The following is a 56,225-nucleotide window of genomic DNA, read 5'->3' on the forward strand; positions in this document are numbered from 1 at the left end:
ACGGCGAGGGCCGCATCGGTGAGTTCGACGAGAAGCGCGCCGAGAACGCCGTACGCGAACTGCTGATCGCGGTCGGCGAGGATCCTGACCGCGAGGGGCTGAAGGAGACGCCGTCCCGGGTGGCGAGGGCCTACAAGGAGATCTTCGCGGGGTTGTGGCAGAAGCCCGAGGACGTGCTGACGACGACGTTCGACATCGGGCACGACGAGATGGTCCTCGTGAAGGACATCGAGGTGTACAGCACCTGTGAGCACCATCTGGTCCCGTTCCGGGGCGTCGCTCACGTCGGGTACATCCCGGCCACGTCGGGCAAGATCACCGGGTTGTCCAAGCTGGCTCGTCTGGTGGACGTGTACGCTCGCCGGCCGCAGGTGCAGGAACGTCTCACCACTCAGATCGCGGACTCCCTGATGGAGATTCTCGAGCCACGCGGCGTGATCGTCGTCATCGAGTGCGAGCACATGTGCATGTCGATGCGCGGTATCCGCAAGCCGGGCGCGCAGACCATAACGTCGGCGGTGCGCGGTCAGCTCCGGGACGCGGCGACGCGCAACGAGGCGATGAGCCTCATCATGGCCCGCTGAGACACCGCGCACCGAGCCCGAGCCGTCGCTCGCCTCGGCTCGTGGACGCAGCCCGCGCTACACCGTGGGCGCCGTCCCCGCCCCGTTGTGTTCGTCGTCCTCCGGGAGTTTGCAGACGCGCTCCAGGAAGATGGCCGCCGCTATGACGGCGATGCCCGCCAGGACCGAGAAACCGGCGTAGATGGCCTGGTCGCGGCGGGCGGGGACCTCCAGGGACTCCAGCAGGAAGACACCCGTGCCGCCGTACATGCCCGAGACCAGGGCGGCCACCAGGGCGCTGGCGTGGCCGAAGACCACCGCCCGGGCGGCCATCAGGGGGTCGACGCCCTTGGCCTCGGGGCGGCGCTCGCGCTGGGCCTTGAGGCGGGCGCGGATCGAGATCGCCGTGGCGAGCAGGACCACGGCGATCAGGGCGAGCACGATGGGGGCGGCCAGGGGGACGCTGGGCAGGGTCCCGACGGAGTTCCACAGGCGGGCGCCCGCCCAGGACAGGACTCCGGCGACGACGAACACGCCTACCAGCATCCTGATGCGCAGCTCTCTCACGGTGTCCCTTCAGCTCCCCAGGTCCTGACGGACGGTGTCGTCTTGACCTTAACGACTATTCGGGCAGCCGGAGTTCCAGGTCCCCGCGCGGCACGACACCCTCGCGGGTCACGGTGCCGAGCAGGTCGGCGACCGCGCCGCGGCCCGGCAGCCGGGCCTCGGGGTCCAGGTCGTGCCAGGGGGCGAGGACGAAGGCGCGCTCGTGGGCGCGCGGGTGGGGGAGGGTGAGCTGCGGGTCGTCGGAGACGAGGTCGGCGTAGGAAACGATGTCGACGTCGAGGGTGCGCGCGCCCCAGCGCTCGTCCCGTACGCGGTGGAAGGCCTCCTCGACCGCGTGTGCCCGCTCCAGCAGGGAGGACGGGGGGAGTGTGGTCTTCAGCACCACGACCGCGTTGAAGTAGGAGGGCTGGCTGCCCGGCTCGACTCCCCACGGCTGCGTCTCGTAGACGGGGGAGACCCCCTTGATGCGCAGGCCCGGGGTGTCCGCCAGGGCGTCGACGGCGCCCTGGAGGGTCTCCAGGCGGTTGCCCAGGTTCGAGCCGAGGGAGAGCACGGCCCGTTTGGGGTTGTGGAGGGTGGTGTCGGCGGCGTCGACCTTCTCGACGACGGAGGCGGGTACCGGCTGTACGGTCGGGTCGCTGGGGCCCTTGATGAACGGTGCGGTCATACTCGGCTCCGGGTGATGGTGACGGTCACGTCGTCGAAGGGGACCGTGATCGGCGCGTTCGGTTTGTGGACGGTGACCTCGACCTCCTGGACCTCTTCGTGCTTCAGACAGGCCTGGGCGATGCGCGCGGCGAGCGTTTCGATGAGGTCGACCGGCTCGCCTTGCACGACGGCCACGACTTCCTCCGCCACGATGCCGTAGTGCACGGTCTTCGCCAGGTCGTCGTCGGCGGCGGCCGGTCGGGTGTCCAGGCCCAGGACGAGGTCGACGACGAAGGTCTGGCCCTCCTCGCGTTCCTTGGGGAACACCCCGTGGTGCCCGCGGGCCTTGAGGCCGCGCAGCGCGACACGATCCACGCGAATCACTCCTGCAATCGTCGGTGACGGCCGGTCCGTGCCACGTGCGGGCGGCACACCGGCCTCGAACGAATCTACCTGCGGGCACTGACGGGGCCGGGCGACGGGGTGGTGCCCGCACTGTGCCGGGACAGGGTTTGCCGGACGTTTCCCCGCGATGGGCTCGGCATACACCCGCCGTCGACCGAGGTACCCCGCGCCGGCGTCCCGGGCGCGGGGGAGCCGAGCGCGCCGCGGTTCGACCTGTGCGCCGCTCGTACCCGCTCGGGCGGCTGCCCGCCGTTGCGCCGCCCCGCAGGTCCTGGCGGGTGCGGTCGCGCCGGTCGGGGCGGCGGAGGAGGCAGCGCGCCCGCTCAGGCGGGTGTGTCGCCCTCTTCCTCGTCGTTCTCGGCCAGGACCGGGGAGGCGTGGTGGGACCACATCTTCCAGCCGTCGGGTGTGCGCCGGAACACATTCGTGGCGACCACCAGCTGGCCCACGAGGGGGCCCAGCTCGTCGTCGCCCTCGGGGGCGGGACCGCCGCTGAGGATGTTCTCGGTGCAGGTCACCACCGCGGTGTCGCCGGTCACGGAGACATGCACGTCGGTGAGGAAGAACTGGATGTAGTCGGTGTTCGCCATGATCAGGGCGTACGACCTGAGCACCTCGCCGCGTCCGGTGAGCACCGGCCAGCCGGGGTGCACGCAGGAGATCACGCCGGCGTCGGCCGGGTCGTGGTAGGTCTCGTCGATGCCCAGGTCGGACGGGGTGAGCCAGAACGAGGAGAGCTCTTCGAAGTCGCCGCGTTCCATCGCCTCGTAGAAGGCCGTGTTGGCGGCTTCCACTTGCTCGACGTCGGTGTGGGGGGCGCTCACCGGGCTCCCTCAGAGCCGTTCACGCCGCCGCGCCCCGGGCCCGCGCCGGGAGCGTGTCCGGCGTCGCGCGCCTGCTCGACGGCGCGTGCGACGCGTACGGCGTCCGCGGTCGCGCGCACCTCATGTACGCGTACCGCCCACGCCCCAGCGTGTGCCGCGAGCGCCGAGACGGCGGCCGTGGCGGCGTCGCGCTCCCGGGCGGGCGGCGGCGCCGCCTGCGGCCCGGCGAGGACACGGCCCAGGAACCGCTTGCGGGAGGCGGCGACGAGCAGGGGCCGGCCGAGGGCGAGCAGGCGGTCGAGGTGGGCGAGCAGGACGAGGTCGTGCTCGGCGTCCTTGGAGAAGCCGAGGCCCGGGTCGACGACGACGCGGTCGGGGGCGATGCCGCCCTCCAGAACGGCCTCCACGCGCGCGTGGAGCTCCTCGACGACTTCGGCGACGACATCGGCGTACACGCCCTTGACGTTGCCGCCCTGCAGGAAGCCGCGCCAGTGCATGACGACGAAGGGGGCGCCGGCGTCCGCGACCACCGGGATCATCGCGGGGTCCGCGAGGCCGCCGCTGACGTCGTTGACGAGGGCGGCCCCGGCGGCGAGGGCCTGTTCGGCCACGGAGGCGCGCATGGTGTCGACGGAGACCGTGACGCCCTCGGCGGCCAGGCCGCGGACGACGGGGATGACACGGCGCAGTTCCTCGTCCTCGTCGACCCGGGTGGCGCCGGGCCGGGTGGACTCGCCGCCCACGTCCACGAGGTCGGCACCCTCCTCCACCAGGGCCAGCCCGTGTTTCACGGCGGACGTGGTGTCGAACCAGCGGCCGCCGTCGGAGAAGGAGTCGGGGGTCACGTTGACGACTCCCATGACCGCGCACCGGTCCCACTCCGGAAGGCCCGCGACGCGCCCGCGTCCGCTCTGCTTGCTCATACGTTCAGCCTAGGGCCTGTCGTTTGGATCAGGTCGGCCGAGACGAACGGTTCCCCTCGGCCGACCCGAGCGGGGCCGGCGTCGGGTGCCGGGGCCCGCGACGCCGGCGTGATCCCAACGACAGGCGCACGGCGGTGCCGTGGCGTGCCGTGGCCCGAGCGGGAGCCTTGGGGCAGGGGGGCGGTGGGGCTCCCGCTCGGGCCGGTACGGGGGCCGCGGTCAGGCGGCACGCACGTCGCGCTCGGCCACCGTGTGCGGGCAGGGGCGCGGGGCGGTCGAACGGCGGCGCAGGAAGCGCGGCAGCGGCAGGGCCAGGTTCACGAAGCCCTCCGCCTGCATGGCGGCGAAGCCGAGGCGGGGCAGGTCGGCGGAGGCCCGGTAGACGACGAAGCGGGGCTCCCAGCGGGGCTGGAACTTGGCGTTGAACTTGTACAGCGACTCGATCTGGAACCAGCGGGAGAGGAACACCAGCAGGCCGCGCCAGGCGCGCAGCACCGGGCCCGCGCCGATCTTCTCGCCCCGGGCCAGCGCCGAGCGGAACATGGCGAAGTTGAGCGACACGCGCGCGATGCCGAACTTCGGGGCGGCCTGGAGGGCGGCCACGATGAGCAGCTCGTTCATGCCGGGGTCCGCCGAGCGGTCGCGGCGCATCAGGTCCAGGGAGACACCGTCCGTGCCCCACGGCACGAAGTGGAGGATGGCCTTGAGATCGCCGTACGGCCCCGGCTCCTCGTCGGCCCTGTGGGCGGTGGCGATGAGGCAGTCACCGTCGGCCGGGTCGCCGACGCGGCCGAGCGCCATGGAGAAGCCGCGCTCGGTGTCGGTGCCGCGCCAGTCGTCGGCGGCGCGACGGATGCGCTCCAGCTCGGCCTCGCCGAGGTCACGGACACGACGTACCCGGGTCTCGTAACCGGCGCGCTCGATGCGCTTGACCATCTGGCGCACGTTGCGCATCGCGCGGCCGGCGAGCGAGAAATCCGGGACGTCCACCACCGCCTCGTCGCCCAGTTCGAGGGCGTCGAGCCCGGTCTCACGGGTCCACACCTCGGCGCCGGTCTCGGAGCAGCCCATGACGGCCGGGGTCCAGGAGTGGGCCTTGGCCTCGTCCATGAAGCGCTCGATGGCACCCGGCCAGGCCTCGACGTCGCCGATCGGGTCGCCGCTGGCGAGCATCACGCCGGAGACGACGCGGTAGGTCACCGCGGCCTTGCCGCTGGGGGAGAAGACGACGGCCTTGTCGCGGCGCAGCGCGAAGTGGCCGAGGGAGTCGCGGCCGCCGTGCTTGTCGAGCAGGGCGCGCAGACGGGCCTCGTCGTCCTCGGTCAGGCGGGCGGCGGGGTGCTCGGGGCGGAACGCGAGGTAGATCGTGGTGACCGCGGTGATCCAGCCGAGGGCACCCAGCGAGAAGGCGACCGTCCAGGAGGTGTTGCCCTGGTAGTCGACCGGGCCCTCGAAGCCGAACAGGCCGTAGATGACGTGCGCGATGCGGTCGGCCAGGCTCGGGTCGCCGACCAGGGTGCCCGGGTGGGCGCTGACGATGACCAGCCCGAGGACGAGCGAACCGGCGCCCATGAGGACGAAGTTGGCCAGCGCGCGCCACCTGCTGCGCGGGTCGGGCAGCGCGGCGAACTGGTCGCGGTGGCTCACCAGGGCCCAGAGCAGCGCGAGCGAGATGAGCACGCCCACGACGGAGTGGCGGTACGTGAACTGCGCCACCGCTCCGGCCGGCAGCAGGACGACGGCGGCGCGCCACGCCCGCCGCTTGCCACGCTTGAGCCCATGGGCGAGCAGCAGCAACAACACGCCGGCGCTGAGTGACAGCGCGGCCGCGAACGGGCCGAACGCCCCGGGCAGCACCTCGGCGATGGCGTGCATACGGCTGTGCCGGAAGCGCGGGAAGACACCCGCGGCGATGTTCAGCAGGCCGACCAGGGCGCAGGCGCGGCCGACGAGGACGGGGACGGCCTCGGGGCGCGGGCCCCGGAGCAGGTGCCGCACCCGGCCCGACAGATGCCCTGTCCGGCTCACTCGTTGCGGAACCCCGCCCGACATTTCCACATCTGTCCTGACAGACATCGCATCCCATTAGTTCTGCGAGAGACCTTGGATCCGGTGCCGATTCGGGCATCCGGCGACATTGCGCCCTCTAGGACGGTGTCTTGCGGGAAGAGGTTCACTCGGCTTCCCAAAACCGTTTCAAAGGCCAAGGAAAGTCCGGGGCAAGCCCTTGCGAAGCAGCGGGGGAGGCAGCGCGGGGGCGACGTGTCCGCGTGGCCCGGACGGAGAGCGTGGACAGGTAACCATCGATGGGTCTCACGAGCGACAAGTTGCTGGTGGCGGCGGTTGTGACCGCCACCGGGCTGTTCGTCGGCACGGTGTGGCTGTGGCCGCGGCTGGCGCGGCCCGGCTGGCGAGCGGTGAGCGGACGCGTCGGCCTGCTGCTCTCCACGCAGTTGATGCTGTTCGCGGCGGTCGGCCTCGCCGCCAACCAGGCCTTCGGGTTCTACGCAGGCTGGGCCGACCTGTTCGGGCAGGAGAAGGACCAGGGCGTCGTCGTCGACCACACGCCGAAGGGCGGCCCGCTGCGGGTGGTGGACACCCGGCGGGTGCCGGGGGCGGCGAGCGGCAGCCCTCAGGTGGGCGGTCAGATCCAGAAGGTCGACATCGTGGGCCGTACATCGCGTATCGCGACACCCGCGTTCGTCTACCTGCCGCCCGAATACTTTCAGCCGGAACACCGCACGCGCACATTCCCGACATCCGTCGTCCTGACCGGCTATCCGGGTACGGCTCAGGCGCTGGTCGACAAGCTGAAGTATCCCCGGACCGCCGCTCGACTCGCCGCCGAAGGCCGCATGGAGCCGATGATCCTGGTGATGATGCGGCCGACCGTGGCGCCGCCGCGGGACACCGAGTGCGTGGACGTCCCCGACGGCCCGCAGACCGAGACGTTCTTCGCCAAGGACCTGCCCGACGCCGTGAGCGGTCACTACAGGGTGGCGGCGAATCCGGGCGGTTGGGGAATCATCGGCAATTCGACGGGCGGCTACTGCGCGCTGAAGCTCGCCATGCACCACCCGGAGGTGTACGCCGCGGGGGCCGGGCTCTCCGCGTACTACGACGCGCCCATCGACGCCACGACGGGCGATCTCTTCCAGGGCGACGAGGAACTGCGCAATGCCGCGAACCTGGGGTGGTACCTCGACCACAAGCCGGCGCCGGACACCTCACTGCTCGTCAGCAGCAGCAAAGTTGGAGAATCCAACTACAAGGCCACGTTGAAGTTCATCGAGCGCGTGAAGGCCACGAAGCTGACGCGGATCTCGTCGATCATCCTCGAAAGCGGAGGGCACAACTTCAACACCTGGCGGCGGGAGATTCCGGGGACGCTGGAGTGGATGAGCGGGCGCCTGACCGGCAGATGAGACGACCGGCCGATGTTTGTGATCTTGGTTCTTGGTCAATTCGGTGCGTGTGTGATTCCTGATGCCGTGTGAACGACTCGGGATGGCCGTGTTTTTACGGGGCGGGGCAACAAGATTCGCCTACGCGCGGTAAGTTTCTGGCCATGCCACGTGGACGTCACCGTCATTCCCCGCCCTTGCACAGGCTGCTGCCCCCGTCGGCGATCGCAGGCGTCTCCGTCGTCTGTGCCCTTGCGCCTTGGGTGTTCACCGAGCCCATGGTGCTGCGCGGCCTCGCGGCGGTCGCCGCCGCGACGGCGGTGGTCGGCGCGGTCGTCCTGCGCCGCTGGGACACACAGGCGGGCAAGCGGGTCGCCGACCTCACGCGCGCGCGTGCGAGCGACGAGTGGCGGTACGAGGAGCGGGTCGCCGAACTGGAGACCGACCTGGAGGAGTCGCGCGAGCTGCGCGTCAAGCTGGAGCAGCGGCTGCGGGCCAAGCGCGCGGAACTCGCGGGACTGCGCAACGAGCACGCGGCGCTGCTGCGCCGGTACGCCACGGCGGAGGCCGACCGGGCCACCGTCCTGGAGGAACGCCGGGTGCTGGAGATAGAGGCGACCACGCCCACGCGTGCGCTGCCGCCGGCCGCTGTCGCGAAGGATGCGGGGGCTGTGGCTGCCCCTGTCGACGCCGAGGGCGCGAAGTCCGGCGTCGAGTCCGAAGGTGCCGAGGCCGAGTCGGTCGAGGAGGCGCCGGTCGATGAGGCGTCGGTCGATGAGGCGCCGGTCGCTCCGACGGTGTTCTCGCCCGAGGGGTCCCGGCTGTTCCTGCGGGCCCAGGCGGCGTTGGCGCGGTTCGACGGTGAGGCGGGCTCCGGGGCGTCGGAGACGGACGGGTCGGTGGAGGCCGAGGCCGGTTCGGCGGAGGTCGAGGCAGAGGCCGAGGCCGAAGTCGAGACGGGGGACGTGGACGGCGCGACGGAGGACGGCGGGTCCCCGAAAGGCGACTTGGGCAAGAACGTCTCTGCTGAGCACGGCTCCCGGACGCACGACCCCCTGACGAGTGGCCCCCTGAACGACGACACCGCGAAAGCTGGCACCACGAAAGCCGGCACCGCGAAGACCGGCACCGCGAAGACCGACATCGCGAAGACCGACTCCCCCACGGACGAGCCCCCGAAGAACCTGCCCCCCAGGGGTGACGGCCCCGCCAAGGGCGAGGCCGTGAAGGCGGGTTCGGCCGGCGCCGACGTCAAGGCCGGTGAGACGAAGGCCGGCGAGTCGCGGGTCGCCGAGGCGTCTGTCACGGGGACGGACACCGCCGGCGCCGCCAGGACGGAACCCGCGCAGGAGGACGAGGCGCAGGGGCAGCCCGAGGCGGCCGACGGGCACGAGCACGCGGCCGCCACCACCGCGGCGGGCGCGCTCGCCGAGGCGCCGCAGGCGCTGCCCGCGGCCCAGCAGCCCGCGGGGCACTTCATCGCGCCGACCGCCGTGGCCGTCGTACCGGCGACTCCCGTACGGCGCCCGGCGGTCCAGGGCGGCTTCGACTTCTTCGGCACGAAGAACGGCGCGGAGCCCTCCTCGATCGAGTCCGTGCAGAACGAGGACCTCGCCGACGTCGTCGGCCAGGAGGCCCTCGCGCTCCACAAGGCCGAGTCCGAGGCCGAGTTCAAGCCGGCGGACGAGGAGTCCCGGGGGATCGGTCAGGTCATCGACCTGACGGCGCACGACGAGACCGAGCAGATCGACGTGCAGGGGCTGCGCAGCGCGGTCTCCTGACGGAGCTCTGGGGGCCTGCGCGGTCGCCGCGGGCCCTCGGCGTACGGCCTCAGGCCATCCACCGGTCGGGCCGCGCGTCCCTGCGCCCCGTACGTGACCTCTCCGCCTGCGCACGCAGCAGCTCCGCCGCCTCGCCGGCGTCCCGCAGGCGGGCCGTCACCGTCTTGTCGGCCCCGGTGTCCACGTGCACGTCGGCGACGCCCCACAGCCGCTCCCACGGTCCCTGGGCCAGCCGTACGCTCTGCACCTTCGCATGAGGTACGAGCGCGAGGCTGCGCCGGAACAGGCCGGTGCGGGCGGCGAACACCGCGTCCGTGACGGCCAGCCCGTAGCCACGCCACCACAGCGGCACGCATCGGCCCGCCCGCCGCGGGGGACGGGACAGGGCGGTACGCGCGGGCACGGTCACACCGGGCAGCACGCGCGCGACGACCGATTCGGCGACCTCGCGCGGAGCGACCGGCAGCAGAACCGAGTTGGAGGAGCCGGCCACGTCCAGCTCCACCCGGACCCAGCCGCGGCGCCGCCACAGCAGCGGCTCCACGATCCGCACGGTCTGCACCCGACCCGGCGGCACCGTCTCGTGCGCGCGGTCGAGCAGCCCGTGGTCGAGGCGCAGCCCGTCCGGGGACTCGCCCACCGTCCAGTCGTACTCGGCGACGAACCGCCCCACGCTGCTCGCCCCCGCGGCGCCGAACAGCGGTACCGCCGTGGCGAGGACCGTCCACGCGCTCTCCGTGACCAGCCACAGGACCGTCGGGACCACGACAGCGGCGGCGAGCGTGCCCCAGGTGGCGCCGGTCAGGACGAGGGAGACGGCCAGGACGCCCGGTGGCACGCGCAGCAGCTGCCGCGAGGGCGCCTCACCCACCTCGTGCGCCGTCTCGGGCGCGAATCCGGCGGCGCGCGCGAGGAGTTCCGCGCGGAGCGTGCGCGCCTCGTCCGCGCCCAGGAAGGCGAGCTCGTCCTTCTTGTCCGCGCCTATGACGTCGAGTTTCAGCTTCGCCACGCCCGCCACGCGCGCGAGCAGCGGCTGGGTCACGTCGATGGCCTGGATGCGCTCCAGCCGGATGTGCGCGGTGCGCCGGAACAGCAGGCCGGTACGGATGCGCAGTTCGCTGTCGGTCACCGCGAAGTGGGTGAACCACCAGGTGAGGAAGCCGTACAGGGCGGCTGCGGGGATGATCACGGCGAGCGCGAGCAGCAGGGTCATGGTGGTCAGCCGCGTCAGCTGGCGCTGCGCCTGGTCCGGGTCGTGCACCGCCCACCCTATGAGCACGGCGACCGGAGCCCACGCGCGCCTGAGCGGCGTCACCGGGTGCAGCCGCCGCTCGGACACGGGTCGCCGCTCGGGTACGGCGTCCTCGACGCCGGGCGCCGTCACAGTCCCGCCGATCGGGCCTCGCCCAGCTCGGTGAGCCGGTCGCGCAGCCGTTCCGCCTCGGCCGGGTCGAGGCCGGGGATCGTTGCGTCGGTCGCGGCGGCGGCGGTGTGCAGTTGCACGCTGGCCAGGCCGAAGTGCCGTTCGACCGGCCCCGAGGTGACCTCGACGAGCTGCATCCGGCCGTACGGCACCACCGTCTCCTCACGCCACAGCACCCCCCGGCTGATCAGCAGGTCGTCGGCGCGCTCGGCGTAGCGCCAGGAACGCCAGTTGCGGCCGAGCATCACCCAGCCCCAGGCCGTCAGCGCCAGCGGCAGCAGCGCGAAGGCGGCCCAGACGGGCCCGGCCAGCAGGCCGAGCAGCAGGCCGAGGCCGACCGCCAGCAGTCCCAGCCACACCACCAGCAGCAGCCGGCGCATGCGCAGCAGCCCGGGAGGAAGACCCGTCCACGCCGGTTCGGTCCCCGCCGGTTCGGTCCCTGGCGGCTCGCTCCCCGCCCGCTCGGGCTCCCCGGCCGCCGCCTCGGCCCCCGTCCGCTCGTCTCCCGCAGTCCCCGTGTTCTCCGGGCTCCCCGTCTCCATGGGGCCAGCGTACGTAGGAGAGACTGTGTCCATGACTCCTACGACGGAGACCATGGTCGGTATCGGCGGCGCCGCGGAGAGCACCGACATGGTGCTCAACATCGGACCGCAGCACCCGTCCACGCACGGGGTGCTGCGGCTCAAGCTGGTCCTCGACGGCGAGCGCATCACGAGCGCGGAGCCGGTGATCGGCTATATGCACCGCGGCGCGGAGAAGCTGTTCGAGGCCCGCGACTACCGCCAGATCATCATGCTCGCCAACCGCCACGACTGGCTGTCGGCCTTCTCCAACGAGCTGGGCGTCGTCCTCGCCGTGGAGCGCATGCTCGGCATGGAGGTGCCCGAGCGGGCGGTGTGGACCCGGACGCTCCTCGCCGAGCTCAACCGGGTGCTGAACCATCTGATGTTCCTGGGGTCCTACCCCCTGGAGCTGGGCGGGATCACGCCGATCTTCTACGCCTTCACCGAGCGTGAGGAACTCCAGCACGTCATGGAGGAGGTCTCCGGTGGGCGTATGCACTACATGTTCAACCGGGTGGGAGGTCTGAAGGAGGACCTGCCGGCCGGCTGGGCCACCCGCGCGCGTACCGCCGTCGCCGACGTGCGCTCGCGCATGGACCGCTTCGACGACCTGGTGCTCGGCAACGAGATCTTCCGGGGGCGTACGCGGGGCGTGGGCGTTCTGGCGCCGGGAACCGTGCACGCGTACGGCGTGAGCGGGCCGATCGCCCGTGGCTCGGGCGTCGACTTCGATCTGCGCCGGGACGAGCCCTATCTCGCGTACGGCGAGCTGGGGGACGTCCTGAAGGTGGTGACCCGCGAGGAGGGCGACTGCCTCGCCCGGTTCGAGTGCCTGCTGGAGCAGACCCACAACTCCCTGGACCTCGCCGACGCCTGCCTCGACCGTCTCGCGGAGCTGCCGCCCGGGCCGATCAACCAACGGCTGCCGAAGGTCCTGAAGGCCCCCGAGGGCCACACGTACGCGTGGACCGAGAACCCCCTCGGCATCAACGGCTACTACCTCGTCAGCAAGGGCGAGAAGACCCCGTACCGGCTGAAGCTGCGGTCCGCCTCGTACAACAACATCCAGGCGCTGGTCGAGCTGCTGCCGGGCACGCTGGTCGCGGACATGGTGGCGATCCTCGGGTCGATGTTCTTCGTGGTGGGGGACATCGACAAGTAGGGCGGGGGGACGAGGGGCCCTGCTGCTCAGCGCAGCTCAGCTCAGTTCGGTTCGGTTCGGTTCGGCGAGCGGGTTGGGAATTCCAACCGGCTGGGTCAGCCATCCGAAGTCCCCGAGTCCGCCCGTCGCCGTCAGCTCGGCGGCTTCGCCCGCGCTCGCGAGGGCTCGCACGTAGGCGGCCGGCTGGGTGGAGGCCAGAGCGAGCGGGGGGCGTGCGCCGGTGAGGCCCAGGGCGTGCAGCGCGTCGCGTTGCGACAGCAGCCGCGTGCCGGGCAGCGGGCACGCCGCCGCGCACGCGTCCAGCGCGACATGCGCGGTGATGTCGCACGTACCGTCCGGCACGGGCGCGGTCTCGCGGCCTTCGCGAAAGCCGGTGAGCGTCCCGAACGGCGGCCGGGCCCCCGCGGTGTGCGCGTAGTCCACGGCGACCGCGAGCCCCCGCTCCAGCCTCGCGACGGCAGCGGCCCAGGCCTCGTCCCGGGGCAGCCCGATCTCGGCCCGCAGCCCCGCCGCCCGCGCGCCCCCGGACGGCCACCACCGCGCCAGCCACCGCGCCTGCGCGCCGGTGACCCGCTCCCCGAGTCGCTCGCTCCCGTCACGTCGTACGAGGACCAGGCGCGGTACACCCGCGGAGTCCACCTCGGCGACCTCCACGGGCACGTTGTCCAGCCACTCGTTGGCGAACAGCAGGCCCGTGATCCGCCGTGGCGGCTCGGGCAGCCACTCGATCAGGTGACTCAGGGTCGCCGGCCGGTCGGCCTTCTCCACGGCGCACGCGCGCGTGCGTGCCGCCACCTCGGCCGGGAGCGCGGCCAGGACACCGGTGACCAACTCACCCCGTCCCGCGGCCATGTCGACGAAGTCGAGCGTCCTCGGCCGGCCCAGGGCCTCGTCGACCCGGCACAGCAGCCGGGCCACCGCGTCGGCGAAGAGCGGGGACGCGTGGACGGACGTGCGGAAGTGGCCGACCGGCCCCTCGGGCCGGTGGTAGAAGCCGTCCGGCCCGTAGAGGGCGGCCTCCGCCGCCGCCCGCCACCCGCGCCACTCGCCCGTCGCCTCCGCTGTCACCGGCCCAGGCTAAACGCACAGGGGAACGCAGCATCCACCTTGGGGAGTACGCGCGCTTGGCGGGGATCGGCCCTCCGGTTGACCCCTGCACGCATCCGGCTTCCCTACGCTGGGTTATGTGCAGCGCCTCTATGACTTCCTCCGCAGGCACCCGACATGGGTCGACGGCTTCTGGGCCGTCCTCCTGTTCGGGATCTCGGCGGTGGGCACGGCCGTCCGCGAGGAGGCCGGTAAGGATCTCCCCGGTACCGAGTCGGTGGCGCTGGTCATCCCGATCGTCCTGCTGCTGTGCCTGGTGATCGCGCTGCGCCGGCGCATGCCGGAGAAGATGCTGCTGCTGGCCATCGGCCTGGGCGTGGCGCAGCTGGTGCTGGACGTCTCGACGACGCCCGCCAACTTCGCCTTCCTGGTGATCACCTACACCGTCGCCGCGACCGGCGCCCGCTGGGCCTCCCGGCTCGCGCTGGCCATGGGGCTGGGCGCGGCCCCACTGGCGCAGCTGCGCTGGCCCGAGCAGGACTCGAGCGTGCTGGGCACCCTGGCCCTGATGGTCTTCATGACGGTGCCCTTCGCGCTCGCCTGGGTGCTCGGCGACTCCATCCGCACCCGGCGCGCCTACTACGAGCAGTTGGAGGAGCGCGCGACCCGGCTGGAGAAGGAGCGCGAGGCGCAGGCCAAGGTCGCGGTCGCCGCCGAGCGCGCCCGGATCGCGCGCGAGCTGCACGACGTCGTCGCGCACAACGTCTCCGTGATGGTGGTGCAGGCCGACGGCGCGGCCTACGTCCTCGACGCCGCGCCCGACCAGGCCAAGAAGGCCCTGGAGACCATTTCCTCCACCGGCCGCCAGGCGCTCGCCGAGATGCGCCGGCTGCTCGGGGTGCTGCGCACCGGAGAGCACCAGGAGGGCGGCGAGTACGTCCCGCAGCCCGACGTTGAGCAGATCGAGGACCTGGTCGAGCAGTGCCGTGGCTCCGGGCTGCCCGTCGACTTCAAGATCGAGGGCACCCCGCGTCCGCTGCCCAGCGGTGTCGAGCTGACCGCCTACCGCATCGTGCAGGAGGCGCTCACCAACACCCGCAAGCACGGGGGCCCCAACGCGGGAGCGAGCGTGCGCCTGGTCTACTTCGACGACGGGCTCGGCCTGCTCGTCGAGGACGACGGCAAGGGCGCGCCGCACGAGCTGTACGAGGAGGGCGGTGCCGACGGCCGGGGGCACGGTCTGATCGGCATGCGCGAACGGGTCGGCATGGTCGGCGGCACCCTGGACGCGGGGCCGCGCCCGGGCGGAGGATTCCGGATCAGTGCGCTGCTGCCGCTCAAACCCGCACACTGAGGCCGGCCCGGCCCATGGTTGACCCGGTCACAGCCCTGTAGACGGATACGAAGACACGGAAGAGGACCTCGATGACGATCCGCGTGATGCTCGTCGACGACCAGGTGCTGCTGCGCACCGGGTTCCGGATGGTGCTCGCCGCCCAGCCGGACATGGAGGTCGTCGCGGAGGCGGGCGACGGCGTCGAGGCCCTCCAGGTGCTGCGCTCGACCCCCGTCGACGTGGTGCTGATGGATGTGCGCATGCCGAAGCTGGACGGTGTGGAGACCACGCGCCGCATCTGCTCGGAGCCCGAGCCGCCCAAGGTGCTGATCCTGACCACCTTCGACCTCGACGAGTACGCCTTCTCCGGCCTGAAGGCGGGCGCCTCCGGCTTCATGCTGAAGGACGTGCCGCCCGGCGAACTCCTCGCCGCCATCCGCGCCGTGCACAGCGGCGACGCGGTCGTGGCCCCGTCGACGACCCGGCGCCTACTGGACCGGTTCGCGCCCATGCTGCCCTCCTCCGGCAAGGAGCCCCAGCACAAGGAGCTGGAACGGCTCACCGACCGCGAGCGCGAGGTCATGGTGCTGGTCGCGCAGGGCCTGTCCAACGGCGAGATCGCGGCCCGGCTGGTGCTGTCCGAGGCCACGGTGAAGACCCACGTCGGCCGCATCCTTACCAAGCTCGGGCTGCGCGACCGGGTGCAGGTGGTGGTCCTGGCCTACGAGACCGGCCTGGTACGGGCGGGCGGGCAGGGCTGAGGCCCCGCGGAACCGGCGCTCACCGCAGGAGCGCTTCGAGGAAGTCGCTGCCGAGCCGCGCCACCGCGGTGACGTCCAGCTGATGCAGCACGTACCGCCCCCTGCGACGGGTGGTGATCAGGCCCGCCTTCTTCAGGACGCCCAGGTGCCGGGATATCTCCGGCGCGGTCATGCGGTGGATCTGCACCAGCTCGCTCGTGGTGTACGTGCTGCGGGCGAGGTTGCGGCACAGCTGCATCCGCACCGGGTGGGACAACGCGGTCATCCGCAGCGTCAGTTGGTCGACCGAGGGCGGCGCGACCGGCCCGGACGAGCCGACCGGGTAGTGCAGCACCGGCTGCCAGCCGTGCCGGTGCAACACCATCAGATGCGGCGAGCCCAGGCTCGTCGGCACGAGCAGCAGGCTGCTGTCCTTGATGACGGTGTGGCCCTGGCGCAGCTTGTCGACGGTGATCCTTCCTGCGGTGACGTCGACGCTCACCGCCGGGGACACCGCGGCCATCGCCTCGGTCAGCCCCTTGTGCCGCAGCAGGTCGGTCTTGTGGCGGGCGTCCGCCGCGAGCTGGTGACTGAGCCGGGACCAGACGTCCGCGAAGAACGTCTCCTCGCAGTCCTCGAGGAACTGCCGCAGCCAGGCCCGGATGCGCGGCGGCTCCTCCAGCAGCCGTCGGCTGAACCGCAGTTGCTGCGGCCCGCGCGCGGCGGCCAGCTCCAGCGCGCGGCGGCGCAGCCCCTCGTCGGCCAGGACGTCGGGTGCCTGGGTGGTGTACGGCAGCGCACAGGTGAATTCCAGCGCCGCGTTCACGAACTGCTCGTCCGAGAGCTTGTCCAGCAGGTCCAGTTCCTCGGCGAGCGTCGCGCCGGGCAGGGCGCCGCCCGGGATGCCCGCGTACGGCAGGAACAGGTCCGAGAACGTCGTCCGCCACAGGAAGTCGGCCTCGCACATCCGGTCGGCCAGGTGCGGGTCCAGACGGGCCGTCACACCCGTCACCCAGCCCTGTACGCCCGGGTGGTGCCCCGGCTCCGACAGCGCGTGCAGCGCCATGCCGAGCTCGGCCAGGGGGGAGGGCACGACGGCCAGCCTCTCCGGCCGAAGCCCCGCGATGTCGATGCTGACGCTCATGGCCTCATGGTGCACCCCGCCACTGACAACGCGGTCGTCGATTGACAGCGGCCGTCAATCGATGCGACGCGACCGCCGCCCCCGACGCAGCCTGGGGCCACCGGGGCAGCCGCGCGGCCCCGCGTCCGTCGCTCCACGTCCCGAGAAGGCCGTACGTCATGAGCATCACGCAGCACCACCTCCTCGACGCCTACCGCGCCCGTCTGCTCGGCGAGCCCGCCCCACCGGTCCCGGGCGTCCACGAGCTGCGGCTCGTGCGCGCCCGGCGCGACCGGCGGCGGTTCGCGGCCGCCGTCGCCGGACGGCCCGCCCGCGGGTGGCTGCGGCGGGCCCTGCGGCGGTGGCCGTGCGCGAGGGCTAGGTCGTGTCCGCAGAGTCCCGTCGTCCGCCCGGAGGGCAGGCGGGACTTTGCGGACACGACCTAGCCGCTGACCTGCCGGGGCAGCCGGGCCGCGAACTCCGCGGCAGCCGTCCTCACGTCGTGCGCCGTCCAGTGCAGAGCGGGGGCCCGTACCGGGACTTCCGTGAAGGACAGGCCCGGGCCCTTGGGCTCCCAGCCGTAGGCGAAGAGCATGGTCTGCGTCTCCTCGGCCGTCCTTACCGCCGCTTCCGTGGCCGCCTCGGCGTCGTACGGCAACCAGACCTGGAAGTCGTGGGTGTGCGGCACCTCGGGGTACACGCGCGCCCAGGGCACGCCCGCCGACGCGAAGCCCTCGCGCAGTGCCGCGGCCACCATGCGCGCGTGGGCCACGTACTCCGGCAGCCGGGGCAGCTCCTGCTCAAGCCCGATGAGGGCCGACAGCGCCGTGGGGAACTGCTGGTACACCTGACCGCCGTACCGGTGCCGCCAGACCGCCGCCTCCTCGACCAGGGTCTTCGGGCCCACCAGGGCCGCACCCCCGAAGCCGTCGAGCGATTTGTAGAACGACACGTACACGCTGTCCGCCAGGGCCGCGATCTCCGTCAGCGGGCGGCCGAAGTGCACGGTGGACTCCCACAGGCGCGCGCCGTCGAAGTGCACCACCGCGTCGCGCTCCCGCGCCGCCTCCACCACCTCGTTGAGCTCCTCCCAGGTGGGCAGCAGGAAACCGGCGTCCCTGAGGGGGAGTTCGAGCATCAGAGTCCCGAAGGGTTCCTCGAAGTCGCGTACCTCGGCGGCGGTCGGCAGCCTGGGTTCGCTGGTCACCCGCACCGGGCGCAGCCCGCTGACCTGGCTGAGCGCGTGTCGCTCGTGCACCTCGGGGTGGGCCAGCCCGTGCAGGGCGACGGTCGGGTCGCCGGTGCGGCCCGCCCAGCAGCGCAGGGCCACCTGCTGGGCCATCGTGCCCGTCGGGAAGAACGCGGCGGCCTCCAGGCCGAGCAGCGCGGCGACCTTCTCCTCCAGGGCCTCGACGACGCCGTTGCCGTAGAGGTCCGACGGTTCGTCCAGGTCGTACACGTCTTTCGCCGCGTCAAGCAGAGCCAGGCGCTCCCGGAGGGTTTTCTGGAAACCGGAGCGCGCGAGCACCCGCCGCGCGCTCCGCTGGGCGGCGATGCGCCGCTCGCGCAGCTGCTTGCGCCGTTCCTCGTCGGATGTCCGGTCCTGCGGCTGTCCGCCCGTGCGCGTCGTATCGCTCATCGCCGGATCATGCCCCCGCCGACCCGCGCGGGGCCCGCGATTTTTCCGTGCGCCGGCCCACGCCCGCACGCGTTGGACAACCCACAGCCTGTGGACAACCGAACGCCCGTCGAACCGATCGCGTTAACATGACGAGAAATCGTCCGGTACCCAGAGCGGACTGGAACGGGAAGGCCACCGTCGAGTGAGTACAAGCCAACAGCCAGATCCGAAGGACCGCCCCGCGCGGCTCGCCGTCGGCGTCGTCGGCGCCGGCCGGGTGGGCCCCGCGCTCGCCGCGTCGCTCCAGCTCGCCGGACACCGCCCGGTGGCCGTCTCCGCGGTCTCCGACACCTCCCGGCGCCGGGCCGCGCAGCTCCTTCCCGAGGTGCCGGTCGTGCCGCCCGCGGAGGTCCTCCGGCGTGCCGAGCTGGTGCTGCTGACCGTCCCGGACGACGCGCTGCCCGGACTGGTCGAGGGTCTCGCCGACACGGGGGCGGTACGACCGGGGCAGCTGCTGGTCCACACCTCGGGGCGGTACGGCACGAAGGTCCTGGATCCCGCCCTGCGCGCGGGCGCGCTGCCGCTGGCCCTGCACCCGGCGATGACCTTCACCGGCACCTCCGTGGACGTCCAGCGCCTGGCCGGCTGCTCCTTCGGCGTCACCGCGCCCGAGGAGCTGCGGCTGGCCGCCGAGGCCCTGGTCATCGAGATGGGCGGCGAACCCGAGTGGATCGCCGAGGAGATGCGCCCGCTCTACCACGCGGCGCTCGCGCTGGGCGCCAACCATCTGGTGACGCTGGTCGCCCAGTCCATGGAGCTGCTGCGCGAGGCAGGCGTGGCCGCCCCCGACCGCATGCTGGGCCCGCTGCTCGGCGCCGCGCTCGACAACGCCCTGCGCTCCGGTGACGCGGCCCTGACCGGCCCCGTCGCGCGCGGGGACGCCGGCACCGTGGCCGCGCATGTCACGGAGCTGCGCCGGCACGCCCCGCAGACCGTCGCCGGCTATCTGGCGATGGCCCGCGCGACCGCCGACCGGGCGCTCGCCCACGGACTGCTCAAGCCGGAGCTCGCCGAGGACCTCCTCGGGGTACTCGCCAACGGGACCAACGGCGCCGAGGGAGACGCTCGATGACCACCACCCTGCTGCGCACCGCCGACGAGCTGCACGCGCGCGTGCGCCGAGGCCGCCGCGCCGTCGTGATGACCATGGGCGCCCTGCACGAGGGCCACGCCACCCTCGTCCGCACCGCCCGCGGGATCGCCGGACCGGACGGCGAGGTCGTCGTCACCGTCTTCGTGAACCCCCTCCAGTTCGGCAAGGGCGAGGACCTCGACCGCTATCCGCGCACCCTGGAGGCCGACCTCAAGCTCGCCGAACAGGCGGGCGCGGACGTCGTGTTCGCCCCCGCCGTGGACGAGGTCTACCCGGGCGGCGAGCCCCAGGTCCGCATCAGCGCCGGTCCCATGGGCGAACGCCTGGAGGGCGCCTCCCGCCCCGGCCACTTCGACGGCATGCTCACCGTCGTCGCCAAGCTGCTGCACCTCACCCGCCCCGACATCGCCCTGTACGGCCAGAAGGACGCACAGCAGCTCGCCCTGATCCGCCGCATGGTGCGCGACCTGAACTTCGGCGTCGAGATCGTCGGCGTCCCGACCGTGCGCGAGGAGGACGGCCTGGCGCTGTCCAGCCGCAACCGCTACCTCTCACCCAAGGAACGGCGCACCGCGCTCGCGCTCTCCCAGGCCCTGTTCGCCGGCCGCGACCGGCACGCGGCGCAGGAGGCCCTGCGCGCGCGGGCGCGTGAAGTGCCCGCCACGCGTGCGCGTGCCGAGGCGCTCAGCGCCATAGGCGAGTCGCGCGCGGCGGCCGACGCGCACGCCGTCGCCAAGGCCGTCCCCGGCGCCGTGGCGGCCGTCCGCGCCGCCGCCCGCCTGGTCCTCGACGAGGCCGCCCGCCTCGACCCGCCGCTCGAACTGGACTACCTGGCGCTCGTCGATCCCTCGGACTTCACGGAGATCACCGAACCAGGGGACGACTTCACCGGCGAGGCCGTCCTCGCCGTCGCCGCCCGGGTCGGGACCACCCGGCTGATCGACAACCTCCCCCTCACCTTCGGAGCCGCCTCGTGACCAGCACAGGCATACGACTGCACGCGCCCGCGCCCGGGTGGTCCATCGCCGCGGACGTCGTGGTCGTCGGCTCCGGTGTCGCCGGCCTGACCGCCGCCCTGCGCTGCGACGCCGCCGGCCTGAGGACGGTCGTGGTCACCAAGGCCCGCCTCGACGACGGCTCCACCCGCTGGGCCCAGGGCGGCATCGCCGCGGCCCTCGGCGAGGGCGACACCCCGGAACAGCACCTCGACGACACCCTGGTCGCGGGCGCGGACCTGTGCGACGAGCAGGCGGTCCGCATCCTCGTCACCGAGGGCCCCGACGCGGTACGGCGGCTCATCGCGACCGGCGCGCACTTCGACGAGTCCGAGGAAGGCGGCCTGGAACTCACCCGCGAGGGCGGCCACCACCGCCGCCGCATCGCCCACGCCGGCGGCGACGCGACCGGCGCGGAGATCTCCCGTGCCCTCGTCGAAGCGGTACGCGCGCGTGGCCTGCGCACGATCGAGAACGCGCTCGTGCTGGACCTGCTGACGGACGCCGAGCACCGTACGGCCGGCGTCACCCTGCACGTCATGGGCGAGGGCCAGCACGACGGCGTGGGAGCCGTCCACGCCCCCGCGGTGGTCCTCGCGACCGGCGGCATGGGGCAGGTCTACTCGGCGACGACGAACCCCTCGGTGTCGACGGGCGACGGTGTCGCTCTCGCCCTGCGCGCGGGCGCCGAGGTGAGCGACCTGGAGTTCGTCCAGTTCCACCCGACCGTCCTCTTCCGCGGCCCGGACGCGGAGGGCCAGCAGCCCCTGGTCTCCGAGGCCGTACGCGGCGAGGGCGCCCACCTGGTCGACGCCGACGGCGTGCGCTTCATGGTCGGCCGGCACGAGCTCGCCGAACTGGCGCCCCGGGACATCGTCGCCAAGGGGATCATGCGGCGCATGCAGGAACAGGACGCCGAGCACATGTTCCTCGACGCCCGTCACTTCGGCGCCGAGATGTGGCAGCACCGCTTCCCGACGATCCTGGCCGCCTGTCGCGCCAACGGCATCGACCCGGTCACCACCCCCATCCCCATCGCCCCTGCCGCCCACTACGCCTCCGGTGGCGTACGCACCGACTCCCACGGCCGTACGACCGTCCCCGGCCTGTACGCGTGCGGCGAGGTGGCCTGCACGGGCGTGCACGGCGCCAACCGCCTGGCCTCCAACTCCCTCCTGGAGGGCCTGGTCTACGCCGAGCGCATCGCGGCCGACATCGCGGCGGCCCGGACGGCGAACGGCCTGCACGCGCGCGTGCCGCACCCGGTGCCGTACCCCGAGACACCCGAGCACCCCCTGCTCGAACCCGGGGCCCGTTTCGCCATCCAGCGGGTGATGACGGACGGCGCCGGCGTCCTGCGCTCCGCCGACTCCCTCGCCAAGGCCGCCGAGCAGCTCCAGCGGCTGCACACCGACGCCCGCGACGCCCTCGCCGAGAACGGCAAGACGGCCGAGCCCGGCGTCGACACCTGGGAGGCCACCAACCTCCTGTGCGTGGCCCGCGTCCTCGTGGCCGCCGCGGAGATCCGCAACGAGACGCGCGGCTGCCACTGGCGCGAGGACCGCCCCGACCGCGACGACACGACCTGGCGCCGCCACATCGTCGTACGCCTGAACCCCGACCGCACACTGGCCGTGCACACCACCGACACCACGGACTTCCCCCCGACCCGGCCCCAGGAGCAGTGACAGAAGTGACCACCCCCGACCTTCCCCTCGCCCCGACCGGAGGCTGCGGCGACGGCTGCGGCTGCGGCGCGGACCCCGACGGCGAGGCGTACCTGGAGTGCGGGCTGGACCCCGCGCTCGCACAGCTCCTGGCCGACGCGGGACTCGACCCCGTCGAGGTCGAGGACATCGCCAACGTCGCCATCCAGGAGGACCTTGCACACGGAGTGGACGTGACGACGGTCGCGACCATCCCCGAAGAAGCAGTGGCCACCGCCGACTTCGTCGCCCGCGAGGCCGGCGTCGTGTCGGGCCTCCGGATCGCCGAAGCGGTCGTCTCTCTCGTCTGCGAGGACGAGTTCGAGGTCGAGCGCCACGTGGAGGACGGCGACCGCGTGTCGGAGGGCCAGAAGCTGCTCTCCATCACCACCCGCACCCGGGACCTCCTCACGGCCGAGCGCAGCGCGCTGAACATCCTGTGCCGCCTGTCGGGCATCGCGACGGCCACGCGTGCGTGGGCGGACGTACTGGACGGCACGAAGGCGAAGGTCCGCGACACCCGCAAGACGACGCCGGGCCTGCGCGCGTTGGAGAAGTACGCGGTGCGCTGCGGCGGCGGGGTGAACCACCGCATGTCCCTCTCGGACGCGGCCCTGGTCAAGGACAACCACGTGGTCGCCGCGGGCGGCGTCGCGCAGGCCTTCGAGGCGGTCCGGGAGACCTTCCCCGACGTCCCGATCGAGGTCGAGGTGGACACCCTCCACCAGCTGCGCGAAGTGGTGGACGCGGGCGCGGACCTGATCCTCCTGGACAACTTCACGCCCGGCGAGTGCGAGGAGGCCGTGGCGCTCGTGGCCGGCCGAGCGACCCTCGAAGCCTCCGGCCGACTGACCCTGGCCAACGCCAAGGCCTACGCCGACACGGGCGTCGACTACCTGGCGGTCGGGGCCCTCACCCACTCCTCGCCGATCCTGGACATCGGCCTGGACCTGCGAGCGGCGGAGTAGGAACGGGCATGCTCCTCACGATCGACGTAGGCAACACGCACACCGTCCTCGGCCTGTTCGACGGCGAGGACATCGTCGAGCACTGGCGCATCTCGACGGACGCCCGCCGCACCGCCGACGAACTCGCGGTCCTCCTCCAGGGCCTGATGGGCATGCACCCGCTCCTCGGCGACGAACTGGGCGACGGCATCGACGGCATCGCCATCTGCGCGACGGTCCCCTCGGTCCTGCACGAACTGCGCGAGGTGACCCGCCGCTACTACGGCGACGTCCCCGCGGTCCTGGTCGAACCGGGCGTGAAGACGGGCGTCCCGATCCTCACGGACAACCCCAAGGAGGTCGGCGCCGACCGCATCATCAACGCGGTGGCGGCGGTCGACCTCTACGGCGGCCCGGCCGTCGTCGTCGACTTCGGCACGGCGACGACGTTCGACGCGGTGAGCGCGCGCGGCGAGTACGTCGGAGGTGTCATCGCCCCCGGCATCGAGATCTCGGTCGAGGCCCTGGGCGTACGCGGCGCCCAGCTCCGCAAGATCGAGGTGGCCCGCCCCCGAAGCGTGATCGGCAAGAACACCGTCGAGGCCATGCAGTCCGGCATCATCTACGGCTTCGCCGGACAGGTCGACGGCGTGGTCAACCGGATGGCCCGCGAGCTCGCGGACGACCCCGAGGACGTCACCGTCATCGCGACGGGCGGCCTGGCCCCCATGGTCCTGGGCGAGTCCTCGGTCATAGACGAACACGAACCGTGGCTCACACTGATCGGCCTCCGCCTGGTGTACGAACGCAACGTCTCCCGCATGTGACGACAGCCGCCGGGCCGACACGGCACCGCCCACGCACCCGCGGCCGCCGACGGCGGCAAGGGGCCGTGCCGGGGGTGCCCGCCCGCGGTGGCCGGCGTCAAGAAACAGCACGTGTCAGACACCCCCAACCGCCGGGCCGACACGGCACCGCCCACGCACCCGCGGCCGCCGACGGCGGCAAGGGGCCGTGCCGGGGGGTGCCCGCCCGCAGTGGCCGGCGTCAAGAAACAGCACGTGTCAGACACCCCCAACCGCCGGCCCGAGGACGGACACCCCCCGGGCACGGCCCCGCCCCACCCACCCCCCGCAGGCGCGACACGCACCCTCACCGACCCCGCACAGGCGCCGCAGGCATCAACACGCACCCCCACCGACCGCACTGCCGCCCCCACCCGAGTGGCTCCCCACGCCACACCAGCCACCCTATGCCGCGTTTGTCTGATTAGCGCGTATCGTCGGCGCATGCCCACGCCACACGGATCCCGCGGCGGCATGGCGTTCGGCACGGAGGAGCTGCGTGTGCTCCGCCGCGCTCTCGCCCTTGCCCTTCACTCCAGCCCCGCCTCACCCGAGGACGTCCAGGACTGTCGCCGCCTCGCCGATTCGCTCGACGAGGCCATGCGCGAGGGAGCCCGGCTGCGCGCATTCCTGGTGGCCGACCTCGCCCGCTACCGCGCCGCCCTCCCCGGCACCGCGGCCGGCTACCTCACCCTCCTCGAGGAGGCCCTCTCCGCCGGGTACACCCCGAACCACGACGACCTGGCCGCCCTCCGGGCCCTGCGTGGCCACCCCACCGCCGCCACCCTCCTCGGCCGCTGCCGGACACAGGCCGAACAGGACGTACGAGCCCGTCTCGCGCACGACGCCGCTCGCCCGGCCCTCCGCGCCACGCCGGCCGTCCCCGCGTCCCGTACCCACCTCCACGCCCTCCCTGGGGGCCGCTCCGACGGCTCGCACGGCACCCCGGTGACCCTCCCCGCCCAGGATGCCGGTCAGGACCCCGCGAGGCCGCCCCGCAAGAAGCCGGCGGAGAAACCGGCCGCCCCCGAGCCCGCACCCGGCCCCGAGCCCACTCCCGCCGCCCCGAAGCCGGCGCGCCCCATCCCCACCCCCGGCGAGGTCTTCCCGCGCCGTAAACCGACCCCGCCGCCCGCGAACCCTCCCCAGCATCTCGCGGCAGGCTGAGTCGACAGAGGGGCCGCGCGGCGCGCCAAGCGCTCGGTGCGCCGCCGCCCGAGCCCCCGCCCCACCGCCTCCCACCCCCTGGCTACCCTGGACGCATGGACTACGTCTCCGCACTCCTCCCGCCGGCCGTCATGGCCGTGTTCTTCATCGGCGTGATCAGGGTGATCGTGAAGACTCAGGGCGGAGCGAACAAGGCCAAGGAGGACGCGGCCGTCGACGCCGCCCTCGCGCGCGTGGAGGGCAGTCGCCGGACTCCCGCGACCCCGGACGCCTGAGCCACCCACCAGGCATCCGCCAGGCGCCCATCAGGCACCCGCCCGCACGCACAGGGCGACGACCCCTCTCCGGGCCGGCACTTTCCCCGCCTCGCGCCCCATTTGCCCGCGTTCGCCAAGGAAAGCGCCCGTCTGGCACGCCAATACCGGGATCTCCCACTATTGTGCTGAACTGTGCCTCGCCCATTGGGAGAACTCGAAGACGCGGTCATGACGCGGGTGTGGAAGTGGAACCGCCCGGTGACCGTTCGAGAAGTCCTGGAAGATCTCCAGCAGGAACGGTCCATCGCCTACACGACGGTGATGACCGTTTTGGACAATCTTCATCAGAAGGGCTGGGTGCGCCGCGAGGCGGAAGGCCGGGCCTATCGATATGAGGCGGTCTCCACCCGAGCCGCCTACGCCGCCGCCCTGATGAACGACGCCTGGTCGCAGAGCGACAACCCCGCCGCCGCGCTCGTCGCCTTCTTCGGCATGATGAGCGAGGAACAGCGCCACGCCCTGCGGGACGCCGTACGCATCGTGCAGGGCCCGGAAACCCCCGAGCCCGCAGAAGCCCCTGATAGCCGCCGCGTAACGGACGCGGATACCGCAGGCACCGATGCGGCCGCCGATACCCGGGCAGTCGATACGCCGACCGATACACGTGGGGATACCGGGAGCGATACCCGCCCCGAGAACCCCGGCTCCGCGCAGCAGCCCGGCGGGCGATAGCGTCCGCTCATGTCAGCAGAGAGCCACTCCGCCGAGAGCTCCTCGGCGGAGAGCCCACAAGTCACCTCGAAAGCCATCACCGTCCGGCGGGCCCGCACCAGCGATGTGCCGGCGGTACGCCGTCTCCTCGATGAGTACGTCCGCGGTCGCATCCTGCTCGACAAAGCCACGGTGACGCTTTACGAGGACATCCAGGAGTTCTGGGTCGCGGAACGCGACGACAACGGCGAGGTCGTGGGCTGCGGCGCCCTGCACGTGATGTGGGAAGACCTCGCGGAAGTCCGCACTCTCGCCGTGAAGCCCGGTCTGAAGGGCGCCGGCGTCGGTCATCAGGTGCTGGAGAAGTTGCTGCACACCGCACGCTGGCTCGGTGTTCGCCGTGTTTTCTGTCTGACCTTCGAAGTGGACTTCTTCAGCAAGCACGGCTTCGTCGAGATCGGCGAGACGCCGGTTGACACCGATGTCTACGCGGAGCTCCTGCGTTCCTATGACGAGGGCGTGGCGGAGTTCCTCGGTCTCGAACGAGTGAAACCGAACACCTTGGGCAACAGCCGGATGCTTCTGCATCTGTGATCAACAGCGCCCGTATTCCGTCGGGCGACCCTGTCCGGGTGCCCTATGTCCGAAACGCGCATGTTTCCGGGCCAGGGCCGGGCTGTAGGTCTCTCCCGAGGGTTTGTGTTTTTCCGGCAAAAGCGGTTTGCTTTCCGACGTACTGCAGTACTGCATATAACAGGGGACGGCGAAACGGCGGACGCCGCAGACCCCCGGCCCTCAAGTTATCGATGAAAGGAAATCCGGTGGCACAGAAGGTTCAGGTCCTTCTTGTCGACGACCTCGACGGCGGCGAGGCGGACGAGACCGTGACGTTCGCGCTGGACGGCAAGACGTACGAGATCGATCTCACGACTGCCAATGCGGACAAGCTCCGCGGCCTTCTCGAGCCTTACGTGAAGGGCGGCCGTCGTACCGGAGGCCGCGCTTCGGGCGGCCGCGGAAAGGCGCGCGCCGCTTCCGGTGGCAGCCAGGACACCGCGCAGATCCGTGCGTGGGCCAAGGAGAACGGATACGAGGTCAACGACCGCGGCCGCGTCCCGGCGTCCATTCGCGAGGCATACGAGAAGGCCAACGCCTGATCAAGGACAGGACAGATCCCGTCCATCCGATCCGTACAAGAGCAAGGCCTTGGTCCGAGGTCGACGCCGGTTCCACCAAAGGCCAAAGCCGACCCAAGGCCAAAGCCTTGATCCGGGGCTAAAGCCTGGCTCGGGCCAGGCCGAAGCCGGATTAAGGCAAAGTCCGCTCTGCGGGCCGGCGCTCAGGCCGACGGCTGGAGGCGCGAGCGTCGTAGCCACAGGCGGTGGCAGTGCGTCGCCACCGTGCCCAGCACCCGTACGAGATCGGGGGCGCCCCCACCGCCCCCCAGAGCCGACAGCGTCGGCAGCGAGGCCTCGACCTCGCCCCCAGGCTCGGGGGGCCGCAGCCACAGGGCGGCCCCCTGTACGGCGGCGGTGCGGCCCAGGGGAAGCGGCCGCACCACGCTCTGCCCGGCCGGCAGGCCCTGGCCGTGCGGTGCGGCGCCCTTCGGCAGCCGTACGGCCATGAGGGTCCCCTGCCCGGGCGGCAGCGGCGCCCCCATGAGGTCGCCCTCGCCGAGCACCGTCAGATCCAGGGGCAGCGTCCCCCACTCCAGCCAGTCCAGCACCGAGGGCACCTCCCGCGCGCTGCCGGGGGCCATGAGCAGCCGCATCCGGTCGCCGTCGAGGGCCACCGGGGAGTCCGGCGCCAGATGGCGCAGTGCCGCACGGCCCGCGGCGGCAGGGACGTCCAGGACGTCGAAGAGCATCCCTACGCGAAGGCGCACCGGGGACCCCGGTGCCCCGGGAGCCACCGGCCAGCCCAGTGCGCGCTCGTACCACCGGCGGACCTGATCGCTGGGACCGAGCGGCCGGCGGGGGAGGGGAATCGGGGTGGGATCCGCGACGAGCGCGGGGCGGGGGCCGGCCATGCCAAGTGCAACCGCCGAAAGAGCGTACGGGTTACGCTGAGTCGCACGGCGGATACGCGGCGTGCCGAGACGGGGGCGTGCGGGGGTGTGGGGAGGCGCAAGGTTGTTCGCCCGTAGCGGAGGGAACCGGGGGGCGCGGCATGGAGTGTCAGTCCCAGCGGGTAAGACATCCCTAGTGGGAGGGGGCGACACGCAGGGACAGTGGGTCTCACGTTCGCCATCGGCGTACTGATGGTGAGGGTAACCACCTGGCCTGCGGGAACATCGTCTCGCACCATCGGGTTGGAGCAGATGTCGGCGTTCGGGGTCAGGAGGCCATCGACGGTGTCGGCAGTTGGAATGAGCGGTCCCCGCTTGCGGGACTAAGCTGCGGAAGGACAGGGAGGGGAAGTTCCCCCCACTGCCTGACCGCTCTGAGGAGCGATTAACGATGTTCGAGAGGTTCACCGACCGCGCGCGGCGGGTTGTCGTCCTGGCTCAGGAAGAAGCCCGGATGCTCAACCACAACTACATCGGCACCGAGCACATCCTCCTGGGCCTGATCCACGAGGGTGAGGGTGTCGCCGCCAAGGCCCTTGAGAGCCTCGGGATTTCGCTCGAGGCGGTCCGCCAGCAGGTGGAGGAGATCATCGGTCAGGGCCAGCAGGCCCCGTCCGGGCACATCCCCTTCACCCCCCGTGCCAAGAAGGTCCTGGAGCTGTCGCTCCGCGAGGCCCTTCAGCTGGGCCACAACTACATCGGCACGGAGCACATCCTGCTCGGCCTGATCCGTGAGGGCGAGGGCGTCGCCGCCCAGGTCCTGGTCAAGCTGGGCGCAGATCTCAACCGGGTGCGGCAGCAGGTCATCCAGCTGCTCTCCGGCTACCAGGGCAAGGAGACCGCCACCGCCGGCGGGCCTGCCGAGGGCACGCCCTCGACGTCCCTGGTCCTCGACCAGTTCGGCCGGAACCTCACCCAGGCCGCTCGTGAGTCCAAGCTCGACCCGGTCATCGGGCGCGAGAAGGAGATCGAGCGGGTCATGCAGGTGCTGTCCCGCCGTACCAAGAACAACCCGGTCCTGATCGGTGAGCCCGGCGTCGGCAAGACCGCCGTCGTCGAGGGCCTCGCCCAGGCCATCGTCAAGGGCGAGGTGCCCGAGACCCTCAAGGACAAGCACCTCTACACCCTGGACCTCGGCGCGCTGGTCGCCGGCTCCCGCTACCGCGGTGACTTCGAGGAGCGCCTGAAGAAGGTGCTCAAGGAGATCCGCACCCGCGGCGACATCATCCTGTTCATCGACGAGCTCCACACGCTGGTCGGTGCGGGTGCCGCCGAGGGCGCCATCGACGCGGCCTCCATCCTGAAGCCGATGCTGGCCCGCGGTGAGCTGCAGACCATCGGTGCGACCACGCTGGACGAGTACCGCAAGCACCTGGAGAAGGACGCGGCCCTGGAGCGCCGCTTCCAGCCGATCCAGGTCGCGGAGCCGTCCCTGCCGCACACGATCGAGATCCTCAAGGGTCTGCGTGACCGGTACGAGGCCCACCACCGCGTCTCCATCACCGACGAGGCGCTGGTCCAGGCCGCCACCCTGGCCGACCGGTACATCTCGGACCGCTTCCTGCCGGACAAGGCGATCGACCTGATCGACGAGGCCGGTTCCCGGATGCGTATCCGCCGGATGACCGCGCCGCCGGACCTGCGCGAGTTCGACGAGAAGATCGCCGGCGTCCGCCGCGACAAGGAGTCCGCGATCGACTCGCAGGACTTCGAGAAGGCCGCCTCCCTGCGCGACAAGGAGAAGCAGCTCCTCGCCGCCAAGGCCAAGCGGGAGAAGGAGTGGAAGGCCGGCGACATGGACGTCGTCGCCGAGGTCGACGGCGAGCTGATCGCCGAGGTCCTCGCGACCGCCACCGGCATCCCGGTCTTCAAGCTGACCGAGGAGGAGTCCAGCCGCCTGCTCCGCATGGAGGACGAGCTCCACAAGCGGGTCATCGGCCAGGACGACGCGGTCAAGGCGCTGTCGAAGGCGATCCGCCGTACGCGTGCCGGTCTGAAGGACCCGAAGCGCCCCGGTGGTTCGTTCATCTTCGCGGGCCCGTCCGGTGTCGGTAAGACGGAGCTCAGCAAGGCTCTTGCCGAGTTCCTCTTCGGCGACGAGGACGCGCTGATCTCCCTCGACATGTCGGAGTTCAGCGAGAAGCACACGGTGTCGCGTCTCTTCGGTTCGCCCCCCGGCTACGTGGGCTACGAAGAGGGCGGCCAGCTGACCGAGAAGGTCCGCCGCAAGCCGTTCTCCGTCGTCCTCTTCGACGAGGTCGAGAAGGCCCACCCGGACATCTTCAACTCGCTGCTGCAGATCCTGGAGGACGGTCGTCTGACCGACTCCCAGGGCCGGGTCGTGGACTTCAAGAACACCGTCATCATCATGACGACCAACCTCGGCACCCGGGACATCTCCAAGGGCTTCAACCTGGGCTTCGCGGCCTCGGGTGACACGAAGACCAACTACGAGCGCATGAAGAACAAGGTGTCGGACGAGCTCAAGCAGCACTTCCGTCCCGAGTTCCTCAACCGCGTCGACGACGTGGTCGTCTTCCCGCAGCTGACCCAGGGCGACATCCTGCGGATCGTCGACCTGATGATCGGCAAGGTGGACGAGCGCCTGAAGGACCGGGACATGGGCATCGAGCTCTCCCAGTCCGCCAAGGAGCTGCTGTCCAAGAAGGGTTACGACCCGGTGCTGGGCGCCCGGCCGCTGCGCCGGACCATCCAGCGCGAGATCGAGGACTCGCTGTCGGAGAAGATCCTCTTCGGCGAGCTGCGTCCCGGTCACATCGTGGTCGTGGACACCGAGGGCGAGGGTGAGACGAAGACCTTCACCTTCCGCGGCGAGGAGAAGTCGGCGCTGCCGGACGTCCCGCCGATCGAGCAGGCGGCCGGCCCGGGCGGGCCGAACCTGAGCAAGGAGGCCTGACCCCGCAGGGGTTGAGCCGAGGAGAGGGGCCGGTGCTTTCGAGCACCGGCCCCTTTCGCATGCCCAAGTGGCTTACGACAACTGCCCGTCGTAGTCCGGCAGCTTGTACGCCTTCTCGGCGTGGCCGCCCGACAGGTCGGTGGCGCTGTTGCCGATGTTGGCGATGATCGTGTAGCCCTTCTTCTCGATGTCGACGCGCTGGGCCGTCTTGTAGTCGGCGACGTTCTTGAAGAGGTCGAGGAAGCCGCGCACGTACAGTCCGGAGACCTTGTAGCCGCGGTACTTGAGGTTGTGGTCGGTGAACGAGTAGATGATGCCCGGGCGCGCGGTCACGAAGAACAGCGAGACGCCGCGCTCCTGGGCGTACTTGGCGACCTCCAGGACCGGCTGGTTGGCCGGCTGCGGGTAGCTGAAGCCGAAGTCCGTCTCCAGGGTGGTGTTGTCGATGTCGAAGACGATCGCCTGCTTCTCGCCCGGCGCGGTGTTCGCGATCCGCTGCTTCAGATAGGGCAGCGCCTGGTCCATCACGGCCCGGCAGTCCCGCTGCCAGGTTCCGTAGTCGACGTCCTGAGCCGTGGCCGTCATGGTGGCCGTGGCGGCGCTCGTCGTACCCGTCGTGCTCGTCGCGGCTTCGGCGGGGATCGCGAAGGCCACGAGAGCGGTCGCGGAGACGGTGCCGGCCGCGCATCTGCGCGCCCAGGGGCGAAGGGTCATGTGGGGGGTCCTCTCACGTCACGTGCGCTGGCTTGTCGCGTGCATGTTCGTGCGCAGGGGTGACCCGCGGGGAACCAACGGGTTACCGGACGGTAGCTCAACTTGAGGCGTGGCTCACATAGTTGAGCCGGGATTTGTTACCGAAAGGGAGAGCGTGGCTGCGTAGCGCCCGTCACATTCCGGGGTCTTCCGATTGCGCTGGGCGGTGACATGCCGCACAGGCGATTTGTCCGTTACTAGCGGGAATAGTGGAAACGAGCCTTGCGGACAAATAGGGCGTACAGCCAGAAAACTGGCCGCTGATTTCGGTATCGATGCTGGTTCGTCCGTATTGGGTGTTCTGTCAAGATGCAGCGATTTTTGGGACGGAGTACTAGCTTCCGTCGTAGATCTGCGGTTTTGGGGTTGGGGGGAGCGGGGGTTACCAAGGGATGGCCATCCGGCGACCGCCTGTGCGTCGGGTGGTTTCCCTTGTCGTCATCCCCATGAGGTTTCACATGTCCCCGCGCTTCACGTTCCGTTCGTCCCGTACGTCCTCGTTCCGCACCCGTGCCGCTGTGCTGGCCGCCGGCCTGGGGGCCTCGGTCGTGCTGGGCGCCGGAGGCGCGGTCGCCGCCGAGATGACCTCCGCGACCGGTGTGTCGACCGCCGTGCAGGCGCAGAGCGCCGCGGTGAAGAAGGCGGCAGCCCAGAAGGCCGCTTCCTGGGTGAGCCCGGTGAAGAAGTACACGAAGACCGCCAGCTTCGCGCAGAACGGTGCCCGCTGGCAGTCCACCCACAGCGGTCAGGACTTCGCCGTCCCCAGCGGCACCCCGGTCGTGGCCGCGCACGGCGGCACCGTCGTCAAGGCCGGCGGCAACGGCGCCGGTGACGGTCCCGCGTACGGCAACGCCGTCGTCATCAAGCACGGCAACGGCACGTACTCCCAGTACGCCCACCTCTCGCGCATCGACGTGAAGGCCGGCCAGGTCGTCAAGACCGGCCAGAACATAGCCCGGTCCGGCAACACCGGTAACTCCAGCGGTCCGCACCTGCACTTCGAGATCCGTACGACCGCCAACTACGGCACCGCCGTCGACCCCGTGGCCTTCCTGCGGGCCAAGGGCCTGAAGCTCTGAGCCGCCGAGTCCTCAGGCGCCTTTGTGCGCCTGGGTGATGAGGTCCGTGGCGACTTCGAGGACTGCCCTGCGCTTGTCCTCGGGGTCGCCTTCGAGGTCCTTCAGCACGAACATCCCGGCGTGCATCGTGAACAGGGCGCTGATGCAGCGGACCTGGTCGACGAGGTCGGCGTCCGGGTCGACGACGATGTCCCGCATGCCGAGCATGCGGTTCTTGAACATCTCGCCGATGCTCAGTTCACGGACCGTCGCCTGGTTCTCCTGCATGAACCGGAACAGCGGTTCCGCGCCGGTCAGTACCTGGGCGTAGCGGCGTACGATCTCCTGCTTGGTCTCCAGTGACTGCGGCTGCCGCCGGCCCCACTCGATGAGCTCCTCGATCGGCTTCGTCAGGTCCTCGAAGAGGCTGACGATGATCTCTTCCTTGGTCTTGAAGTGGTAGTACAGGGCCGCTTTCGTGACCTCCAGGCGCTCGGCGATCTCGCGCAGGGAGGTCTTCTCGTAGCCCTGCTCGGCGAAGAGTTCGAGGGCCACGTCCTGGATGCGCTGGCGGGTGTTCCCGCGGCGCCGCTGCTTGGTGCCGTCCATGGTGTCACCCATCCTCGTCGCTCCCCCGCTTTCCGAAAAACTTACTTGACGCCCGGCTAGTTAGCCGCCTATCTTCCCCGAGTGTAGACAACTAGCCGGGCGGCAAGTAAGTGGCCGGGGGAAGTGGGAGCCGTGGCGGACACGAGGACAGTGGACACAGCGCCGGACGAACAGGCCGGGAAGCAACCCAGAAGCATCAGAGTCGTGCTGCTCGCGCTCATGATCACGATGATGCTCGCGATGCTCGACAACATGATCATCGGCACCGCGATGCCGACGATCGTCGGCGAGCTGGGCGGCCTGGAGCACCTGTCGTGGGTCGTGACGGCGTACACCCTGGCGACCGCGGCCTCCACTCCGCTGTGGGGCAAGCTCGGCGACATGTACGGGCGCAAGGGCGTCTTCATGTCGTCGATCGTGCTCTTCCTGATCGGGTCCGCCCTGAGCGGCATGGCCCAGGACATGGGGCAGCTGATCGCCTTCCGGGCCGTGCAGGGGCTCGGCGCCGGCGGTCTGATGGTCGGCGTGATGGCGATCATCGGTGACCTGATCCCGCCGCGGGAGCGTGGCAAGTACCAGGGCATGATGGCCGGCGTCATGGCCCTCGCGATGATCGGCGGGCCGCTGGTCGGCGGCACCATCACCGACCACTGGGGCTGGCGCTGGGCCTTCTACATCAACCTGCCGCTGGGCGTCGTGGCGCTCGCCGCGATCAGCGCCGTGCTGCATCTGCCGAAGAAGCGGGCGCAGGCGCGCATCGACTATCTCGGGGCCGCGCTGCTGACCGTCGGCATCACCGCGATCGTGCTGGTCACGACCTGGGGAGGCACGGAGTACGCCTGGACGTCCGCGCGCATCATGGAGCTGATCGGCATCGGCGTGGCCGCGCTGGTCGGGTTCGTGTTCTGGCAGACCAAGGCCGCCGAGCCGGTCGTGCCGCTGCACATCTTCCGCAGCCGCAACTTCACCCTGATGTCCCTCATCGGCTTCATCACCGGCTTCGTGATGTTCGGCGCGACTCTCTTCCTGCCGCTCTACCAGCAGTCCGTGCAGGGCGCGTCCGCGACCAACTCCGGACTGCTGCTCCTGCCCATGCTGGGCGCGATGCTCGTCACGTCGATGGTGGCGGGGCGGGTGACCACGAACAGCGGGCGGTACAAGCTGTTCCCGATCGTCGGCAGCGCGCTGATGGTGGCCGGGCTGTACCTGCTCTCGCTCATGGACACCGACACCAGCCGGTTCACCTCCGGGGTGTACATGGCCGTCGTCGGCCTCGGCATGGGCTGTCTGATGCAGATCACGATGCTGGTCGCGCAGAACAGCGTCGAGATGAAGGACATGGGCGTCGCGTCCTCCTCCACCACCCTCTTCCGCACGCTCGGCTCCTCGTTCGGTGTGGCCGTCATGGGCGCGCTGTTCAACCACCGGGTGCAGGACGTCATGGCCGAGCGGGCCGGGGCGCCGGGGTCGAGGGTGACCGAGCAGTCGGCGCAGCTGGACGCGGCGAGCCTGGCGAAGCTGCCGGAGGCGGCCCGTGAGGCGTACCAGCACGCGGTGTCGGCCGGCACGCACTCGGCGTTCCTGCTGGGAGCCGTGGTGGCGATCCTGTCGCTGGTGGCGGCCGTCTTCGTCAAGGAGGTGCCGCTGAAGGGAGCGGGACCGCAGACGGAGCGGGACGCCCCGGCTCCGGCTCCCGTGGCCGAGACGGTCTGACGTCCCCCGGCGTCCGAGCGGCGCCCGAGCAGCAGGTCCCCGGCGGTGTCCGCCCCGGGGGCCTTCGCCGTACGTCGAGGCCACGCCGATGTCAGTGCCGCGTGCCACCATCGGCAGCATGGACAGGACGCGGCTGCTGCGGCTGGCGAAGGACGCCATGGACCGTGACTGGGCCGACCCGGAGCTCGACCTGGAGGCGGTGGCCGCCCACGCCGGCTACTCACGCCATCACTTCATCCGGGTCTTCAAGGAGGCCTACGGCGAGACGCCCGGCCAGTACCTGACCCACCGCCGCATCGAGCGCGCCGAGGAACTCCTGCGCAGCGCCGATCTGTCCGTCACCGAGATCTGCCACCTGGTCGGCTTCAGCAGCCTCGGCACCTTCTCCGCCCGCTTCAAAACGCGCACCGGGCTGACACCGAGCGAGTACCGCGGCAAGCACGTCGGGCGCGGGGCCGCCCTCATCCCCGGCTGCTACGCGATGCTGTGGGCCGGCGGCTTCCCCACCGCAACTTCGAAGAAGCGCCCCGGCCCCGGCCCCGCCTACGGTGACGAGCAGGAACCGACACCCTCCGACGGGAGAGCAGAGCCATGATCAAGGGCCTGGGCATCACCACCGTATGGACCTTCGACCAGCAGCGCACGAAGGCCTTCTTCACCGAGAAGCTCGGCTTCGAGGTGCGCACCGACCTGTCCATGGGCGACATGCGCTGGGTGACCGTCGGCGCCAAGGACCAGCCCGACGTGGAGCTGGCCCTGATGAGCCTCGACGGGCCCGGTCTCGACCCCGAGTCGTCCGAGGCGCTGAAGACACTGGTCGGCAAGGGGGTCATCGGGGCGGGCGCGCTGCGGACCGACGACTGCCGCGGGGACTACGAGACGTTCAGGGCGCGCGGGGTGGAGTTCATCCAGGAGCCGCAGGAGCGGCCGTACGGCATCGAGGCGATCTTCCGCGACGACAACGGCAACTGGTACTCGCTGACCGAGCGCAGCGAGGAGCTGGACTTCTCCAAGTCCTTCGGGTGAGCCGCCCGGCTGCCGCTACGGCAGCATCGGGTAGCTCCCCGTGTTCGTGGGCGCGTGCTCCGGCAGCCAGAGGACGGCCACCGCGCCCTCCGCGGGCACATGATCCGGGGCGCCCGCCGGGCGGATGTTGCGGAAGGTCAGCCTGGCACCCAGGACCCGGGCCTGACCTGCCGCGATGGTCAGGCCGAGGCCGTGGCCGTGGCCCGCGCGGTCGCTGCTTCCGGTGCGGAAGCGGCTGGGGCCCTCGGCGAGCAGGTCCTCAGGGAAGCCGGGGCCGTGGTCGCGGACCCGGATGACCCGGCCCTCGACCGTGACCTCGATGGGCGGCCGGCCGTGCCGTGCCGCGTTGGCCAGCAGGTTGAACAGCACCCGCTCCAGGCGCCGGGGGTCGGTCGTGACCTCCGACTCATGGACGACGCGCACCTCGATCGCGGGATCCTTCACCGCGACCCGCCGGCTGACGAACTCGCCCAGCATGATGTCCTGCAACTCGGCCCGCTCCGAGGCGCTGTCCAGCCGGGCCACCTCCAGGACGTCCTCGACGAGCGTGCGCATGGCCTTCGCCCGGTCCAGCACCAGCTCGGTGGGCCGGCCGGGCGGCAGCAGCTCGGCCGCCGTCAGCAGCCCGGTCACCGGCGTGCGCAGTTCGTGCGCGATGTCCGCCGTGACCCGCCGCTCCGCCTCCAGCCGCTGCTGCAACGCGTCGGCCATGGCGTCCACCGCGCTCGCCAGGTCATCGGTCTCGTCCCGTACGACGCCCCCGATGGCGTCCCGCACCCGCACGTCCGGCTCGCCGCTCGCGACCTGGTTCGCCGCGGCCGCGGCCTTGCGCAGCCGACGCGACAGCTGCCCGCCGATGAGCACGCCGAGCGCGCTGCCGCCGAGGACGACCGAGATCGAACCGATGACCATGGCTTGGTCGAGCCGGTTGAGGATGCGCTCACTGCGGTCGGTCCAACCGGTGCGCAGCGACAGGACCTGCCCGTTGTTGAGCGGTACGGCCGCCCAGATGTCGGGCGCGCCGCTCGGCGTGTCCGTCACGTACGTGGCCCGCCGGCCCTCCTCGACCTTCTCCCGCAGCGCCATCGGCAGCTCGGGGTCGTTGATCGTGGCGTTCGGGAAGTTCAGCCGCTTGGACTGCTCGTAGCTGCGCTGGGCGATCTGGACGCGCTCGTCGGCGAGGTCGCGGGCGCTGTCCAGCATCGAGACACGGGCCTGGTTGTGCACGACCAGGCTCAGCACGATCGCGACGAGCGCGCCGACCAGAGCGATCGCCGCGCTCAGCTTCCACCTCAGTCCCGTACGGATCGCCACACGGCTGTGGGTACGGCGGCCCGTGCGCCCGCGTACGGCGAGCCCCGCCCGCTCGATCACACGATCGCCCACGACGTCCGCCGGGTCGGTGAGTCCCGCGCCCACCGCACCGGACGGAGCCGGACGTCTGAACATCCCCCGCATGGCCGCCCCGCTCAGGCCTTCAGCTTGTAGCCGAAGCCACGGACCGTCTCGATGCGGTCCTGGCCGATCTTCTGCCGCAACCGCTGCACATGGACGTCGACGACCCGGGTGTCCCCGCCCCAGCCGTAGTCCCACACGCGCTCCAGCAGCTTGTCCCGGGACAGCACGGTGCCGGGCGCGGAGGAGAACTCCAGAAGCAGCCGCATCTCGGTCGGTGTGAGCGCCACGGTCTGCCCCGCCCGGCGTACCTCCATGCCCTCGGTGTCGATTTCCAGCTCGCCGAAGGTGAGGATTCCGCCGGTGGCGGCGGGCTCGGCCTCGCTGCCCCGGTCGCCCCCGCTCGCGTGCCCGAAGCGGCGCAGCACGGCACGGATCCGGGCGACCAGGACGGCGCCGTCGAACGGCTTGGTCACGTAGTCGTCCGCGCCCGCCTCCAGGCCCAGCACCACGTCGATGGAGTCCGCCCGCGCCGAGAGCATGATCACCGGCACGGTCGACTCGTCGCGGATACGGCGGCACAGGCTGACCCCGTCCAGGCCCGGGACCATCACGTCCAGCAGCGCGATGTCGGGCCGGTTCGTCCGGAACGCCTCCAGACCCGACAGCCCGTCGGGCATGGCGGTGACCGCGAAACCGTCCCGCTCCAGGGCGAGCTGGGTGGCCTCGCGGATGACGTCGTCGTCCTCGACGAACAGGACGTGGGTCTGGTCTGCCATCCCGGTGCTCTCAGTCCTCGTGTGCCGTGTGCTTGTGTGGGTGCGTCGTGCCGTCCACTTCAAGGACGCTCGGATCGGGCGGTGCGTTCACCGCCGCCCCGGGGGGACGCCCTCAGCCGTCGGGCGTCGCCGACTCGTCCGGTCCGCCGAGGTTGCCGTAGTCGGTGTGCGTGTGGTGCTTCGCGACGAAGCGGCTGGACACCCACTCGTATGAGACCACGTTCTCGCTCGACGGGTTCGACAGCGCGTCGTCCTTCGCGTACACCTGCTCGGTCACCACCAGGTACCCGCGGTCGATCTCCGCGTACACCGGAGGCTCCTCGGCCTTGAACACGTTGTGGTACGCGCCGCTTTCCTCGCGGTACACGTACGAGGCCACGCTGACCGAGTCGCCGCACGACAGGACGTTGACCACGATGTCGTCCGCCGGACCGCCCGTCAGATCCCCGTACGACACGTCGACGGGGTACCCGTTCGACACACAGGGCTTCAGCTCTCGCTTGACCTGCGCCGAGACCTCGGGGTCCGCCTTGACCAGACGGACGGCCTGCTTCGGGTCCGGTGCGGGCGAGGGGGAGGGCGCCTGCGAGGGCGCGAGGGAGGCCGAGGCCGCGGAGCCGCCCGCCGCGTCGGCGTGCGCCGGGCCCTCGTCGCGGGCTCCGGTGCCGCCCGTGGCGCACCCGGAGACGAAAAGGGCGAGGGCGACGACCACGGCCATCGCCGTGAACGCCGCCTGCAGGGTTCCCCGGACGGGGACGGGCCCTGATGAGCCGGGGCCGGTGTCGTCGGCGCCTTGGTCCGTGTCCGTGTCCCTGTCACCGCTGTCCGTGTGCCCGGTGCCGCCCGCCGTCGTGCCTAGGCCGCGCAACGCTCCCGCTCCTCACGCTCCAGCGCGCGTGCGTCCAGATCGCGGGACTCCAGCTCCTCGCGGAGCCGGGCGAGCGCCCGGTGCAGCGTGCTCTTGACCGTTCCGGCCGACATGCCGAGGGCGGCGGCCGTCTCCTCCGTGGACATCTGCTCCCAGTGTCGCAGCACCACGACGCTGCGCTGCTTGGGAGCGAGCACCTTCATGATGTCCATCAGCAGGGCGCGATCGGCGTGCTGCTCGGTGGCGTCGTCGACCGAGGCGTCCGGGAGCTGCTCGGTGGGCACCTCCTCCAGCTTGCGGGCCCGCCACCACTCGGTCCGGGTGTTGATCATCACCCGGCGCAGGTAGGCGTCCGCGAGCCGCTTGTCCGCTATGCCGTCCCAGCGGTGGTACGTGCGTACCAGCGCCGTCTGCAGCAGGTCCTGGGCGTCCACCGGGTCCGGGACCAGTCGGCGGGCGCTGCGCAGCAGCGCGTCCTGCCGGGTGCGGACGTACTCCTCGAACTCGAGCACCTCGCCCTGCGCCATGTTGACCGCCTCCCGATTCCCCGTTTCCGACCGGCTCGTCGACCGTCGGTTCACTGCCTGTGCTTCGTCGTCGTCCCCGTCTGCCGGGTACGGAAATGAAGCTACGGAGGCGTTGTCACGGGGCTGTCCGAACGAGCCTGCGGCTAGCGCTCGGCTGTCCGTCGGTTGTGTAACGGAAGAAGGAAACGGGCAAACCGCTCGAGGGATTGAGGTGGTTATGGGGTGATTTGACCGTGTGGCGGGGGTGCAGGGGCTGTGTCTGCGGTGTTGCAGAGGCGCGGACGCCGTGATGTGACCGGGCGTCAGGTCAAGGGCAGCCGGTACGTCCCGCCCGGCAGCGGCTCCACCAGCCCGTCCGCCACCAGCCCGTCCAGGGCGCGGGCGCGCTGGACCGGCTCGTGCCACACGCGGTCGAGGGCCGACTGGGGGACCGGCGCATGTGCCTCGCGCAGCACGGCGAGCAGCTTGCCGCGCACCTGACGGTCGGTTCCGGCGTACGTCTGCCCGCGCCGCGGCGGCCCGTCGTGCTCCGGCTTCCCGGCCAGCCGCCAGGCGCACCGGGCGGCGATCGGGCAGCGGTGGCACGACTCGTTCTTCGCGGTGCACACCAGCGCGCCCAGCTCCATGGAGGCCGCCGCCCAGCGCGCGGCGGTGCGCTCGTCGTCGGGGAGCAGGGCGCGGGCGAGCTTGCGCTCGGCGGCCGTGGTGGCGTTCGGCGGGTACTGGACGCCGGTCACGGCGCGGGCGAGGACCCGGCGGACGTTGGTGTCCAGGACGGGATGCCGCTGGCCGTAGGCGAAGGAGGCGACGGCGGCCGCGGTGTACTCGCCGATGCCGGGCAGCGCGAGGAGCTGGGCGTGGTCGGTCGGTACGTCCCCGCCGTGCCGTTCCGCTATGGCGACGGCCGCGCCGTGCAGCCGCAGTGCGCGGCGAGGGTAGCCGAGCCTGCCCCAGGCGCGGACGGCCTCGCCGGGGGCGTCCTTGGCGAGGTCGGCGGGGCGGGGCCAGCGGGACAGCCACTGCTCGTAGACGGGCAGGACGCGGTTCACGGGCGTCTGCTGGAGCATGAACTCGCTGACCATCACCCCCCAGGGACCGGCCTCGGGGCGTCGCCAGGGCAGGTCGCGGGCGTTGTCGTCGAACCAGTCGATGACGGTTTCCTGCAGAGGCTGAGCGTGCGGGGCGTCGGAGCCGGCATCGGCGGATTGGCTGTGCGGGGGCTTCGTTGGCGCAGTCATGGCTTTCCGATCCTGCCATGCCGGGGGCGGCCGGGTGGGTAGGTGGCCGTGACGGTGAGTTGGTGGCTGGGGGAGCGTGGCGGTCGAGGCGCCCGGACGGCTCTCGAAGCGGGCGGGCGTACCCGGTGATCGGCGGCAGTGGCGCCCGGCGCCCGCTCGTGGCGTCGGCCGGATGGAACGTGCACGCGCCCGGCCTTCGGGCGTGGGGACTCCTTGCCAGACCATCGTCGAGCTCGACGCGAGCGCGCACGAGGCACCGCGCCTCGCGGAGCGTGGCGTGGCCCGGCCGGGCACCGCCCGCACGGCGCGGCGCCGCCGCCGTGCGGGTCGCCCCCGTCGACCGGCTGCTGGGCCCGTTGGCCAGTCTTACGGCCGTCGTCCCGACCAACGTGCGCCGAAGACGGGCCGACGGGGACGTCGTGCGGGTCGCCGCTGTGAGCCGGGCTGCCGGGCCCGTTGGCCAGTCGTAGGGCCGTCGTCCCGACCAGCGTGCCGAAGGTGGGCCGACGAGGACGTCGTGCGGGTGACGGACGCCGGCGAAGACACGGGACAAGGCCATGAGGAGAGCCAGCGGGCCAGCGGGCCGGTCGGTCCGCGCAACGCGCGTCCGCTCCGGGCCGGGACGACCGCCACCGCGCCCGCGGTGGTGGCGGGGTCGCCGGGGAAGCTCCAGCCGCCGGGCGGCGGGCAGTTGCCGAGCCGGGCCGTCGCTCCCGGCACCGCTCGGCACGGACACCCCTGCGTGACAAGGGACTTGGAGAGCTACCCGCACCCGTACGCCACGGCCATGGCCAGAGGTGCAAGGGCCGCGATCGCGAATGCCCGGGGTGTGCCGTGCCTGGCTCGCCACCACGTGGTGCCGAACGCGGCTACTGACAGCGGCAGTCCGGCCTCGGTTCATGTCTCGGCGGCACGCCTGCCCACTCGGGCGCCGGTCCCGAAGTCGGTGGTGTCGCGGCAGAGCTCGGCGTCGTCGAAATCCGTGGTCACGGACGGTAGGCGGCGGGTCGATACGGTCACATCCTGCGATCGACAGGTGTCCCCCGTGACGGAAGACAGGGGCGACACGGTAGTCGCCGGGCGGTTTCCGGAATGATGATCCGGAAAAGTTGTGGCTCTCGGCGGCGGGTGGAGCCAGCGAACGCACCGATCTCTCGTACAGTTTGCGCCGTGGGATCTCTGCGCAATCCGGTCGGGCCGCTTCCCTCCTCCATCTACTGGCGACGGAGGGCCGTACTGCTGTCCATGGTCGCCCTGTTGGCGCTGCTGATCACCTGGGCGCTGGCGTCGGGCGGCGGAGGCGGCAAGAACGACGCCGGCGGAACCGACGGCAAGAATCCCGCACCCTCGACGATCACGCCCGGACCGTCCGGCTCGGGGCCGGCGATCAGTCAGGCGCCCGGCGGCCGGGACGAGTCCACCGGCGGCGCGGGCACGGGCGACGGCTCCGGGGAGGGCTCCGGGGACGGCGACGGATCCGGCTCGGGTTCCGGTGACTCCGGCGGGTCGGACGGCTCGGGCAGCGGATCCGCGGGCGGTGGCTCGGCCGGCGACGTCGGCGTGGACGACACGCTCGCCGCCGGCTCCACACTGCCCAACTGCATCTCCGGGCAGGCGAAGTTGACGGTGAAGAGCCTCCACAACTCCTACGAGCCCGGCCGGACGCCCGCCCTGCTGCTGACCGCTGCCAACTCCTCCGCCTACGACTGCAAGATCGATCTCGGACCCAAGAACGCGGTGGTGACGATCACTCAGGCCGGAGCGGAAGACGCCTTCTGGTCCTCGGCAGACTGCCCCGAGGTCTCCGGCGGCCTGGTGTACCGGGTGCCCGCCAAGGCGAGCATCACCTACACGGTGAAGTGGGACCGCCGCGCGAGCGCCCCGCAGTGCGCGACGCCTTCCGCGAGGTCGGCCGCGGCGGGGACGTACCTGGTGGAGGCGAAGGCGCCGGGGTTCGCCACGGCGCAGACATCCTTCGTGCTGGAGAACGACTAGCGCATCGGCCGGTCCTTTGGCGGCGCCGCGCCCCGCGGCACCGCCGCGCGAGGGCGACGGCTCAGACGTACCGCTCCAGGATCGAGCTCTCCGCCAGCCGCGACAGCCCCTCGCGGACGCTGCGCGCCCGGGCCTCGCCGACGCCGTCCACCGTCTGCAGGTCGTCCACGCTGGCGGCGAGCAGCTTCTGCAGGCCGCCGAAGTGCTCCACCAGACGGTCGATGATCGCTCCGGGCAGCCGCGGCACCTTGGCCAGCAGGCGGAAGCCGCGCGGGGAGACCGCCGAGTCCAGGGCCTCCGGGGAACCGGTGTACCCCAACGCCTTCGCCACCGTGGGGAGTTCCAGCAGCTCGGCGTGGGTGAGGGCGTCCAGTTCGTACAGCGCCTCGTCGACCGTGCGGGACCGCTTGGCCGTCGGCTCGGGGACGTAGTCGCGCACCACGAGCTCGCGCTCGGGCTCCACGCCGGCGATCAACTCGTCCAGCTGGAGCGCCAGGAGGCGGCCGTCCGTGCCCAGCTCCACCACGTACTCGGCGATCTCGGTCGCGATCCGGCGCACCATCTCCAGGCGCTGCGCGACCGCCGAGACGTCCCGGACCGTCACCAGGTCCTCGATCTCCAGTGCCGACAGCGTGCCCGCGACCTCGTCCAGGCGGAGCTTGTAGCGCTCCAGGGTGGCCAGGGCCTGGTTGGCGCGGGACAGGATCGCCGCCGAGTCCTCCAGGACGCGGCGCTGGCCGTCGACGTAGAGCGCGATCAGCCGCATCGACTGGGAGACCGAGACGACCGGGAAACCGACCTGCTTGCTGACCCGGTCCGCCGTGCGGTGCCGGGTGCCGGTCTCCTCGGTGGGAATCGTCGGGTCCGGGACCAGCTGGACGCCCGCACGGAGGATCTTCGACATGTCGGACGACAGCACGATGCCGCCGTCGAGCTTGCACAGCTCCCGCAGTCGCGTCGCCGTGAACTCGACATCCAGGACGAAACCGCCCGTACACATCGCCTCGACGGTCTTGTCGGAGCCGAGCACGATGAGTCCGCCGGTGTTGCCGCGGAGGATCCGCTCCAAGCCGTCGCGCAGGGCCGTGCCGGGTGCCACGGCGCTCAGTGAGGCGCGCATCAGGCCATCGGCACCGGAGCTCCCACCGGACTTTCCGGGAGCTGCTGCCCGGTCGTTGGCTGCCACTGCACTCCTCCGGTCGCAGGTTCTTCAGGCGCTGCCGTTTCGCACACTCTGTTCGTACGGACGGGCGAGACCAGGGCAAAGTCTACCGGCGGTCCTCCTCGTCCCGTGGGGCCTCTCGGCGACGCGAGCGCGGAAGGACCCGCAGAGCGTCCCCCATGTCGGCCACTTCCAGCACCTTCATGCCGGGAGGGATCTTGCCCGGATCACCCGGCACGAGGGCGTGCGTGAAGCCCAGCCGGTGCGCCTCGGCCAGTCTGCGCTGCACGCCGGTGACCCGTCTGACCTCGCCCGCCAGGCCCACCTCGCCGATCGCGACGAGGTTCTTGGGGAGAGGTGTGTCACTGGCGGCGGAGGCCAGCGCCAGGGCGACGGCCAGGTCGGCCGCGGGTTCCGAGAGCCGCACTCCGCCGACCGTCGCCGAGTAGATGTCCCGCTTGCCCAGGGCGCTGATCCGCCCGCGCTGCTCCAGGACGGCCAGCATCATCGAGACGCGCGAGGTCTCCAAGCCGGACGTGGTGCGGCGGGGCGAGGGGATCTGGGAGTCGACGGTGAGCGCCTGAACCTCGGCGACCAGGGGCCGGCGGCCCTCCAGGGTGACCGTCAGGCAGGTGCCGGGGACCGGTTCGTCACGACGGGTCAGGAAAAGTCCGCTCGGGTCGGCAAGGCCCGTGATGCCCTCGTCGTGCAGTTCGAAGCAGCCGACCTCGTCCGTCGCCCCGTAGCGGTTCTTGACGCCTCGTACGAGACGCAGGCGGGCGTGCCGGTCGCCCTCGAAGTGGAGCACCACGTCCACCAGGTGCTCCAGGAGGCGGGGCCCGGCGATGGCGCCGTCCTTCGTGACGTGTCCCACGAGCAGCGTGGACATGCCGCGCTCCTTGGAGGCCCGGATCAGCGCACCGGCCACCTCGCGGACCTGGGCCATGCCGCCGGGCGCGCCGTCGATCTCCGGGGAGGCCACGGTCTGGACGGAGTCGAGGATGAGGAGCGACGGCTTGACCGCGTCCAAGTGCCCCAGCACAGCGGACAGGTCGGTCTCGGCCGCGAGATACAGATGGTCGTCGATGGCGCCGATGCGGTCGGCGCGCAGCCGGACCTGGCTCGCCGACTCCTCACCGGTGACGTAGAGCGTGCGGTGCTCGTCACTCGCCGACTTGGCGGCCACGTCCAGCAGCAGCGTGGACTTGCCGACGCCGGGCTCGCCGGCGAGGAGGACGACGGCGCCGGGCACCAGTCCGCCCCCGAGGACGCGGTCCAGCTCGGGCACGCCGGTGGCGCGCGCGGTCGCCTGCCTGCCGTCCACCTGCCCGATGGGCAGTGCGGACGTCGTCACCCGGCCCGGTGTCGTCGTACGGACCGCGGGCGCGCCGTACTCCTCGACCGTCCCCCATGCCTGGCACTCGGGGCAGCGGCCGAGCCACTTGGCCGTCTGCCAGCCGCACTCCGTGCAGCGGTAGGACGGGCGGTCCTTCGTGGTCTTGGTACGGGCAGCCATGCGAAGAACCGTAACCGAGCCCACTGACAACGCCGTACGGCTGCGGGGGCGCTGCCGTAGCACGAGTGCCGCGGGGGCCGGCCCCGACATGTCGCGTCGGCATGCCGTTCGTCATGGACAAGCCACGGAACACGGCGCTCCTGTCCCCTATTGAGGGATCGTTTCACCCGTATGGATTAAATGAGCTCAAGCAGGAAGAAGGCGCCACCCCGGGCCCCCTACGGTCCACCAATGATGAGCAGGAGTCCGGAAACCTCGACCCGCACCGCCGGCGCCCACCGGGCGCACCGGGAGGCGCGTGATCGTGCCGCGGCGCGCACGGTGGCGCAGCGGCCGCCGGCGCGCTACGAGCCGTATCTGGACGGACTGTTCACCTACTGCCTGTCCGTGCTGTGCGACCACGACGGCGCGACCGCCGCACTCGGCGACGCCCTCGCGCTCGCCGAGCGGCGGGGGCAGCGGGGCCCGGAGACCCCGGCGGACCGGCGGCCCTGGCTGTACGCGCTGGCTCGCTGGGCCTGCCTGCGCAAGCTGGCCGAGGCCAAGCAGAAACGTCAGAGCAGCCATGCGGCGGGCCGGCACGGCTCCCCTCGGCAGACGGGCCCGCAGACCGCCGCGCCGGCCGTCTCCGAGGAGATCCAGGAGCAGCGGCGCCGCGAGCTCGCCCTGCTCGCCTGGCCGGAGGCCGCCGGTACCACCCCGGAGCAGCGCGAGGCGCTCGAACTCGCCGTACGCCACCACCTCGCCGCCCACGAGGTCGCCGCCGTCCTCGGCATGGACCCGGCCGCGACCCGCGAACTGCTCGCCTCCGCCGCCTGCGAGGTCGAGCGCACGCGCGCGGCCCTCGCCGTCGTCGAGACCGGCGCCTGCCCGAGCGTCGCCCGGCTGGCCGGCGACAACCAGCTCGTGCTCAGCACAGCCCTGCGCCGCGAGCTGGTCCGGCACGTGGACGACTGCCCCCGCTGCCGCCGCACCGCCGAGCGCGCGATCCCCGGCCGTTGGCCCGGCGCGACCGTCACCCCCGCCGAGCTGCCGGTCCTGGAGGCGCCCCGCGCGGCCGTGCACATGGCCCTGGCGCACCACTCGCGCGCGCGGGGCGCCGTCCTGCCGCGCTTCGACCGGCGTGGCTTCCCCATGGACCCGAAGGATCGTGCCGCCCGCCGGGACCGGCTACGCGCGCGTGCCGTCACCACGACCGTCGTCGCCACCGTCGTCGCCGCCCCGGTCCTCGCGCTGTGGGCCGCCTACCGCGGCTCCTCGACCGGGGAGGTCGACGGGCACTCGGCCAGCGCGAGCGAGGCGCACGGACCCGGCAGCATCGACGGAGAAGCGGCGGACGGCGGCTACGAGAACGCCGGGAACGCGAGCCCCAGGGGGGATCGTTTCGGCAGCCGCGGCGAACCGGATGTCTCCGTGGAGGTCGTCAGTGTCAGCGGCGCGGGCGCGAAGGGCGCCGGGGACCTGGAGGTGGCGGCGGACACCAGCGGCGACACCACGCTGGTCACCCTGACGGCGACGGGGCGCGCGCCGGTGCGCTGGTCCGCGACCACCGGGGCGCACTGGTTCTACCTCAGCAGGTCGGCGGGCACGCTGGCGCCCGGCGAGTCGTTGACGATCAAGGTGTACGTCGACCATCTGCGTGAGCCGTCCGGGCACTGGAGCGCCCGGCTGGCGATCTCACCCGTCGGCGCCGTCGTCTCCATCGAGGGCTACGGCACCGCCCCCGGCCCGTCCGGACCGGGCCACGGACCCGACCCGCGCCCCACCGAACCCACGCATCCCACCGACCCCACCCACCCCGGCGATCCCACCGCCCCCGGGACGCCCAGCGACCCGCCCCCGTCGTCCTCCGGGCCCGACCCGACGCCCACGACCCCGGCGCCGTCCGAGCCCACGCCCAGCGACCCACCGCCCTCGTCGTCCGATCCGTCACCCTCGGACAGCGACGCGTCGCAGCCCGGCCCGTCCGGCTCGACGGACTCCACGGCGCCGACCACCGGCAGCGATGACCCGAGCCACTCCGGGCCGTAGCACGACGGTCGAGGGTGGCCTCGGCGATCGCGCCCGACAGCCACCCAGAACCTCTCGCCGCTCCTCAGCCGACGGGATCCGCCGGATGCGGTGCCACCAACGGCAGCTGCGACGCCAGCCGCTGCTCGCACAGCTCGACCAGGCGGTCGTAGCCCGCCTTGCCCATCAGTTCGGTCAGCTCGGCCCGGTAGGACACGTACACCGGGTCGCCCGCGCCGTGCGCCGAGGTGGCCGACGTGCACCACCAGTGCAGGTCGTGGCCGCCCGGGCCCCAGCCGCGTCGGTCGTACTCACCGATCGACACCTGGAGCACGCGGGTGTCGTCGGGCCGGTCGATCCACTCGTACGTCCGCCGGACCGGCAGCTGCCAGCAGACGTCCGGCTTGGTCTCCAGCGGCTCGCGGCCCTCCTTCAGGGCCAGGATGTGCAGCGAGCAGCCGGCGCCGCCCGGGAAGCCGGGGCGGTTCTGGAAGATGCACGAGCCGTTGAACGGGCGGGTCTGGCGGTCGCCGTCCTCGTCCTCCGAGACCCAGCCGTGCCGCGTGCCCTCGTCGTGGTGCTGCCAGATCTCCGGCGTGAGTCTCGCCACATGTTCGGCCACCCGCTTCTCGTCGTCCTCGTCCGAGAAGTGCGCGCCCAGCGTGCAGCAGCCGTCGTCCGCGCGGCCCGCCTGGATGCCCTGGCAGCCGCTGCCGAAGATGCAGTTCCAACGGGAGGTCAGCCATGTCAGATCGCAGCGGAACACCTGTTCCTCGTCCGCCGGATCAGGGAACTCCACCCACGCGCGCGCGAAGTCGAGCCCCTTCTCGTCGGGTTCCGGGGAGCCGTTCTTCGCCCTCTTGGGCTTGGTTGCCTTCGCCTGCGAAGAACCCTCGGGCGATTTGGCCGTCTTGTCGTTCTTCGCCTTTTTCGTCTTTGGCACGGGTCCAGGGTACGGCGTCCGTACCTGCGACTTCGAGGGCGGAGGACCGCCCGGGTGGCAGTAGCGTTCCGTACATGAGACTCGGTGTCCTCGACGTGGGTTCGAACACGGTGCATCTGCTGGTCGTGGATGCACACCCCGGCGCGTGCCCGCTGCCCGCGCACTCGTACAAGGTGGAGCTGCGCCTCGCCCAACTCCTCGACGACGGCGGGGCCATCGGCCCCGAGGGGGTCGACAAACTGGTCGGCGTCGTCCAAGAGGCGTTGCGGGCGGCCGAGGACAAGGGTGTCGAGGAAGTGCTGCCGTTCGCCACGTCCGCCGTGCGCGAGGCGACCAACGCCGATGACGTCCTCGCGCGCGTGAAGGACGAGACCGGCGTCGAGCTGCAGGTCCTCACCGGTGCGGAGGAGGCCCGGCTGACCTTCCTCGCCGCCCGGCGCTGGTTCGGGTGGTCGGCCGGGAAGCTGCTGGTGCTGGACATCGGGGGCGGCTCCCTGGAGATCGCGTACGGCATCGACGAGGACCCGGACACGGCGGTGTCCCTGCCGCTGGGCGCGGGGCGTCTCACGGCGGGATGGCTGCCGGGTGATCCACCGGAGCCGGAGGACATACGCGCCCTGCGGCGGCATGTGCGCGCGGAGATCGCCCGTACGGTCGGTGAGTTCAGCCGCTTCGGGGCGCCCGATCACGTGGTCGCCACGTCCAAGACCTTCAAGCAACTGGCCCGCCTGGCCGGCGCGGCCCGCTCCGCGGAGGGCCTCTACGTCCAGCGCGACCTGAAGCGGGAGTCCCTGGAGGGCTGGGTCCCGCGTCTGGCCGGCATGACCGTCGAGCAGCGGGCGGAACTGCCGGGGGTCTCGGAGGGCCGCGCGGGCCAGCTGCTCGCCGGGGCGCTGGTGGCCGAGGGGGCGATGGACCTGTTCGGCGTGGAGACCCTGGAGATCTGCCCCTGGGCGCTGCGGGAGGGCGTGATCCTTCGGAAGCTGGACCACATGTCGGTGGACTGAGGGCAGAGGGAGCCGGGTGCGCCTGTCGTCCGTCCGCTCCGCTCGGTGTTCGTCCGGGCGCCGTTCCGGTGTCCGTCTGTTCCGCCTGGTGTTCGTCCGGGCGCCGTTCCGGTCTCCGTCCGTCCCGCCTGGTGTTCGTCCGGGCGCCATCCCGGTCTCCGTCTGTCCCGGTCTCCGTTCGTCCCGGTCTCCGTCCGTCCCGCTCGGTGTTCGTCCGGGCGCCGCCCCGGTCTCCGTCCGCTTTGCCCGGTGCTCGTCCGCGCGCCCAGGCCGACCGCGACCGGCCGACCCCACGCGCGTGAAGCCCACCACACCATAGGCACCCACCTCTTGCTCCCCGCACGGGGCATCTGCCCAGTTCGCACCCCTGACCGGTTCCAGTCGTTCCCGGCGGGCCGCCGTCCATCGGTTCCCCGGCCTCCCGCGGTGCCCCGTACGCTGTCCCCGTGGCAGAACCAGCGGTGCGCGTCCCGGATGCGAAGGTCGCCCTGTCGACGGCCTCCGTCTACCCGGAGTCGACGGCGACGGCCTTCGAGATCGCCGCGCGCCTCGGGTACGACGGCGTCGAGGTCATGGTGTGGACCGACCCGGTCAGCCAGGACATGGAAGCCCTGCGCCGGCTCAGCGACTACCACGGCATCCCGATTCTCGCCGTGCACGCCCCCTGTCTGCTGATCACCCAGCGCGTGTGGTCCACCGACCCCTGGACCAAGCTCCAGCGCGCCCAGGCCGCGGCCGAGAAGCTCGGGGCCTCCACGGTCGTCGTCCACCCGCCGTTCCGCTGGCAGCGCCAGTACGCCCGTGACTTCGTCGCCGGCATCTGGCGCATGGCGAACGAGACGGATGTGCGATTCGCCGTGGAGAACATGTACCCCTGGCGCTACCGCGACCGCGAGATGCTCGCGTACGCCCCCGACTGGGATGTGACGAAGGACGATTACCGTCACTTCACGATCGATCTCAGCCATACGGCGACCGCCCGGGCCGACGCGCTCCAGATGGTCGACCGCATGGGGGACCGGCTGGGCCATGTGCACCTCGCGGACGGCAGGGGCTCGGCCAAGGACGAGCACCTCGTCCCCGGCCGCGGCACCCAGCCCTGCGCCGAGGTGCTGGAGCGCCTCGCCCTGACCGGCTTCGACGGCCACGTCGTCATCGAGGTCAACACCCGCCGCGCGATGTCCGGCGCCGAACGCGAGGCCGACCTCGCCGAGGCCCTCGCCTTCACACGACTGCACCTGGCCTCGGCGAAGGTCCCCCGGCCGTGACGGACACCACCTCGGGCAGGGGAGGAGTCGGCTCCCGGCGCCGGGGCCGGCCCCCTCGTACGGAATCCGCCGACACCCGCGACCGCATCCTGGACGCGGCCCGCGAGGAGTTCTCCGAGCGCGGCTACGAGAAGACGTCCGTGCGCGGCATCGCCAAGGCCGCCGGTGTGGACGCCGCCTTGGTGCACCACTACTTCGGCACCAAGGAGCAGGTCTTCGAGGCGGCGGTCGAGGTCGCCTTCGCGCCCGCCCTGAAGGTGCGGGACGCGGTGCTGGAGGGACCGCTCGACGTCGTCGGCGAGCGCATGACCCGCACGATCTTCGGGCTCTGGGAGAACCCGGTGACCCGCAAGCCGCTGCTCGCGATCGTGCGCTCGGCGGTCACCAACGACGCCGCGGCCGCCGTCTTCCGGCGCCTCGTCTCCGCGCAGCTGCTGCGCCGCATCGCCGGTGAGATCGACGCCCCGGACGCGGAGCTGCGCGCCGAGCTGGCCGCCGCACAGCTCGTGGGCATCGCGATGATGCGTTACGTCATCAGGATCGAGCCGATCGCGTCGGCGGACGTGGAGCAGATCATCGTCCGGGTGGCGCCGGTGGTACAGGGACACCTCACGGGGCGGCACACCGCCGACGGGTGAGCGGCCCGGGCGCGCCGCACGTCTGCTCCACGAGACATACGTCCCGTATTGCGGACACCTCGTCCCGATCCCTGGATGACCGGCGTACGCTCGTCAGCAGTCAGAAGTCTCTCTGATCGCAGTTCTCTGAAGGAGCGAGCGACGATGCCCGAGCTGAGGTCCCGCACAGTCACCCACGGCCGCAACATGGCGGGCGCCCGCGCCCTTATGCGCGCCTCCGGTGTACCCGGTGCGGACATCGGCCGGAAGCCGATCATCGCGGTGGCGAACTCCTTCACCGAGTTCGTGCCGGGCCACACCCACCTGCAGCCCGTCGGCCGGATCGTCAGTGAGGCGATCAGGGAGGCCGGCGGCATCCCGCGCGAGTTCAACACGATCGCCGTCGACGACGGCATCGCGATGGGCCACGGCGGAATGCTCTACTCCCTGCCGTCCCGCGACCTCATCGCGGACAGCGTGGAGTACATGGTGGAGGCGCACTGCGCCGACGCCCTGATCTGCATCTCCAACTGCGACAAGATCACCCCGGGCATGCTGAACGCCGCCCTGCGGCTGAACATCCCCACGGTCTTCGTCTCCGGCGGCCCGATGGAGTCCGGCCGCGCCACGCTGGTCGACGGCACGGTCCGCACCCTCGACCTGGTCGACGCGATCTCCGACGCCGTGAACGACAAGATCTCGGACGAGGACATCCTCCGTATCGAGGAGAACGCCTGTCCGACCTGCGGCTCGTGTTCCGGCATGTTCACCGCCAACTCGATGAACTGCCTGACCGAGGCCATCGGCCTGTCCCTGCCCGGCAACGGCTCGGTGCTGGCCACCCACACGGCACGCAAGCAGCTGTACGTCGCGGCGGCCCGGACCGTCATGGACATCACCCGCCGCTACTACGAGCAGGACGACGACACGGTCCTGCCGCGCAACGTCGCCACCTTCGCCGCCTTCGAGAACGCCATGGCCCTCGACATCGCCATGGGCGGCTCGACCAACACGATCCTGCACCTGCTGGCCGCCGCCCAGGAGGCGGGCGTCCCCTTCGGGCTGGAGCAGATCGACGCCGTCAGCCGCCGGGTCCCGTGCCTGGCGAAGGTCGCGCCCAACGTCGCCAAGGACCGCACGTACTACATGGAGGACGTGCACCGCGCCGGCGGCATCCCGGCCCTGCTGGGCGAGCTGCACCGCGCCGGACTGCTCAACGAGGACGTGCACGCCGTCCACAGCCCGTCCCTGTCGGACTGGCTGAAGACCTGGGACGTGCGCGGCGGCTCGCCCTCGCCCGAGGCCGTCGAGCTGTGGCACGCGGCCCCGGGCTGCGTCCGGTCGGCCGAGGCCTTCTCGCAGTCCGAGCGCTGGGAGGCGCTCGACGAGGACGCCGAGGGCGGTTGCATCCGCAGCGTCGAGCACGCCTACTCCAAGGACGGCGGCCTCGCGGTCCTCAGGGGCAACCTCGCCGTCGACGGCTGCGTGGTGAAGACGGCCGGCGTCGACGAGTCCATCTGGACGTTCGAGGGCCCGGCGGTCGTCTGCGAGTCGCAGGAAGAGGCCGTGGAGAAGATCCTCAACAAGCAGGTGACCGACGGTGACGTCGTCGTCATCCGCTACGAGGGCCCCAAGGGCGGCCCCGGTATGCAGGAGATGCTGTACCCGACGTCCTTCCTCAAGGGCCGCGGCCTCGGCAAGACCTGCGCCCTGATCACCGACGGCCGCTTCTCCGGCGGCACGTCCGGTCTGTCCATCGGCCACGCGTCCCCCGAGGCGGCGTCCGGCGGCACGATCGCGCTCGTCGAGGACGGCGACCGTATCCGCATCGACATCCCGGCCCGCTCGATCGAATTGCTCGTCGACGAGGCGGAACTCACGCGCCGCGAGCAGGCGTTGAACGGGGTGTACGCCCCGAAGAACCGCGAGCGCAAGGTGTCGGCCGCGCTGCGGGCCTACGCGGCGATGGCGACCAGCGCGGACAAGGGCGCGGTGCGGGACGTGACGAAGCTGGGCTGACGCACCGAAGTGCGCGCGAGGGGCCGTCCTCTTCGGGGGCGGCCCTCGCGCGTGTCACCGGCCGGCGAGGGGCGCGGGTCACCAGGCGGCCGGGTCGCGCGCCTCCACGGCGAAGACGGTTCCGTCGGGGGCGGTGGCGTAGATGCCGCCGTCGCCGATTCCCGGCGCGGGCAGCTCCGCGGTGGCCTGAGCGGAGTTCGCACTGAGCCGTGGCGGTGTCTGGCCGAGCATCCTGCCCTCGGCGGCGTCCACGGCGAGCAGCCGTCCGTCGGCGGCGGAGAAGTACACGCGCCGACCGTCCAGGGCCGGCGCGGAACCCTGGCTCACACTCGTCTCCAGGGACCACAGCCGCTTGCCCGCTCGGGTGTCGACCGCGACCAGCGACCCACCCGCGCCCAGGAGGTAGACGACCCCTGAGCGCACCGTGGCCTGCGCCTGCCTGACCGGCACCGGCAGGGCGACGCGCCGCACGGCCCCGGACTGCGGGTCGTAGCGGACCACGGCCTTCGCCTCGCCGTAGCCACCGCCGCCCGCGAGCAGGAAAACCTCACCGTCGGCGGCGCCGACAGGTGTCAGAGCGCCGTCGAGCCGTGCCTCCCAGCGCACGTCCCCCGCCTCCGGGTCGACCGCGACGACACGCGTGCGGGCGCCGTCGGCGGACGCGCTCGCCACGAGAACCCACGGGCTCCCGGGAAACGAGACGACGTACGCCTCGCTCAGACCGGCCACCGGCCGTTTCCAGATCCGCTCGCCCGAACCGCCGTCCACACCGGTCATCCGGCCGTCCGCACCGATCAGCAGCAGCATGCCGCCCGCGTACCGGAACCCACGGTACGAGGAGACGTCCAGCGTCCACCGTGCCTTGCCCGAGGCGGGATCGAGCGCCTCCAGCCGCCTGCCGCCGTGCGTCAGCACATGCGCCAGCCCTCCCGAGAGAACCGGCGGCTCACCGGGGGAGTCGCCCCGGGCGAGAGCATGCCGCCACAGCACACTGCCGTCGGCCGGATCGAGCGCGGTGACCAGACCCGGCTGGGTACACAGCAGCTGCGCCGTGCCGTACGAGCACCGGGGCAGGCCACTGCCCTGCGGCGCCGGCTTGACGGCCCACGGACTGAAACGCGCCGACGCGGACAGACCGGCCTCGCCGCTCTTCGCACGCGGCGTGTCGCCGTCGCTCAGGAGCCGCACCGAGGCGACCGCACCGGCCACGGCGAGCACCAGGGCCACGGCCCCGAGTACCGCCCGCTTCGGAAGGCGCCGTCGCGCCGGCGTCGGCGGCGACTGCGCGGAACCTTGCTCCGGCTCAGGTACGTCCACCGTCCGCTGCGCCGGTATGAACGCCTGCGTGTCGTACGAGGCCGCGACCGAGCGCAGTTCCCTCATCAGCTCGTCCGGCGTGGGACGGTCCTCGGGCTCCTTGGCGAGACACCGCCCGATCAGCGGTGCGAGATTCGCGGGTACGCCCGTCAGGTCGGGCTCGTCATGGACGACCTGGTAGGCGACGACGTACGGGCTGTCGGAGTCGAACGGCCCCCGGCCCGTGGCCGCGTGCACCATCACGGATCCGAGCGCGAAGACGTCCGCGGCGGGTCCGACCTCCCGGGGGCGCCGGAACTGCTCCGGTGCCATGAACGGCGGCGTACCGATCAACTTCCCTGTCTCGGTCCGCAGTTCGCTGTCCTTTGGCCGAGATATGCCGAAGTCGATGACCTTCGGCCCGTCGTCGGCGAGCAGCACGTTGCTCGGTTTCAGGTCCCGGTGCACCACGCCGACCCGGTGGATGTCGCGCAGCGCCTCCGCCAGCCCGGCCATCAGCCGCCGCAGTCGCGCCGGCTCCATCGGCCCGTTCCGCTTCACATGGTCGGAGAGCGTCGGACCGGGGATGAACAGCGTGGCCATCCAGGGCCGTTCGGCCTCCGGATCGGCATCGACGACCGGTGCCGTGAAAGCCCCGCTCACCCGGCGAGCCGCTCCCACCTCCTGCCGGAAACGCCCCCTGAACTCGGGATCCTTCGCGAACTCGGCATGTACGACCTTCACCGCGAGCTGCATGCCGGACGTGCTCCGCGCCAGATGGACCACGCCCATGCCACCGGAGCCCAGATGGGATTCCAGATGGTAGTGACCGGCGTACTCGGGAAGTTCCGCTTCCGCGCCCGCCCCGGTGTTCTGCTGCGGCGCCATGGAACCACCCCCGTGCTGTTCGTCCGCGCGCGCGACGCACGGAGCCTAGTCGATGACTCGTACGGGACAGAGGCGGCTTGCTAGTCTCCGCGTTCTGATTCAGAACATGTGTTTCATGGCGTGATTCAGGGGAATCAACGGGGCCCCACGACGACCGTGGGACACAACGGGGGAGGAACTTCATGTCTGTCGACCGTGCCGAAGTGATGGACGGCGGCGAGGAAACGACCGTCGCGACGGCGGCCACGACCGCGTCCGTGCCCTATTACCCGGTCGCCCCGGGCGTCCGCCTCAACGTCCGCAGCGGCCCCGGCACCAGCTACCCGATCATCAAGGTCCTGCCCGAGGGATCCCGGGTCGCGATCTACTGCCAGCGGCCCGGCACCTGGGTGAGCGGCCCGTACGGCTCCACGAACATCTGGGACAACATCGCCAACGGCGAGTACGTCTCGGACGCCTACGTGAGGACGGGCAGCGACGGCTACATCCGCCCGCGCTGCTCCTCGTGACAGCCGTGTGAGATCGGCGGCGACGGCGGGGCCCGCCCTCGCCGCCCCGCCCGAACCGCTGCCTGACCAGGGTTCGCCGGACCCGTACGGAGCCCGCGGCCTTCCCGGAGCCATAATCGACTCGTGAGCGAGA

The 56,225-nt window shown here is 71.6% G+C and carries 53 protein-coding genes (2 of these 53 cut by a window edge); 30 read left to right on the forward strand and 23 right to left on the reverse strand.

All coding sequences use genetic code 11. The features are described from left to right. On the forward strand, positions 1–584 hold the 3' portion of the coding sequence (folE, locus tag ACWCPI_RS29395; RefSeq protein WP_451040979.1) for a GTP cyclohydrolase I FolE. 22 nt of this gene lie to the left of the window's left edge; the window shows 584 of its 606 coding nt (coding positions 23–606); its start codon lies beyond the left edge, outside the window; its stop codon occupies positions 582–584. 57 nt (positions 585–641) lie between these two features. Here folE and ACWCPI_RS29400 read toward each other — a convergent pair whose 3' ends face one another. From ACWCPI_RS29400 to ACWCPI_RS29425, 6 genes are all read right to left on the reverse strand, one after another. Beyond that, complete coding sequence (locus ACWCPI_RS29400; protein WP_451040980.1) at positions 642–1,130, reverse strand: DUF3180 domain-containing protein; 489 nt, start codon at positions 1,128–1,130, stop codon at positions 642–644. A 55-nt stretch (positions 1,131–1,185) separates the two neighbouring features. Then, positions 1,186–1,797 (reverse strand): 2-amino-4-hydroxy-6-hydroxymethyldihydropteridine diphosphokinase, encoded by a 612-nt coding sequence (gene folK / locus ACWCPI_RS29405; RefSeq protein ID WP_451040981.1) that lies wholly within the window; start codon positions 1,795–1,797, stop codon positions 1,186–1,188. Further along, positions 1,794–2,153, reverse strand: coding sequence for a dihydroneopterin aldolase (folB, locus tag ACWCPI_RS29410; RefSeq protein WP_451040982.1), 360 nt, complete (start codon positions 2,151–2,153; stop codon positions 1,794–1,796). The genes folK and folB overlap by 4 nt, the downstream gene beginning before the upstream one ends. 353 nt (positions 2,154–2,506) lie before the next feature. Further along, positions 2,507–3,007 (reverse strand): nuclear transport factor 2 family protein, encoded by a 501-nt coding sequence (locus tag ACWCPI_RS29415; RefSeq protein WP_451040983.1) that lies wholly within the window; start codon positions 3,005–3,007, stop codon positions 2,507–2,509. Then, positions 3,004–3,930 carry a dihydropteroate synthase gene (gene folP, locus ACWCPI_RS29420; protein WP_451040984.1) on the reverse strand — a complete coding sequence of 309 codons (927 nt, stop codon included), beginning with the start codon at positions 3,928–3,930 and terminating at the stop codon, positions 3,004–3,006. The genes ACWCPI_RS29415 and folP overlap by 4 nt, the downstream gene beginning before the upstream one ends. Before the next feature lie 219 nt (positions 3,931–4,149). Beyond that, complete coding sequence (locus tag ACWCPI_RS29425) at positions 4,150–5,982, reverse strand: phosphatidylglycerol lysyltransferase domain-containing protein (RefSeq protein ID WP_451040985.1); 1,833 nt, start codon at positions 5,980–5,982, stop codon at positions 4,150–4,152. Between the two features lie 254 nt (positions 5,983–6,236). On the opposite strand from ACWCPI_RS29425, the gene ACWCPI_RS29430 reads away from it, so the two are divergent. Together ACWCPI_RS29430 and ACWCPI_RS29435 are read left to right on the forward strand one after the other, a co-directional pair. After that, positions 6,237–7,355 carry an alpha/beta hydrolase gene (locus tag ACWCPI_RS29430; RefSeq protein ID WP_451040986.1) on the forward strand — a complete coding sequence of 373 codons (1,119 nt, stop codon included), beginning with the start codon at positions 6,237–6,239 and terminating at the stop codon, positions 7,353–7,355. A gap of 143 nt (positions 7,356–7,498) precedes the next feature. Next, positions 7,499–9,115, forward strand: coding sequence for a hypothetical protein (locus tag ACWCPI_RS29435; RefSeq protein ID WP_451040987.1), 1,617 nt, complete (start codon positions 7,499–7,501; stop codon positions 9,113–9,115). Positions 9,116–9,164: 49 nt separating this feature from the next. Here the strand turns inward: ACWCPI_RS29435 and ACWCPI_RS29440 are convergent, their stop codons facing one another. Continuing rightward, a complete protein-coding gene (locus ACWCPI_RS29440) occupies positions 9,165–10,499 on the reverse strand; it encodes a PH domain-containing protein (protein WP_451040988.1) in 1,335 nt (444 codons plus the stop codon). Further along, positions 10,496–11,080 (reverse strand): PH domain-containing protein, encoded by a 585-nt coding sequence (locus tag ACWCPI_RS29445; RefSeq protein ID WP_451040989.1) that lies wholly within the window; start codon positions 11,078–11,080, stop codon positions 10,496–10,498. Before ACWCPI_RS29445 ends, ACWCPI_RS29440 begins: the two co-directional genes overlap by 4 nt. A 31-nt stretch (positions 11,081–11,111) precedes the next feature. Here ACWCPI_RS29445 and ACWCPI_RS29450 point away from each other — a divergent pair, with 31 nt between their 5' ends. Further along, complete coding sequence (locus ACWCPI_RS29450) at positions 11,112–12,263, forward strand: NADH-quinone oxidoreductase subunit D (protein ID WP_451040990.1); 1,152 nt, start codon at positions 11,112–11,114, stop codon at positions 12,261–12,263. 36 nt (positions 12,264–12,299) lie between these two features. Here ACWCPI_RS29450 and ACWCPI_RS29455 read toward each other — a convergent pair whose 3' ends face one another. After that, complete coding sequence (locus tag ACWCPI_RS29455) at positions 12,300–13,331, reverse strand: SAM-dependent methyltransferase (RefSeq protein WP_451040991.1); 1,032 nt, start codon at positions 13,329–13,331, stop codon at positions 12,300–12,302. A 118-nt stretch (positions 13,332–13,449) separates the two neighbouring features. Between ACWCPI_RS29455 and ACWCPI_RS29460 the strand changes: the two genes are divergently transcribed. Continuing rightward, positions 13,450–14,664, forward strand: coding sequence for a sensor histidine kinase (locus tag ACWCPI_RS29460; protein ID WP_451040992.1), 1,215 nt, complete (start codon positions 13,450–13,452; stop codon positions 14,662–14,664). A 71-nt stretch (positions 14,665–14,735) separates the two neighbouring features. Then, positions 14,736–15,407: a response regulator transcription factor gene (locus tag ACWCPI_RS29465; RefSeq protein WP_451040993.1), complete on the forward strand. Its 672-nt coding sequence runs from the start codon at positions 14,736–14,738 to the stop codon at positions 15,405–15,407. Positions 15,408–15,426: 19 nt separating this feature from the next. On the opposite strand, the gene ACWCPI_RS29470 is transcribed toward ACWCPI_RS29465, so the two are convergent. Then, positions 15,427–16,530 carry a DUF5937 family protein gene (locus tag ACWCPI_RS29470; RefSeq protein WP_451040994.1) on the reverse strand — a complete coding sequence of 368 codons (1,104 nt, stop codon included), beginning with the start codon at positions 16,528–16,530 and terminating at the stop codon, positions 15,427–15,429. A 158-nt stretch (positions 16,531–16,688) separates the two neighbouring features. Here ACWCPI_RS29470 and ACWCPI_RS29475 point away from each other — a divergent pair, with 158 nt between their 5' ends. Continuing rightward, entirely contained in the window at positions 16,689–16,955 is a 267-nt protein-coding gene (locus tag ACWCPI_RS29475) for a hypothetical protein (RefSeq protein WP_451040995.1), read from the forward strand. On the opposite strand, the gene ACWCPI_RS29480 is transcribed toward ACWCPI_RS29475, so the two are convergent. Further along, positions 16,952–18,148: a threonine aldolase family protein gene (locus ACWCPI_RS29480; RefSeq protein ID WP_451040996.1), complete on the reverse strand. Its 1,197-nt coding sequence runs from the start codon at positions 18,146–18,148 to the stop codon at positions 16,952–16,954. The genes ACWCPI_RS29475 and ACWCPI_RS29480 overlap by 4 nt on opposite strands. A gap of 184 nt (positions 18,149–18,332) precedes the next feature. On the opposite strand from ACWCPI_RS29480, the gene ACWCPI_RS29485 reads away from it, so the two are divergent. From ACWCPI_RS29485 to ACWCPI_RS29530, 10 genes are all read left to right on the forward strand, one after another. Next, positions 18,333–19,262 carry a Rossmann-like and DUF2520 domain-containing protein gene (locus tag ACWCPI_RS29485; protein ID WP_451040997.1) on the forward strand — a complete coding sequence of 310 codons (930 nt, stop codon included), beginning with the start codon at positions 18,333–18,335 and terminating at the stop codon, positions 19,260–19,262. Then, positions 19,259–20,260, forward strand: a complete 1,002-nt coding sequence (gene panC / locus ACWCPI_RS29490; protein ID WP_388804434.1) for a pantoate--beta-alanine ligase — start codon at positions 19,259–19,261, stop codon at positions 20,258–20,260. The genes ACWCPI_RS29485 and panC overlap by 4 nt, the downstream gene beginning before the upstream one ends. Next, complete coding sequence (locus ACWCPI_RS29495; RefSeq protein ID WP_451040998.1) at positions 20,257–21,966, forward strand: L-aspartate oxidase; 1,710 nt, start codon at positions 20,257–20,259, stop codon at positions 21,964–21,966. The genes panC and ACWCPI_RS29495 overlap by 4 nt, the downstream gene beginning before the upstream one ends. Positions 21,967–21,971: 5 nt before the next feature. Then, the gene (gene nadC / locus ACWCPI_RS29500) at positions 21,972–22,952 is read left to right on the forward strand and encodes a carboxylating nicotinate-nucleotide diphosphorylase (protein WP_451040999.1); all 981 of its coding nucleotides are present in this window, start codon (positions 21,972–21,974) and stop codon (positions 22,950–22,952) included. A gap of 8 nt (positions 22,953–22,960) precedes the next feature. After that, the gene (locus ACWCPI_RS29505) at positions 22,961–23,758 is read left to right on the forward strand and encodes a type III pantothenate kinase (RefSeq protein ID WP_388804442.1); all 798 of its coding nucleotides are present in this window, start codon (positions 22,961–22,963) and stop codon (positions 23,756–23,758) included. Between the two features lie 492 nt (positions 23,759–24,250). Beyond that, the gene (locus ACWCPI_RS29510) at positions 24,251–24,943 is read left to right on the forward strand and encodes a hypothetical protein (RefSeq protein WP_451041031.1); all 693 of its coding nucleotides are present in this window, start codon (positions 24,251–24,253) and stop codon (positions 24,941–24,943) included. A gap of 95 nt (positions 24,944–25,038) precedes the next feature. After that, positions 25,039–25,218, forward strand: coding sequence for a hypothetical protein (locus tag ACWCPI_RS29515; protein ID WP_451041000.1), 180 nt, complete (start codon positions 25,039–25,041; stop codon positions 25,216–25,218). Positions 25,219–25,428: 210 nt separating this feature from the next. Further along, positions 25,429–25,932: a BlaI/MecI/CopY family transcriptional regulator gene (locus tag ACWCPI_RS29520; RefSeq protein ID WP_451041032.1), complete on the forward strand. Its 504-nt coding sequence runs from the start codon at positions 25,429–25,431 to the stop codon at positions 25,930–25,932. A 9-nt stretch (positions 25,933–25,941) separates the two neighbouring features. Beyond that, entirely contained in the window at positions 25,942–26,505 is a 564-nt protein-coding gene (locus ACWCPI_RS29525) for an amino-acid N-acetyltransferase (RefSeq protein WP_388804448.1), read from the forward strand. A gap of 227 nt (positions 26,506–26,732) precedes the next feature. After that, on the forward strand, positions 26,733–27,068 hold the full coding sequence (locus tag ACWCPI_RS29530) for a histone-like nucleoid-structuring protein Lsr2 (protein WP_007498879.1): 336 nt from the start codon (positions 26,733–26,735) through the stop codon (positions 27,066–27,068). 182 nt (positions 27,069–27,250) lie between these two features. Here ACWCPI_RS29530 and ACWCPI_RS29535 read toward each other — a convergent pair whose 3' ends face one another. Then, positions 27,251–27,940, reverse strand: a complete 690-nt coding sequence (locus ACWCPI_RS29535; RefSeq protein WP_451041001.1) for an SCO3374 family protein — start codon at positions 27,938–27,940, stop codon at positions 27,251–27,253. A 430-nt stretch (positions 27,941–28,370) separates the two neighbouring features. Between ACWCPI_RS29535 and ACWCPI_RS29540 the strand changes: the two genes are divergently transcribed. Continuing rightward, positions 28,371–30,896, forward strand: a complete 2,526-nt coding sequence (locus tag ACWCPI_RS29540; RefSeq protein ID WP_388804455.1) for an ATP-dependent Clp protease ATP-binding subunit — start codon at positions 28,371–28,373, stop codon at positions 30,894–30,896. A gap of 72 nt (positions 30,897–30,968) precedes the next feature. Here the strand turns inward: ACWCPI_RS29540 and ACWCPI_RS29545 are convergent, their stop codons facing one another. Beyond that, positions 30,969–31,610 (reverse strand): HAD family acid phosphatase, encoded by a 642-nt coding sequence (locus tag ACWCPI_RS29545; RefSeq protein ID WP_451041002.1) that lies wholly within the window; start codon positions 31,608–31,610, stop codon positions 30,969–30,971. Between the two features lie 497 nt (positions 31,611–32,107). Between ACWCPI_RS29545 and ACWCPI_RS29550 the strand changes: the two genes are divergently transcribed. Then, positions 32,108–32,728, forward strand: a complete 621-nt coding sequence (locus ACWCPI_RS29550; RefSeq protein WP_451041003.1) for a M23 family metallopeptidase — start codon at positions 32,108–32,110, stop codon at positions 32,726–32,728. A gap of 12 nt (positions 32,729–32,740) precedes the next feature. On the opposite strand, the gene ACWCPI_RS29555 is transcribed toward ACWCPI_RS29550, so the two are convergent. Then, entirely contained in the window at positions 32,741–33,328 is a 588-nt protein-coding gene (locus ACWCPI_RS29555) for a TetR/AcrR family transcriptional regulator (RefSeq protein ID WP_451041004.1), read from the reverse strand. Positions 33,329–33,448: 120 nt separating this feature from the next. Here ACWCPI_RS29555 and ACWCPI_RS29560 point away from each other — a divergent pair, with 120 nt between their 5' ends. From ACWCPI_RS29560 to ACWCPI_RS29570, 3 genes are all read left to right on the forward strand, one after another. After that, a complete protein-coding gene (locus tag ACWCPI_RS29560; protein WP_451041005.1) occupies positions 33,449–35,029 on the forward strand; it encodes an MDR family MFS transporter in 1,581 nt (526 codons plus the stop codon). A gap of 118 nt (positions 35,030–35,147) precedes the next feature. Then, positions 35,148–35,624, forward strand: coding sequence for a helix-turn-helix transcriptional regulator (locus tag ACWCPI_RS29565; RefSeq protein WP_388804469.1), 477 nt, complete (start codon positions 35,148–35,150; stop codon positions 35,622–35,624). Next, entirely contained in the window at positions 35,621–36,055 is a 435-nt protein-coding gene (locus tag ACWCPI_RS29570; RefSeq protein WP_388804472.1) for a VOC family protein, read from the forward strand. The genes ACWCPI_RS29565 and ACWCPI_RS29570 overlap by 4 nt, the downstream gene beginning before the upstream one ends. 15 nt (positions 36,056–36,070) lie before the next feature. On the opposite strand, the gene cseC is transcribed toward ACWCPI_RS29570, so the two are convergent. The 5 genes from cseC to ACWCPI_RS29595 form a co-directional block, all read right to left on the reverse strand. Then, complete coding sequence (cseC, locus tag ACWCPI_RS29575; RefSeq protein WP_451041033.1) at positions 36,071–37,636, reverse strand: two-component system sensor histidine kinase CseC; 1,566 nt, start codon at positions 37,634–37,636, stop codon at positions 36,071–36,073. Further along, complete coding sequence (cseB, locus tag ACWCPI_RS29580; protein WP_451041006.1) at positions 37,525–38,229, reverse strand: two-component system response regulator CseB; 705 nt, start codon at positions 38,227–38,229, stop codon at positions 37,525–37,527. The genes cseC and cseB overlap by 112 nt, the downstream gene beginning before the upstream one ends. Before the next feature lie 112 nt (positions 38,230–38,341). After that, positions 38,342–38,947, reverse strand: coding sequence for a hypothetical protein (locus tag ACWCPI_RS29585; protein ID WP_451041034.1), 606 nt, complete (start codon positions 38,945–38,947; stop codon positions 38,342–38,344). Positions 38,948–39,084: 137 nt separating this feature from the next. Beyond that, positions 39,085–39,624 carry a SigE family RNA polymerase sigma factor gene (locus ACWCPI_RS29590; protein WP_019756474.1) on the reverse strand — a complete coding sequence of 180 codons (540 nt, stop codon included), beginning with the start codon at positions 39,622–39,624 and terminating at the stop codon, positions 39,085–39,087. A gap of 302 nt (positions 39,625–39,926) precedes the next feature. Then, positions 39,927–40,862: an HhH-GPD family protein gene (locus ACWCPI_RS29595; protein WP_388804482.1), complete on the reverse strand. Its 936-nt coding sequence runs from the start codon at positions 40,860–40,862 to the stop codon at positions 39,927–39,929. 1,170 nt (positions 40,863–42,032) lie between these two features. Between ACWCPI_RS29595 and ACWCPI_RS29600 the strand changes: the two genes are divergently transcribed. Beyond that, a complete protein-coding gene (locus ACWCPI_RS29600) occupies positions 42,033–42,857 on the forward strand; it encodes a hypothetical protein (RefSeq protein ID WP_451041007.1) in 825 nt (274 codons plus the stop codon). A gap of 61 nt (positions 42,858–42,918) precedes the next feature. Here ACWCPI_RS29600 and disA read toward each other — a convergent pair whose 3' ends face one another. Both disA and radA read right to left on the reverse strand, forming a co-directional pair. Then, positions 42,919–44,043, reverse strand: coding sequence for a DNA integrity scanning diadenylate cyclase DisA (gene disA / locus ACWCPI_RS29605; RefSeq protein WP_388804491.1), 1,125 nt, complete (start codon positions 44,041–44,043; stop codon positions 42,919–42,921). 82 nt (positions 44,044–44,125) lie between these two features. Next, positions 44,126–45,535, reverse strand: a complete 1,410-nt coding sequence (radA, locus tag ACWCPI_RS29610) for a DNA repair protein RadA (protein WP_451041008.1) — start codon at positions 45,533–45,535, stop codon at positions 44,126–44,128. 231 nt (positions 45,536–45,766) lie between these two features. Between radA and ACWCPI_RS29615 the strand changes: the two genes are divergently transcribed. After that, the gene (locus ACWCPI_RS29615) at positions 45,767–47,566 is read left to right on the forward strand and encodes a hypothetical protein (protein WP_451041009.1); all 1,800 of its coding nucleotides are present in this window, start codon (positions 45,767–45,769) and stop codon (positions 47,564–47,566) included. A gap of 64 nt (positions 47,567–47,630) precedes the next feature. Here ACWCPI_RS29615 and ACWCPI_RS29620 read toward each other — a convergent pair whose 3' ends face one another. Next, positions 47,631–48,488, reverse strand: coding sequence for a hypothetical protein (locus ACWCPI_RS29620; protein WP_451041010.1), 858 nt, complete (start codon positions 48,486–48,488; stop codon positions 47,631–47,633). A 74-nt stretch (positions 48,489–48,562) separates the two neighbouring features. Between ACWCPI_RS29620 and ACWCPI_RS29625 the strand changes: the two genes are divergently transcribed. The 4 genes from ACWCPI_RS29625 to ilvD all read left to right on the forward strand — a co-directional run bounded on the left by ACWCPI_RS29625 (position 48,563) and on the right by ilvD (position 53,399). Next, positions 48,563–49,495, forward strand: a complete 933-nt coding sequence (locus tag ACWCPI_RS29625) for a Ppx/GppA phosphatase family protein (RefSeq protein WP_451041011.1) — start codon at positions 48,563–48,565, stop codon at positions 49,493–49,495. Between the two features lie 446 nt (positions 49,496–49,941). After that, positions 49,942–50,763, forward strand: a complete 822-nt coding sequence (locus tag ACWCPI_RS29630; protein ID WP_451041012.1) for a sugar phosphate isomerase/epimerase family protein — start codon at positions 49,942–49,944, stop codon at positions 50,761–50,763. Continuing rightward, entirely contained in the window at positions 50,760–51,401 is a 642-nt protein-coding gene (locus ACWCPI_RS29635) for a TetR/AcrR family transcriptional regulator (RefSeq protein ID WP_451041013.1), read from the forward strand. Before ACWCPI_RS29630 ends, ACWCPI_RS29635 begins: the two co-directional genes overlap by 4 nt. 144 nt (positions 51,402–51,545) lie before the next feature. Then, complete coding sequence (gene ilvD / locus ACWCPI_RS29640) at positions 51,546–53,399, forward strand: dihydroxy-acid dehydratase (RefSeq protein WP_451041014.1); 1,854 nt, start codon at positions 51,546–51,548, stop codon at positions 53,397–53,399. A gap of 78 nt (positions 53,400–53,477) precedes the next feature. On the opposite strand, the gene ACWCPI_RS29645 is transcribed toward ilvD, so the two are convergent. Beyond that, positions 53,478–55,583 (reverse strand): serine/threonine-protein kinase, encoded by a 2,106-nt coding sequence (locus tag ACWCPI_RS29645; protein ID WP_451041015.1) that lies wholly within the window; start codon positions 55,581–55,583, stop codon positions 53,478–53,480. 182 nt (positions 55,584–55,765) lie between these two features. On the opposite strand from ACWCPI_RS29645, the gene ACWCPI_RS29650 reads away from it, so the two are divergent. Then, the gene (locus ACWCPI_RS29650) at positions 55,766–56,092 is read left to right on the forward strand and encodes an SH3 domain-containing protein (protein WP_451041016.1); all 327 of its coding nucleotides are present in this window, start codon (positions 55,766–55,768) and stop codon (positions 56,090–56,092) included. Positions 56,093–56,215: 123 nt separating this feature from the next. Next, positions 56,216–56,225 carry the start of an EamA/RhaT family transporter gene (locus tag ACWCPI_RS29655; RefSeq protein ID WP_451041017.1) on the forward strand. 494 nt of this gene lie beyond the right edge of the window, so 10 of the gene's 504 nt are visible here — the first part of the coding sequence; its start codon is at positions 56,216–56,218; its stop codon lies beyond the right edge, outside the window.

It is taken from the genome of Streptomyces sp. NPDC001920 (assembly GCF_053594495.1).

Bases quoted from the DNA above. Each gene is read 5' to 3' on its own strand.
- ACWCPI_RS29550 (WP_451041003.1), top strand. From the start codon at position 32,108: ATGTCCCCGCGCTTCACGTTCCGTTCGTCCCGTACGTCCTCGTTCCGC.
- ACWCPI_RS29545 (WP_451041002.1), bottom strand. From the start codon at position 31,610: ATGACCCTTCGCCCCTGGGCGCGCAGATGCGCGGCCGGCACCGTCTCC.
- ACWCPI_RS29435 (WP_451040987.1), top strand. From the start codon at position 7,499: ATGCCACGTGGACGTCACCGTCATTCCCCGCCCTTGCACAGGCTGCTG.
- ilvD (WP_451041014.1), top strand. From the start codon at position 51,546: ATGCCCGAGCTGAGGTCCCGCACAGTCACCCACGGCCGCAACATGGCG.
- ACWCPI_RS29470 (WP_451040994.1), bottom strand. From the start codon at position 16,530: ATGAGCGTCAGCATCGACATCGCGGGGCTTCGGCCGGAGAGGCTGGCC.
- ACWCPI_RS29585 (WP_451041034.1), bottom strand. From the start codon at position 38,947: ATGGCCGTGGTCGTCGCCCTCGCCCTTTTCGTCTCCGGGTGCGCCACG.
- folP (WP_451040984.1), bottom strand. From the start codon at position 3,930: ATGAGCAAGCAGAGCGGACGCGGGCGCGTCGCGGGCCTTCCGGAGTGG.
- ACWCPI_RS29520 (WP_451041032.1), top strand. From the start codon at position 25,429: ATGACGCGGGTGTGGAAGTGGAACCGCCCGGTGACCGTTCGAGAAGTC.
- ACWCPI_RS29535 (WP_451041001.1), bottom strand. From the start codon at position 27,940: ATGGCCGGCCCCCGCCCCGCGCTCGTCGCGGATCCCACCCCGATTCCC.
- ACWCPI_RS29510 (WP_451041031.1), top strand. From the start codon at position 24,251: ATGGCGTTCGGCACGGAGGAGCTGCGTGTGCTCCGCCGCGCTCTCGCC.
- ACWCPI_RS29525 (WP_388804448.1), top strand. From the start codon at position 25,942: ATGTCAGCAGAGAGCCACTCCGCCGAGAGCTCCTCGGCGGAGAGCCCA.
- ACWCPI_RS29445 (WP_451040989.1), bottom strand. From the start codon at position 11,080: ATGGAGACGGGGAGCCCGGAGAACACGGGGACTGCGGGAGACGAGCGG.
- cseB (WP_451041006.1), bottom strand. From the start codon at position 38,229: ATGGCAGACCAGACCCACGTCCTGTTCGTCGAGGACGACGACGTCATC.
- ACWCPI_RS29565 (WP_388804469.1), top strand. From the start codon at position 35,148: ATGGACAGGACGCGGCTGCTGCGGCTGGCGAAGGACGCCATGGACCGT.
- ACWCPI_RS29430 (WP_451040986.1), top strand. From the start codon at position 6,237: ATGGGTCTCACGAGCGACAAGTTGCTGGTGGCGGCGGTTGTGACCGCC.
- ACWCPI_RS29650 (WP_451041016.1), top strand. From the start codon at position 55,766: ATGTCTGTCGACCGTGCCGAAGTGATGGACGGCGGCGAGGAAACGACC.
- radA (WP_451041008.1), bottom strand. From the start codon at position 45,535: ATGGCTGCCCGTACCAAGACCACGAAGGACCGCCCGTCCTACCGCTGC.
- ACWCPI_RS29450 (WP_451040990.1), top strand. From the start codon at position 11,112: ATGACTCCTACGACGGAGACCATGGTCGGTATCGGCGGCGCCGCGGAG.
- ACWCPI_RS29505 (WP_388804442.1), top strand. From the start codon at position 22,961: ATGCTCCTCACGATCGACGTAGGCAACACGCACACCGTCCTCGGCCTG.
- ACWCPI_RS29480 (WP_451040996.1), bottom strand. From the start codon at position 18,148: ATGAGCGATACGACGCGCACGGGCGGACAGCCGCAGGACCGGACATCC.
- ACWCPI_RS29515 (WP_451041000.1), top strand. From the start codon at position 25,039: ATGGACTACGTCTCCGCACTCCTCCCGCCGGCCGTCATGGCCGTGTTC.
- ACWCPI_RS29645 (WP_451041015.1), bottom strand. From the start codon at position 55,583: ATGGCGCCGCAGCAGAACACCGGGGCGGGCGCGGAAGCGGAACTTCCC.
- ACWCPI_RS29625 (WP_451041011.1), top strand. From the start codon at position 48,563: ATGAGACTCGGTGTCCTCGACGTGGGTTCGAACACGGTGCATCTGCTG.
- ACWCPI_RS29595 (WP_388804482.1), bottom strand. From the start codon at position 40,862: ATGACTGCGCCAACGAAGCCCCCGCACAGCCAATCCGCCGATGCCGGC.
- folK (WP_451040981.1), bottom strand. From the start codon at position 1,797: ATGACCGCACCGTTCATCAAGGGCCCCAGCGACCCGACCGTACAGCCG.
- panC (WP_388804434.1), top strand. From the start codon at position 19,259: ATGACCACCACCCTGCTGCGCACCGCCGACGAGCTGCACGCGCGCGTG.
- ACWCPI_RS29540 (WP_388804455.1), top strand. From the start codon at position 28,371: ATGTTCGAGAGGTTCACCGACCGCGCGCGGCGGGTTGTCGTCCTGGCT.
- ACWCPI_RS29465 (WP_451040993.1), top strand. From the start codon at position 14,736: ATGACGATCCGCGTGATGCTCGTCGACGACCAGGTGCTGCTGCGCACC.
- ACWCPI_RS29615 (WP_451041009.1), top strand. From the start codon at position 45,767: ATGATGAGCAGGAGTCCGGAAACCTCGACCCGCACCGCCGGCGCCCAC.
- ACWCPI_RS29475 (WP_451040995.1), top strand. From the start codon at position 16,689: ATGAGCATCACGCAGCACCACCTCCTCGACGCCTACCGCGCCCGTCTG.
- ACWCPI_RS29555 (WP_451041004.1), bottom strand. From the start codon at position 33,328: ATGGGTGACACCATGGACGGCACCAAGCAGCGGCGCCGCGGGAACACC.
- ACWCPI_RS29425 (WP_451040985.1), bottom strand. From the start codon at position 5,982: ATGTCGGGCGGGGTTCCGCAACGAGTGAGCCGGACAGGGCATCTGTCG.
- ACWCPI_RS29590 (WP_019756474.1), bottom strand. From the start codon at position 39,624: ATGGCGCAGGGCGAGGTGCTCGAGTTCGAGGAGTACGTCCGCACCCGG.
- ACWCPI_RS29570 (WP_388804472.1), top strand. From the start codon at position 35,621: ATGATCAAGGGCCTGGGCATCACCACCGTATGGACCTTCGACCAGCAG.